Source organism: Foetidibacter luteolus (assembly GCF_009650435.1).
Classification (GTDB): Bacteria; Bacteroidota; Bacteroidia; order Chitinophagales; family Chitinophagaceae; genus Foetidibacter; species Foetidibacter luteolus.
Window position 1 is genome coordinate 1 of record NZ_VVIP01000062.1, and the last position, 57,671, is coordinate 57,671.

Below are 57,671 nucleotides of genomic sequence, written 5' to 3' on the forward strand. Positions count from 1 at the left end.
TAATGTAATTGAAAATCAAATAATTATAACCGCACTAAATCCGAGGGGGACAAGTCAGGAGCAACATCTTCACAGATATTCTTTCAGATTCATCTAACAACGATTCACTAAACGCAAACCGTTAAAGCACGGAAGCCAGAAAAGAGAAAACCGTACTTTTGATGTATCCGGACGGAGAAGTGCGGATAATAATTGTTGGATATTAGAGCAACACCCTACGATGAGCAATTATTCAAAATTCTTAAATGAACTTAACAGCTTTTACATAGACAGAAAGGCTAAAGGTCTCGTTGACAAAATCGCAAATGACGAGGCTTTAGCGGTTATTCGTGACAAATGGATGAGAGAAGGTAAATTGGCAGAACTGATTTCTTTCATACACACAAACTGGGACAGTGGAAATTGTGATGACTTTATTGAGCCATTGCAATCGTTGCTAATCAGCACAAATCAAGTAGAACTTTTTATAACTCTTTGGACAAAAATTATAAAATACCGGCTGACCGCTTTGTGGACATCTCTTAGCGACTTAAGAAAGCAAGAAAATAAAATTAACTTGACAGAGATTGTTTCCATTGACACCTCAAACTTTAATATGTTTTCCAAAGACAGTTACAAGGATTTAAAAAAAGTAGTCGCATTTCGCAGGTGGTTTGCGATTGATGGTTTGACAAAAGTGCAAAAAGGGCTTTTAGCATTAAACCAAATTGAGGAATCCGAAAAAATAATAAACATAATGACTAACGTTAGAAACTTAAAAAGTTTAACATTTAAACTTTGATACAACATCGGCTTATAAAAGTATCCAACTCATTTTAACCGGCCATGCAGAAACTTTTACCATTCCTTATTTTGACACTTTCAACTTTAACCAGCCTTGCTCAAAATAAAATGCGCCCTGTTGAAGAATTAATAAACAATACAGAACCGGGCTGGGTATTTGTTCAGCGATGGATAGATAGTGCAAAAAATAAAGTTGAGATTCTTTCAGTGGATACTTCGAAAGCTAAGGATGCTTTATTCAAAACACAAGTAACTACCCGCTCTCCAATGGGGGCGATAATTCATTCAACAGGCGGCTTACTTATTGACAATGGCTGGATAAGGATTTTAGGCTCAGGAAATATAAAACTTGGCAGGACACTTCCTGACTGGAATAAAGGAAAATCATTTAAGGAATTTGGCGAGAGGCCTGCGTTTCTTTTAGTTGCTGATGATGCAGCCGGTGGCTTCTTTGCTGTTAACGGCGGACAATTTGGCAACGACGCAGGGAAGCTCTATTATCTTGCGCCAGATAATTTAGAATGGGAAGCGCTTGACCTGACCTATACCGAATTTTTACAATTCTGCTTTAATGGCGACCTCGATGATTTTTATAACAGCCTTAGGTGGACAAATTGGAAAGAGGAAGTTTCTAAGCTTGATGGAAACATGGTTTACAATTTTTATCCTTTTTTATGGACAAAAGAAGGTAAAGACATTAATAAGGTTTCAAGAAAAGCAATTCCGGTTGAAGAACAATACAGCTTCGAAATGGATATGCGGAAGCAACTTGGCTTGACGATAAACGGCCACTAACGACAATAATTACAATAGACCGGCGTGAAAATTATTTTATCCTGCCATTATATTGTCAGGAAGAAGGCTATCAAACCCATAACCATGCCAACAGAAAAATCAATTATTGAGCGACAAAAATATTCAGGCATCGTGTCGTGGGCTGGCACCAAAATAGAGTGGCAAAACCCAAACGGTTCCGATGTTGTTATAGAACTTGACGATGTAGTTGCGATTGGTGAACATACAACCGATGCCGGACCCTTTTTTGACGACTGGTTTTTGACTTTCATCTACAGAACAGGAAACCGGGACAGCATACCGGTGTATGCAGATGGCACTGACGGGCTTAAGCATCACTTATCTAACTTTTATAATACAGATTTCTCAAAATATTTCCTGGTTAACGTTGCGGAATGGAGATCATACATAAGATACCCAAAAGACCTGGAGGGAAAACCTCTTTTTGTCATCCATGCACCGAAAGATTACAGAAAACCTCAGAATCTTTTTAACATATTAAACTCAATATTGGGGATAGGCGTTTATGGTAAAAGTTGGGAGCTTCAATTGACAGATGAGCTAAAATCAAAACTTACCAGTATGTAATTATTACCCATCGCTTATGTATCAACATGTGCTACTTAATTTAGATTCTACAAGCCGCCTTATTATTTGCAGCAAAGTTCCATTCAACCTGCCCACAACCCGCAACCTGTTACACCACCGGGTGAGGGATTGAAGCGGATACCCCGGTGAGGCCATCGCAGCGGGGCCTTGTGCCGGAGTATGAGCGGAAAGCCCGGCCCCTTGCGATAGCTTGGGGACACCCCCTGCCCTCTTCTGCCACTTAAAAAATTATTTTTCCCCGCAGCATAAAAGGCTTGGCGCAATGCATAAAATCATGCATTTTTCCCGCAAATGCCAACTGTTATGTTGTTTCTCAAATTTACCATCGCCGGTTTGCACCTGCAGTATGCGGAGCAGCCCCGCCACAAACTTTTTACAACGCTTTGTTTGTTTTGGCTGATAAACAGCTTTCTTTCCTGGCTGTACCTCTGCGAAAAATCATCCCTGTGCTACCCTACCCAGCTTATTACCTGCTATATCTTCGGCATACTGTTCTGGGTGCTGTTTACGCCGGCTATTACCGGCTTAACAGCAGGCATTCAACAAAAAGTTGCAGGCGATGCAAAACAAAAATTCTTGCTGGCCATAGCGGCTATAGTTGTATTAACAGCCAACCAGCTATTTGTACATAAAGCGGTACAATTCGTTTATCTTTTTTTGTGGAACTACCAATCGCCAACCACTTCCTGGATCAGCAGCCTTATTACCAATAACCTGCTGGTGAATATTTTCTTTTATGCGCTCATCAGCCGCGGCGCATGGCAGTTATACAACCATACCGGCCAGCTGCCGGTTCAGGAACCTTTGCCGGCAGCGCCCGTTGCAGAAGTACCGGAACCTGCCACCTGCGCACCGGCTTACCCAAGGCAGTTGGTTATTAAAGACAAAAGCACCACTTTTAAGCTGGATGTTGCTGACATTCTTTTTATACAGTCACAGCAAAACTGCATACACATACATACTCTTACAAAAAAACATATTCTTTACTCCAGCCTGGTTAAGTTTTCCGCCCAGCTATGCCCTGAGCAATTTTTAAGGGTACACCGGTCTGTAATGGTAAACCTGGATTATGTACAGCAGATACGCAACCTGCCATCCGGCGATGCGGAGCTGTTGCTGCCCAACAATACTGTTATTAAGTGCAGCCGCAGCTACAAAAAAGAGATAGAAACGGCCGCATTTTGTCACGCATAATCCGCAATTCGTCACTTGCTGTTTAGTAACAGCATGTATTTACCGCTGCTGGTCATGCTGCATTTTACCGGCCAGCGGCACCGCAGGTACTTTGGGTTAAAAACATGCGGTTGTTACTATTGGTATTCTTTTTTATTCCGGTTGCGGCAGCAACCCAAAACAGCTTTACAGATTCTGCCCTGCACATTGCCCGCCTGCCGGGGCCGGTTACTATAGACGGGCTTAGCAACGAAACCGCCTGGCAGCAGGTGCCCCCCATACACTTGTATGTGCTGGAACCGGTATATGGGGCCAAACCGGCAGACAGCACAGAAATACTGGTTGCTTACGATGACAGGTTTTTGTACGTAGCCGCCCGCTGCTATTACCGTAACAGTGCCGCTATTGTTGCCCGCAATTATGTACGCGATGGCTGGCGGGGGGATGACTGGTTTGCCTTTGATATTGATGCCAACAACGACCACCAAAATGCTATACGCTTTGCCCTGTACCCCTTCGGCAGCCATTTTGACATGGCCATCGGTAACGACGCGGTGGAGATGGGCAGTTCTACCTTTAACAGCAACTACAACCTTATCTGGCAAGGTAAATGTGCCCTTAACCAGGAGGGTTGGTTTATGGAAATGAAAATACCCTTTGCCGCCCTTAGGTTTAAGCCCACAGGCGGTAAAACCATTATGAACATTAGCGCCACCCGGCAAAGCTATTATACCAACGAACTGCAGCATTACCCACGCATACCGCAAACCGTGGTTGACGGCGCCCGTAAACCTTCCCTTAAGCAGCCTGCCTATTTTGAAAACATTAAGCCGGCCAGGCTTTTGTATATAGTGCCCTCCCTGGCAACAGGTATTAACCGGGTAAACAAACTGGATAATAATGCCGGCGGTTACCATACAATCACCAACAAACAATTTAAGCCTTCGCTGGATATTAAATACAGCATCAGCCCGCAGCTTATTGCAGACCTTACCGTTAACACAGACTTTGCCCAGGCAGAAATAGATGACCAGCAATTTAACCTTAGCCGCTTTTCTTTATTTTACCCGGAGCGCCGCCTGTTCTTCCAGGAACAGGCGGGGTTATTTGAGTTCAGGCTGGGCTCTGCCTCGCAACTGTTTTACAGTCGTGTTATAGGCTTGAAAGACGGTAACATTATACCCGTAGCAGGCGGGGCCAGGGTTACCGGTAAACTGGGTAAAACAGATATTGGCCTTATGAACATTCAAACCAGCAGCGCTACCATTAACGACAGCGTTTATACCGCGGCGGAAAATTTTTCAGTAGTGCGTACCCGCCATAAAACATGGAACGAAAGCTCCTACATAGGAACCATGCTTACCAACCGCACCGATGGCCGCAATAACAACATTGCCCTGGGCGCTGATGCGTTTGTACGGGTTTCAGGTTTTCATTATGTATCCGGCGCGGTAGCCACTACGCAAAACACCGGCAACAAGGCGGCACTGCTTACCGGCAGCCGGGCCTTGCTTAACTGGGAGCTGCGCAGGCGGGATGGTTTTTTCTACAACCTGCAGTATGGCTATTCCGGAAAAGATTTTTCGCCCGGCCTGGGCTTTATTGACCGCAGCAACTTTCACAACGGTTCCGCCAAGGTTTCTTACGCCCGTTTCGGCGCCAACAAAAACGGGCTGTTCCGTTACAAAAAAGCTTCGTGGGCCAATGATGTTTACTGGAATGCGGCAACCGGTAAGCATGAGAGCCTTCAATCGCTGCTGGAGCTTACGGGCACTACTTTTAAAAACCATGTACTAAGCATTAAAGCGCAGTACAACAAAGAATTCCTGGTGGATAGCCTGCAGTTTGGCAGCAACCTGTTTGTAAGGCCGGGCAATTATAACTTCGGGCAGTTTACGCTGGGTTACCAGGCGCCGGAATACCTGGTGTTTAAATTAAAGGGCACCCTGTCTTACGGTACGTTTTACGATGGCAACCGCACTTCTCTTTACCTATCCCCTACCTGGAGCATCAACCGTTTTTTTGACCTGCAGGGCGCTTACAACCTGGAGCGCATCCGTTTCAGCAACCGCCAGGTAAGCTCGGTTATTCATTATGGCAGCATTAAACTGGCCTGGGCTTTTAACCTTCATCTTTCCGGCCAGTTGCAATTGCAGTACAACAGCGATGCTGATAAGCTGCTCACCAACGGACGGGTACGCTATCACTTTTCCGACGGTCATGATGTGTACCTGGTTTATACCCAAACATTTTACCAAAACAGGTATAAACAATCGCCGGCCTTGCCTGCTTTTGAGCAGCAGCAAATACTGGTGAAATACATTTATTCTTTTCATTAGGGTATGTTGCCATGCCAGCACATCGCCTGGCGGCGTTGCGAAGAATTTTTATGGGCCCGGCAGCAGGAACTACTATAGGGCTTCTCTTGCGTCGCACTCTTGTACAATGGATCCACTATGCGGCAATGTGCAGCAGGTTATTGCTGCTCAAAGTTGCTTGTCAAATTTCAGTAGAAAAAATTTGCATAGGGCACTCGTTTACAAACTCTAAAGCGTACGGTTAGTTTAACGTGTATTTATCGCCTTACGCTCTATAGAACTTTAGAGGAGTAACATGCATTATAAAAACAGCTTATTGTTCCTTTATACTCTTTAACCCCAACATGTTCCTGCGGAATATAATATGCCTTTGCGTTTATCTACCTAATCCTATTATTTTTTTACGAACTTAAATGATACTGGCTTTCTCTTGGTATTGCCCGTTATCGTAATAAAATATGTTCCGGCAGCCAGGGAGCTGATATTCATCGTTTTGTCGGCACTTCCGGCTGCAATACTCAACCTGCTTGATATAAGAGGATTACCATTGATGGCCGAGATGGTTACCGACACCTCCTGCGCCACAGGAACATTAAACCGCAGGAATAACCTATCGGCAGCCGGGTTGGGATACACAACCGCGGCAAACCCCTCATCGCTGTTTTCCAATTTAATAATCGGGCTAAAGCTATATTTTCCGTCTTTATCTATAACCTTCAACCGGTAAAAGTTGGTACCGGCGCCGGGCCTGGCATCTGTATAAGTATACTCCTTCATTACACTGCTGTTTCCGGCAGCATTTAACTTTGCAAGCAGTTTAAAGGGGCTATCCTGGCTGCTCCGCTGCAGCTCAAAGCTGGCGGTGTTTTTTTCTTCTGCTGTTTTCCAGGCGAGTACATTTGCCGCACCTTTACTATATCCTGTAAACTCTGTAAGTTTTACCGGCAATACAATCAATACCTTAAATACCAGTCGTGCATCTGCCGGGGCAAACCCTACTGTACTATTGGCATTCCAATAAGCGGTATCATCTCCTTCAAATGAGTCGTCCGGAACATACACTAATTTACTTAGCCAGGCATGTTTTAACAGGCTATCTTTCGGCAGGGGCCGGTCATTCAAGTACAGGGTACCATGTTTGGGCAATGCAGTTATTTTTACTTCATAGGGTACAGTTGCTGCATCGTCAAAGTCTTTCGCAGTAAATGTATAGCTGGAATCCTTCAATACATCCCGTACAATATCAGATACCGTAACCTGTGCACCGAGGTTTAGCTTAAATAACTCAACACTATTGATATACCAGTTATTGTTTTCATAAAATGCGTTCGCTGCGGTATGATTGATCTCAATTATTTGGCCGTTCGGTGGGGAAAACATAAAGGCGGCGTTATAGAGTATCTCTCCACCAGAATTAAGTGCTGTTAATTTTCCAGGCCCAACCTTCTGTTTATTGCCCCCCCAATCTGCACGCCACACAGTACCGTCCGATGTTTTATCGTAAGCAATATGGCTGCCCTCAAAAAAATACTGGCCGTCATAAGAATACGTGTCTCTTCTATTGTCCAGGGTATCGATAACTTCCACACTAAGCGTTCCATTCTCAACGCCGGCCTTTCTAAGTATCCATGGCTCAAAGTACTGCCCGATCTCATCATTACTTGCCGTGTTCACCACCGCTTTGTCTCCTTTTAGAATTAAGCTGTATACTCCCAAGTTGCTGGAAGCGTATTTTTGATCATTAACACGCAATTCAAACCTTCGTCCCTGAAAAGTATCATCATCCCACCAATAAATACTCAATCCAACATTTCCAGTTGTATCAACAGTCCAATCTTTAACAACGAAATTGGTTGGGAAGGATGGATCGCCTACCTGGCGGCTCTTAGTATCTATTGAGTCTATGGCGCCAGTTTTCAGATTATGGCGTGATATAACCTGTTTATCATTATTGTAAACAATATAGTTTCCCGCAACGGCAATTCCCTTTGAACCAGTGCCTTTGTAAAACAGGCTATCAGGCGTATATATAGCTACTCTTCCTGCCTGGTCTTGAATATAGCCAACCGCAGTCAACTTTACTTCCCCATCAGATGTAGGGATCAGGATGGAATCTCCGTTGGCCCGGTCAAGATACTGGTAGCTGTTTCCAACAAGTTTCAATATTTTGTTATACCGAAAATCTAACACTTTATAGGGTAGGAATTTCTCAAGGTAAGGACTGGGCTCAAAAGTAAAGGGCAAATACTCGGTAACCACATGATTAGCCGTGTCTGTTCCCAACACCCTGATAACAGTTGCATTTGCACCAAGCTTTGCAATATGCGAAATATCTATAACCGTATCAATTTCATTAATGCCCTCAATTAACGGATAATAATCCGGCTCCGGGCCAATCACATTAATACGCACATCCCCTTCAGCATCCCTTGCCTTTATATGAATAGGAAGGTACACATTCTGGGTTAGAGGCGGAACAAACAGCAACTCGAATTGTGGAACGGAATCAACCGGCTTGTTTATTATTTTTATAATGGAGCTATCAGTGTTTTGCAGTATATCTTTTGCAGTAACCACCAGTGTAAGCGTATCATAGGGTAACCCTGTTAATGACAGCGTTCCCCTATAGAAATCATTTTCAGGTGAAAGATTGATTTCTGATGTTAATATCCGGGCCTTCAAAAATTGCAATTGGTAGGTTGATGAAACACTTACAATAACATCAACGCTTCCGGTTATTTGCTGGTTTGGCGAAGGGCTTGAAAAAGTAATTAATATTGCAGCATTGATTTTAATTAACATTGACAAGATAAATAGCGGTATCAGGGATAGGCTCTTTTTCATTGTTAGCAGAATTGGTGTTATCAATATTACAAAAAATCAGGTTACCATCAGAATAAACTAATCAACTTGCTACATTAAAAAGCTGTGCTTCAATAAAATAACTAACCCTTACCGACTAAATCATATCTCCTGCTTACATGCAAACCTCTCCTGCAACATTGCCGCCGCCATCAGCAGGCATGCCGCCGATAAGCCTTCCACGCAATGCCGCGTTAAAAAAAGACAACCTGTTGTTTTGCGCCCTGCCTTCAGGGGTGCTGTTATCTGCTACAGGCTTGGTATTGCCGAAACCAACGGCCATTAAACGTTTGCAGTCAACCCCTAGAGCCACCAGTTTTTTACAAACAGCAAGGGCCCTTTGTTCTGATAACTGCTGGCCGTTACCATTGCTTACATGCCCTTCAATACGCAGCAGGGAGATGTAACTTTTATCATCCAGGTATTGCTTAATAATAGCGAGTGTTTCCTCACTTTCCGGCGTAAGGTTGGCCGTGCCGGTTTCAAAAGTTATGGCTTTTTCCAGCACCACTTCATTACCGGAAAGTTTATACGCCTGTGCATGGAGGTTCAGAAAAACAATGGAGCAAAAAACGGCCAGGACAAGTTGTTTCATACGATACTTTTATTGTAAGGGGAAATAGTTTGCTATTGCATTGAAAGATAAAAATACCGGAAATATTATTTGTACCAACGTTGCCTACTTCCCGTTCCAATATATTTTCAGGTTATGTGTCGCCCGGCCTGAAGCGATGATATCGGGTTTGCCATCAGCGTTAAGGTCTGCCACCTTAAGGTCTTCGCAGGCCATACCATTTTCATCAATCCAGTAAGGCTGCCATTGGTTATCTTTTTGCCGGGCATACAGCTTAATGCCCACTTTACCCTGGCTGTTGGCGCCACGCCACCCTGCTATTACCTGGCTGCTCCCCGTATTCAGCACATCGGCTACGGCCAGGGCATGGCCTTCCCGCAGGCTGCTGTCCAGCAAAACCCTTTGGGTTTGGTTATCCAGGTAAGCCGCCAGTTCGTTGCCATGCATCGGCTCAATGGCAGCAACCACATCACCAGCCGCAGCCACCTGTATTTCACCCGCGCCCCTTATCATATCCGGCCATTGCTGAATGGCAGCCATGTTACCGTCAATAATGCTAACGCCTTCTTTGCCCGCCAGGTAAATGGTTGTACGGTCTGCCGCTTCAACAGTAAAAAAATTATGCGTCATGTGCATGGTACTGTCCAGTGTTGCGACTGGCCAGGCTGCGCTTACATCGGCAGGCATGCGGTAGTTCATCAGCCTTGCCCCGGCGCCTTCGCCATTTTTATTGCCGCGGCCATGCAGGGGCGCCACCACCAGGCTAAACTTTTCACCCGGCCATTTTACCCATTGCATCCTGTGGATGGTTGGCTCGTGGTATAGTTTTACCGCCTTCCATAACTGGGTGGGCTCTTCCGGGCGGATTAAATAATACACCGCGCCGGATTTTGCATCATCGCTGGTTTCGCCCGGGTTCCACTGCGCCCCCACAGCCACTTCTACTTTGCCATCGCCGTTAATATCCCTTGCGGCGATGCATACGTTGTCATATTCAGTTAAATTTTCCGCCATTACAAAGCGTTTCCAATCACCGTTGCGGTACCATACAAACTGCTTTTTATCTGCCAGTAAAATATCCGGTTTGCCATCGCCATCCACATCGCCTATGGCAATGCCATAACCAATCTGCACAGTGGCGTCAATGGTTTCTGCGGTAAACTTAGGCTGACTGTTAGCGCTGATAAAAGTTGTGGCTGTAGCAATGGTGATTAACAGGAAGGTTCTAATCATACGGCATAGTTTAGCTGGCTATAATGGCAACGCAATAAAATGTGCAATGATATTGTTCAACCCCGTAAGGGTTAAGGTACAATTATCAAATGCCAACCCCGGATTTCATCCCGGGCTATTCACATTAAACCCTTTAGGCTATTGCACAATTTTATGTTGCCGCTATTATAAAAATACAGGTTTTATTGTGAGCAGTGGGTAAGACACACATTCAGCCTGACTGCAAAACCCCAATGTCATTAAGTTAAGGAAACAAGTGTCAGGTTGAGCTTGTCGAAACCGGGTTATTCAAGCCGCTTTTTCACCAATCCGCCTTCGATTCCGAAGCTTCGGAGCTCAGGCTGACAGCTTAACTTAATGACATTATGCAAAACCCTTAGCGTGTTACACTGTCGGGTGAGGGATTGAAGCGGTTACCCCGGTGAGGCCTATCGCAGCAGGGCCTTTGTGCCGGAGTAATAGCGGAAAGCCCGACCCCTTGCGCAGCTTGGGGGCACCCCCTAATATTACAATGAATGTATAACGGCTGCTTATAATTTTTGTAATTGCGCAATAACGTCAACAGGGTCTTTGGCTTTAAAAACGGTGGTGCCAACTACCAGCACATCGGCGCCGGCGGCAATAATTTCTGCGGCATTGTTAAGGGTTACGCCGCCGTCAATTTCAATTAATACATTAAGGTTACGCTCATCTATCATGGTGCGCAACTGCTGTATTTTACGCAGTGTAAAAGGAATGAACTGCTGGCCGCCAAAACCTGGGTTTACGCTCATGAGGTTTACCAGGTCAACTTCGTGAAGTATATCGCTTAAAAGGCCCACAGGCGTATGAGGGTTTACAGCCACCCCGGCCTTCATGCCCAGGCTCTTTATTTGCTGTATGTTACGGTGCAGGTGTGGACAGGCTTCTATATGTACACATAAATTATCAGCCCCTGCATTGCGGAAAGCTTCGGCATAAATGCCCGGCTCTTCTATCATCAGGTGTACATCGCAAACCTTGCTGGTGGCGCTTCTGATAGCCGCCACCACCGGCAGGCCAAAGCTGATATTGGGAACAAAATGCCCATCCATAATATCCAGGTGCAACCATTGCGCCCCGCTGCTGTTTACCATATTGCATTCTTCTGCCAGCCTAAGAAAATCTGATGCAAGGAACGAGGGTGCGATAATAGCCATGAGAATAATTTGTAGTTAGTTGGCAAGTACCGTTGCCGGTTGCCGTGAATTATTTTACCCGCTCTAAACCTTTCTTTGCTTCAACCAGGTTTTTATCAAGGCTTAAAGCCTGTTGAAACCGGGTTGCTGCACTATCTTTCTTACCGGTCATTTCGTAACAGCGGGCAATATAATAATAAGCATCCGCATAAAGATTATTTACGGTGGAGGCAAACTGAAAAACTTTCATTGCTTCATCGTATTTTTTGTTGTCAAAATAAACCAGCCCTTTTTCTATATATGCCGGCATGTAGGTAAAGTTATTGGCAATACACTGGTCGAATAGCTTTACAGCAAGCTCACCGTTACCGGTACGGGCATGGTAAATGCCGGCAATAAAATCGCAACTGGCATCTGTTTCGCGGCCAAGGCTAAGGTCGCGGACGGTTTTACAGATAAGTAATGCTTTCTTTTCTTTCATTTCTGCATACAGGTTGGCCAGCGTAAGCTGTGCTTCGGGAGAAGGATACACTTTTATGGCCCTGGTATAGTTATCAATAGCCGCGACGGTGTCCTGGGCTTCTTCGCTAACCTGCCCCCTGAAAAACCAAAGGCCATAGTTGGTGCTGTCTTTACCAACCAATGTATCCATGTGAAGCAAAGCTTCTTTAAAAGAGCCAATGCTGTCAAGGCCACTGGCATACTGCAGGCGCAGGCTTGCACTATCCGGGTATTTGTTAACCGCTTCTTGTAATGCGGATATGTATGCAGGAACAGGCGCAGGGGCGGGTATATCTTCAGCAGGCTTTTTATCGCTGCCGTTGCAGGCGCCTAAAAACAAAATACACAGCACACAAACTAAAGCGGCATTACTCCTGTTATTCATAATCGCAAAAATAATTGAGGGGTGGCGAATGTGCTTAATTTCTTACAACAACTCATGCTGGGAGCGATACTTTTGCAAAAATTTTAGAACCATGAAAAGGTGCTACTTCATTGCTTTACTAATGTTGACATACATGCAGCTTGCCGCACAGCAGCCGGCGGACAGTATGCACTATGCCGATGAAAAACATTTTAAAAACATTCAACAGCTAACCTTTGGCGGCGATAATGCCGAAGCTTACTGGAGCTATGATGGCAGCCATGTCATCTTTCAAAAAAGCAGTGCTAAAGAAGGCATCCTGTGCGACCGCATGTTTATTGGAAAAATACCTGCCGCCGGTGAAAAATTCAATTATAAACAGGTAAGCAGCGGCAAGGGCAGAACTACCTGTGGCTATTTTTTACCCGGTGGCAAACATATAGTATATGCTTCCACACACCTGGGCGGGGATAGCTGCCCGCCCGTACCTGACAGGAGCAAGCTCGGTAACCGCTACGTATGGCCCGTTTATGACAGCTACGATATTTTTATGGCCGATACTTCCGGCAACATTACCAAACAACTAACCCATACGGCAGGTTACGATGCAGAAGCAACGCTTTCTCCCGATGGAAGTAAAATGATCTTTACCTCTGTACGGGATGGCGACCTGGACCTTTATATTATGGAACTATCCACCGGCAACACAAAACGCATTACAACAGAGCTGGGCTACGATGGCGGCGCATGGTTTAGCCCCGATGGCAAAAAGATTGTTTGGCGTGCCAGCAGGCCCGCTACCGAAGAAGAAATAAAGGATTATAAAGACCTGTTATCAAAAGGGCTGGTAGCGCCTACCAAAATGGAGGTATTTGTAGCTGATGCAGACGGTACGAATGCGAAACAAATTACCCACCTGGGCCAGGCCAACTGGGCGCCTAACTTTACGCCCGACAGCAAACACATTATCTTTTGCAGCAATCATGAATACAAGCGTGGTTTTCCTTTTAACATGTACCTGACAGACATTAATGGCAATGGCCTTGAAAAAGTTAGCCGTGATAAGGGTTTTGACGCCTTTCCCATGTTTAGCCCGGATGGCCGCAAAATTATCTTCTCTTCTAACAGGAACAACGGCGGAACAAGAGACACCAACCTGTTTATAGCAGACTGGGCTGACTAAGTTTATAATTGGTTGTTCGCGTTTGGGGCAATAGATTTGCCAAAATTTTTTGATATGGAAACAGGATTGTTGCACTTGCATAATTTGTTACGCTGGGTGATTATCATATTGCTGCTGGTAAATATTTTCAGACATTTTTCCGCCGCCAATAAACCTTATACCGCAGGCGATAAAAAGCTGGGCCTGTTCCTGATGATAGCAGCCCACACCACTTTACTGATAGGGTTATACCAGGTTATATTCGGCCGCTTTGGCTGGGTGCATGTGCCAGAAGGCACACCCATTATGAAAGATAAATTCTGGCGTTTCTTTTTAATAGAACATCCCGTAGGCATGCTCATCGCCATTGTGCTTATCACCATTGGCAAAGGCGTTGCCAAAAAGAGCATACCAGATGCAGCCAAACATAAAAAGGCCGCTATCCTGTTTACCATCGCATTTATTTTCATCCTGGCTTCCGTTCCCTGGCCATTCCGCGAAGGCATTGCCAGGCCACTGTTCCCGGGCATGTAAACCATAAAAAAACCATGGGTTCTCCATGGTTTTTTTATGCGACAATTTTTTATGTACCCGGCGACATTACAACTATGAAGCATCCTTGCGTCGCACTCTTGTACGCCACCGCCATGAGCAGCTACCGGATACGCATCCCATGGCATTAAGGATAAGCTTTGTACGCCCTGCTGCAACGTGCAGCAGGGTTTGTTTAACAAGCAGGGTAATCACAAAATTTTGTGCAGTATAATTTTAATAGCCAGTGCTGAGTCAGGAGATACATTTGCGGGGTACGATTTTCGTTTTACCAGGTAGTGCGGCGCTACCAGTTGGCGTACTTCTCCAGCCTGCATGCCCCTCAGCCCCTCGTCAACCGCATTGGTTGCCTGGTTACCGCCTATCAACACTTTAACGGGCGTTGCCGAGTTTTCGTTTGAATACAGAACGGTACCATCCAGGTACGTGGTGGTTTCAAAAAGCAGTACTTCCTGCCCCGCCCTGGCAGCCTCTCCACTGCCCTTTTTAAGAATTTTGTATTTAAGACCCGAAGCAGTTGTTACATAACCATCATTTACTTTTTCAGCAGACAGCTTGCGCTGGCCGGAACAGCTAAACAAAAACAGGAAGGTTACTAAACCGGCATATCTTTTTATCATTTTGTATTTTTTAGTTTGTTAGAAAGCCAGGTATCAAATACTCATGTCCGCTTGATGGCCCTGATGCACATAAATGCCGGAAACGCATTCAACTCCTTAAAATGTTTGGGGTCATGCTTTTTAAATTCTTCCACCGGCCTGGGCTCAATTATTTGGTCAACGTAAAAACCATTACCGGTTAACGGGGCAATGCATTGCTGAAGAGGCCGGCGATAGCTATTCATTTCAACCGGCTTTCCAAAACCTGACCATATACACTTTACCGGTTCCACTTCAAAGTACTTTTTCGAGCGGAAATAATTGAACTCAAAAAAAGGGTGCTCAATAGAAATTACCAGCACTCCCCCCGGCTTCAGCACCCGGCAAAACTCTTTGATGGTAAGCGTCCAGTCCTGTACATAATGCAGCGCTAAAGCACAAACCACTATGTGGAAAGATGCATCTGCCAGCTTGGTAAAAGGCTGGCTTAAGTCATGCACAAAAAAATCACCTTTCCCTTTATTGCGTTCTTTGGCAAGTTCCACCATCCGGCTGCTGATATCAAAACCCGTAACGGTTGCCCCGCTGGACATAAGTATTTCAGCATATTTGCCCGGGCCGCAGGCTGCATCAAGAATTAGTTTACCCTCCGGTTCAGGTATCAACGCCAGCGTATTAGGCCTGTCGTAGTAAGCGTTATGCGCCTTGTGATCAATCAGTGCATTATAACTCTCTGCCATCGCTTCGTAGGCAGCTATAATTTTTTCTTTGATAACAGTACCAGGTGTCATTTGGGGTTAATGATAGTGAAAATTTTTGTTCAGATAATTTTCATTATAGCTTATTTCCTGCTACCTGTTTATTTTACAATACATAGCCTATGCTACGCTTAACTGGCGCTTACTATTATACCACAATGCCTGTCCTTATTACCCCGTTGCAACGTCTTATTTACCCCCTTACCATTACAAATGTGGATATTAGCTTTGCGTTGCTGAATATTTTGTGCTTATTGACTTAGATACAGCACAAGGCGTTCCCATCGAACGCGGGGTAGCGCTATATTTTCTCTGCCAACAAGGTGTTCCACCGGAACACAGGTTGGGTAATGCGTTTATTCAACATAATCTTAAAAGGCAATCTTATATGCATTCTGAGCAAACAGCCGCTTTAAAAATGAAGCCGGTAGAGTTTATCATCCTTTCTGCCTGTACCATGATGCTTACGGCATTGGGCATAGATATAATGCTGCCGGTATTGGGCGAACTGCGTGTTCATTTTGGCCTCAAGCCAGAATCTACGGCAGCTTCGCAAATTATCGGGTTCTTTTTTCTGGGGCAGGTTGCGCAAATTATTTTTGGTACCCTTTCAGACCGTTTTGGCAGGCTGGCCATACTGCGGCTGGGCTTTCCTTTATACATTGCGGGTGGTATTGCGGCCGCTTTTGCCCCCAGCCTTCCTTTGATGCTGGCTGCCCGTTTCCTGGCAGGCATGGGGGCATCCGCGGTGTTTATGACAACCATCGCAGGTGTAAGAGACCGATTCGTGGGAGACCAGATGGCCCGCACCATGTCGCTCATCTTCACCATCTTTCTTTTTACGCCGGTGCTTGCCCCTTTTCTTGGGTTGGCTATCCTGTCTGTTGCATCCTGGCAAATGGTGTTCCTTACGCCTCCCCTTTTCGCGGTTATTATTTTTGTATGGTCCCTGCGGCTGGAAGAATCGTTGCCACAGCAAAACCGTATTGCACTTAGCCGGGCCAACATCCTGCAATCTATCCGGCAGGTTATCAGCAACAAGGTTTTTCTGCGTTACACGGGCATAACTACTGCCCTGTTTACCGTACTAAGCTCTTACGTAGCCAGTTCCGAACATATCGTGGGAGAGATTTATGGCAAGCCCCAATTGTTTGCCTGGCTTTTTGGAGGCATGGGTTTGTTTATGGCCTGCTGCACATTGCTGAATGCCAGGCTTTCCTCCCGCTACGGCGCAAGAAAAACCATTAAATGGTTGCTGGTAGCATACACTTTAGTAGCGGCAGTATTGCTGTTGTTTACATTGGTTGCCGGCGATCCGCCCGGTATGCCCATCTTCTTTATTGCCGTAACCCTGCTGATGGCCATCAACCTTGCCGTTGAGCCCAACGCCAGCGCCCTGGCCATGGAACCGATGGGTAATACGGCAGGCGTAGCATCTGCTATTTATGGCACATTATTTTTCGCTATCGGTTCGTCGCTGGGCTCTGTTATCAGCCTGCTGATGGTGCATACTGTTTTTCCACTAACGCTAAGTTATTTCCTGATAGGAGTTGTTACCCTGGTGCTTGTTTTCGGCGACCGCAGGCCAACAGGAAATAGTGATAGTAAATAGCTGCAGGTTGCAGCTTTAAAGCAGTAAATGCCCGGTTGAGCCCCGCAATAAGCGGGGTAAACTCCGAAACCAGGTTGGTCAAAAGTGACATAGATAACCCGGTTTCGATCCCGAAATTTCGGAACTCAACCTGGCATTGGCTTCTTGCCTAAACGACATTACCTCTCGATTCATCATTCACTACTCACAAAATGAATATTGAGCTAGGAACAAGGAATAATGAATGACGAAGCGGAATACACCCCACTCACCATTCACTACTTACTACTCACTGTCTTTCGGGTGAGGGATTGAAGCGGAAAGCCCACAGCCACGAGGAACGAGTGGCGAGGACTTGGAGCGGAAAGCCCGACCCCTTGCGATAGCTTGGGGGCACCCCCAATAAATTTCTATCTATAAATAAAACAGCCTTGTTGATGCCACGGGAAGGAAGAATTGTTTCCCCAATTATTCATTCAGTAACTGGCCCAGCCTGGCAGCCAGTTTTTCAACCGTTGGCAACATGGCAGCTTCAAGCCCGAGGTTTAACGGCACGGCCGGCAGGTCGAGAGCGCCCATAACATGCACCGGCGCATCCAGCCACTGAAAACAATGGTAACTGATGCGGTGCGCCAGCGCCTCGGCAAAGGAGTTGGTTTGCTGTTCTTCTGTTAATACCAGGCATTTGCCATGTTTTTTTACGGTGCTGAATACCAGCGCTTCATCCAATGGAGAGAGGGTACGCAAATCAATAACATCAAGCCGGCCGGCAAACTGCCTGGCCGCCGCTTTGGCCCAGTAAACACCCATACCATAAGTGATGATACAGGCAGATTGGCCAGACTGCACCAGGCTGTCATCCGCATGCAGCACCGTATGCGCTTTACCAAGGGGCAATATGTAATCCTCGGAAGGTTCTGTGGTTTTTGCTTCATCGGTACCCTGTACTTTGCTCCAGTACAATCCCTTATGTTCCAGCATTACCACCGGGTTGGGGTCGTAAAAGGCCGCCTTCATCAATCCCTTGATATCCGCGGCATTGGAAGGATAGCACACTTTGATGCCTTTAATGGAAAGCAGGGTGGTTTCTATGCTGCCGCTATGGTAGGGGCCACCGCCATTGTAAGCGCCGGCAGGTACCCGCAATACCATGCTAACGGGGTACTTGCCATGCGTTAAATAGCAGGATTTGGATATCTCCGTAACCAACTGGTTAAAGCCGGGATATATATAGTCCGCAAACTGCACTTCTACAATGGGCTTTAAGCCAACAGCAGATAACCCAACCGTTGAACCAATGATATAGGCTTCCTGGATGGCCGTGTTGAATACCCGCAGGTCACCGAACTTTTCCGCCAGCAGAGCTGCTTCCCGGAATACGCCGCCCAGCCTGCGGCCCACATCCTGCCCGTAGAACAAACATTCCGGGTGGGCCCTCATCAATTCTTCTATGGCGTGCAGCGCAGCATCTACCATAATAACTTTTCCCGCCCCCGCCGGTGAACGCTGTCCTTTTTCCTCTGTAACAGGCGTGGGCACAAATACGTGTTGGATAACAGTTTCGGGCAATGGCTCCGGTGCATCGCTGGCCTTCTGAAAATCATGTTGGGCCACCTGTATGCCCTGGTGGGCTATATCCAACACTTTTGTTTCGGCAAAGCCGGCATGCAACAACAGCCTTTTTAGTTTGGGCAAGGGGTCTTGCAGGGAATGATGTTCCAGGTCTTCCTTATCCCGGTAGAATTCTTTTCTTACGCCGCTGGTATGATGGTTAAGCAATGGCACCGTAGCATGCACCAGCACAGGCTTTCTTTTTACCCTGGCATAATCAATAGCAAATTCCATTACATGGTAGCTGGCCACAAAATCGCTGCCATCCACCTGTAACCTGTGCATGCCTTTAAAACCTTCGGCATATTCATAAGCATTCATGGCCCTGGCTTCGGCGGCAGAAACGCTGATGCCCCAATTGTTATCCTGCACCAGGTAAACAATGGGCAATTGCTTAAGCACCGCAAACTGAAAAGCTTCGCTCACTTCTCCTTCTGTAATGCTGTTATCGCCAAAGCTGCAAAGCACTACGCTGCCCTCTACCTGCGGCAACTGTTGCAGTTTAAGATTTTCTATGTACTGAATGCCTTGTGCCAAGCCAGTTGTAGGTATGGCCTGCATGCCGGTAGCGCTGCTCTGGTGAATAATTTTAGGCCTGTTTGCACTTTTGGATGAGGGGTGGCAATAGTAGACCCTGCCGCCGGAGAAAATATCGCCTTCCTTAGCCAGTAATTGAAGCATCAGATCATAGGGTGTAAAGCCTAAGGCTAACAGCATACAATCATCACGATAATATGGGCTTACATAATCTTTTGCCTGCATTTGCATGCCTGCCGCCAGTTGTATGGCTTCGTGCCCACGGGAAGTGGAATGTACGTATTTGCAAACCTGCCTGTTGTTTTCATACAGGTCGGCCATGGTTCTGGCAGTGGTCATTAACTGCCATGCTTTGGCAAGAATATCGTTGGTAAGCATGCAACAAATGTACGGGCTAAGCCGTATGGCGGTGTTGAGGGCGTTGAGTTTTCTTTACCGGCTGCTGCGCTACTGTTACTGTTGCCTGGCCAGCAGGTATTGCAGGGTTAACTGCTTTATCATAGCTATATCCTGTGGGTTTACAGGCTGGTCTTCTTCTTTACCAAGGTCGTCCCAGTAGCGTATTTTAATGTAATCCTGTAAAAGCGGGTCTTTCTCATAAGCCGCGGCTTCGGTTATGCTCATGGGGCCGCCCTGGTATGCCAGTGTAGCTTTGCTGGCGCCGGAAAGCTTTTCATAATAGCCTGGCTCCGCATAGGTTAGGTAACGTTTGGTTGCCACATGGCTGTACACCAGTTTTGCCACACGTTCAGAAAAACCGTATTGCAACAGCAGGTCGTGGCCCAGTTTATCGTGGTCTTTTTTGCCAAACAGGCCCATTTCCTCCGAATGCTCCAGCAGGTGGCCTATGTCGTGAAAAAAAGCAGCCAGCACCATTTCATCATCATAACCTTCCTGCCGTGCCAGCAAGGCACATTGCACCATGTGCATCAGTTGGGTTACACCTTCTCCATACTCTTCGTTGCCGTGCTGTTCATACAATCTAAAAAGTTCTTCTACTTTTTGCTGAACAGTGACGGGAGTTTCTTTTGTCATACAATTATCTCTAAGGTTGAATAATAACTTTTTATACTGTTGCCTGCCCGTAGCGCCTCACCCCAACCCCTCTCCGCCCGGAGAGGGGCAAAACAACACTTAGCTACGTACAGATTGCAGGCCTTTGTCAATAGCCGACACTACCTTATCGCATTCATCTTTTGTTATTACCAGCGATGGCCGCAGTGTAAGAATATTCCCCTCTATTACTTTTAGCGCCACACCCTGTTTCATGCAGGTATACATAACCTGCTCAGCCTGCGCAACAGCTCTTTCTTTGGTAGTCCTGTCAGTAACAAGGTCAACACCAATGTGCATGCCGCGGCCTGCAATGTTACCAACAAGCGCATGTTTGTGTTTTAAGACTTCCAGTTCATCCATCAAATACTGACCCAACATGGCGGCCTGCCGTACCAGGTTATTTTGTTCAATGTAATTAATGGTAGCCAGGCCTGCCGTACAGCACAACGGATTTTTTTCGTGTGTAAAATGCCCCACTGAACGATGCTGCAGAACGTTGTACTTTTCCCAGGTTACTATTCCTGCCAGGGGCAGCAGGCCGCCGCCCAAAGACTTGCCCAGCACCAATACATCCGGCGTTACATAATGCTCGCAGGCAAACCATTTACCGGTACGGCCAAAGCCTTCAATAATTTCATCGAACACCAGGAAAATACCATGCGCATCGCAAATACGCCGCACCTCGCTCCAATAATAGGTGGAAGGCACAACCGGCGTGGAGGAGATGGGCTCAGCCACTATGGCCGCAACATCAGGATGCCGTTTAATGATGGTGGTAATTTGTCTCAGGTAAGCATCGTCAATAGCCTGCTCGTCCGTTAAGCCCCAGGGGTTGCGGTAATAGTTGGGAAACTCCACATGAAAAGCACCCGGCATCATGGGGCCTTGCCCGTTGGAAAAATGCTCCTCGCCACCAACCGTTGAAGCCTGGAAACCGTTGCCATGGTAAGAATCCCAATAAGAGATGGTTTTCCAGCGGCCCGTTACCTGTTTGGCAATAGCGATGGCCATTTCAATGGCTTCGCTGCCGCCCGGACAAAACAGTACACGGCTAAGGCCATCCGGCGTTATTTCAGTTAGTTTTTTTGCCAGTTGTATGGCCGGAATGTTGGTATAACGGCGTGGTGTAAATGCTAACTGCTTCTGCAATTGTTCAATAACCGCGCTGATAACAGCAGGGTTGCTGAAACCGGCATTGTGCACGCCATTGCCGTGCAAATCAATGTATTGATTGCCCTGGAGGTCGTAAATGCTGGCGCCGGCGGTTTTGGAGAGCACATTCATTACCGGCGTAGAAAGCGCCTGGTGCAAAAAATAGGTAGCATCTTCCTTGAGCCAGTAACGGGTTTCATTATCAAGACTGTTGGTGTATTCTTCTCTTAACGATGTGCCGTTGATATCTCCCTGTTCCCTGGAAATCTGGTGTGTCATAATTTAGTGGCTTGCGAAAATAAAGTTACAAATACTATACTAAGTTTAGTATTAATAAACTATTATGTTTCGTATTTTTTATCAGAACTTCCTTTACGGACAACAAGAGAGGCATATTATTTCCGGGAAGGGGAGTTATTATGGGCCCGGCGGCAGGAACTACCAGGAGGCTTCCGTTGCGTCGCACTCTTCAGGGTTCTGTTCTTTATTCGCCAGCATTGCCGGCACCCCCGGATTTTACCAGCATACTGATCTTGCATCTTTAACTGGCACGCAGCAATTTATTACCTACAGCGCAATCAAGGCAGCGTTTTTCATCGCAATAGTTTTTCTTTAATTCCAGCAATGCCTGGGAATCGAAGGCGTTCTGGTGAAGTACAGCCCTTTCCTTCCAGGCAGCCGTTATCTTGTTCTGCTCCGGCGGCAGGTGCATCAGCCAGTTAACCGCTTTATCTTTCCAGTGCTGTTCCCTGCTGTACACGCCATAAGCGAACAGTACCGGCACTACAGTATTGATGATGATATTGGTTACCATTTGCCCACCCAGCTTCTTTGGTTTATAATCGCTGGCTTCATCCAGCTTGTAATGGTAATGCCAGTAATCGTTAGCCGTTACATCCAGCAGTTCTTTAACTGTAGTGATATCTGCCGCCTCTTTTACTTTTGAAAACAAATGTACCGCCTGGTATATTAGTGCCGCCAGTTGCGCCAGGCGCAGGGTAGGAAAATTGGCCGGCCGCATCCTTAAAAACATGGGGGCTTTGTTCAGCGGCGCCAGCTTGTGCATTTTTTTCAGGAACTGGTATTCCCGCTGCAGCAGACGTGGATATTCTTCTTCAAACTCAGCTTCCAGCAGCAGGGCCTGGCCCAGCAACAGCGCTTCCAGTTGTATTAGCTGGTTTTTGTGTTTGGCCAGCACGTTTACGGGTATGGTTTTGGCCAGTTCCTCAAAACAATGGGCGTTTACAGTAATACCGAAATTACGAGCCAGCAGCCACCAGAAAGTTTCCTCCCAGTGGCCATTGCTTTTACCAAGCAGGTTGATGATGGTTTCTGCCCGGCGTGACAAACGTTCTATCAGCAGCCGTTCTTTCCAGGCCATCCAGCCCAGCCCGCTTAGGACAGGTAACTGGTTGCCGCAGGCGATAAAGCTTTTGGCATTCATGAGCGCTTCATATTGCTGCAGCATAATTACCGGCACCAGCGGTTGCAGCTCTAACGTAGGCAGTTCAGCGCCATTGGGCAATGCGATACCCTTATCATGCTGCCACACTACATGCAATACTACATTGCTGTAATTAGCATCCCCGGTATGCGCATGCTGCTGCCAGTGTGATGAATATACATGCAGTTCAATATTACCGACAAGAATGGTAGCATCTATCCTGATTTTTGCCTCACTGAAATCTGGCCCCTGGTTGGTGTTATATTGGCCCGGATAAATTACCTGCAGGCTTTCGTTGTTAACTGTTTGCAATTGCTTTTTGCTGAAATATTGAAACTGCCAGATGAATTGAAGCAAGCGTTCTGTAATCATGGGTGACGGGTTAAATAGCATACCAGATTTTATAACGGAGCAAAAATACGGCTGATAACCTAAAACTGTTGCGTGAAAAATTGCGTTGTGTCACCACCGCGCCAGGGATTGAAGCGGATACCCCGGTGAGGCCGTCGCAGCGGGGCGTTGTGCCGGAGTATGAGCGGAAAGCCCGGTGCCCATCGCCTTAGCGTGGGCAGGCGCCCTACCCTTTTTACTTATGCTGCAAATTGCTTAATGCCTGCACCACACGGCTTACAGGCAGGCCCATAACATTGTAGAAATCGCCATTTACGGATGCGATGCCTACAACGCCAATCCATTCCTGGATGGCATAGGCGCCGGCTTTGTCGTAAGGCTGGTATTTGTCAACATAAAAAGTTACCTGCTGCAAGGTTAGCTGGTGAAAAAGTACTTCTGTAACGTCAGCAAAGGCAGTTTCTGTGTCATGGTGCATTAGTACAACGCCGGTTATAACGCGGTGGCGCTGGCCGGAAAGCGAAGTAAGTATATCAATGGCATGCTGCCTGTTGTTGGGCTTGCCGATTACCTGGTTGTTTAGCACCACAATGGTATCGGCAGCGAGTATGGGCCTGGCTGGCAGGCTGTTTTGTATAATGTGCTGCTGAACGGCTATAGCCTTGTTGCGTGCAATGTGTACAGCAACTTCTTCAACCGGCATGCCCGGGGGAAAGCTTTCGTCTGTAGGGCATACAATGATATCGAAAGGCACTTCAGCCCACTCAAGCAATTGCTTGCGCCGCGGCGATTGTGATGCGAGTATGATGTTGGGAAGCATGGTGGTGTGGTGGTGAGTAGTGAGTGGGGAGTGGTGAATAGTGAGTGGGGAGAACACTTACATTAACACTTACCATTACCGCCCGCCTTTATGAATAGATTTTAAAAAATATCATGGATAAAATTCCCGTAAACATTACCAGCTTAATAAGAGAGCTAAGGCTATGGTAATCTTTTGGGGTTTGTGCTTTGTACAGCTTTTTAAATATGTAAAACAATGGCGCTATTACCAGCAGTACCATATAGATAACGCTGCCCCACCAGCCTAATGTTAACGCGTAACCCTGCACAACCAGCAACGCTATAATAATAACACTAAGCCATACGGATACAAATACTTTAGTAGCAATTACGCCCCAAACAATGGGCATTGTTTTGCCACCATAGCGCCTGTCGCCCTCCATGTCTTCCATATCCTTTACCACCTCCCTTATCAGCGAGATAATAAATGCAAAGCCAGCATACAGGAAGGTTACCCGTAATATTTTGTTTACGTTAAGCGAGGTTGAGGAAAATACATGGCTGTTCTCGCTCCATGTAATCACCAGTATTACCCAGGCCGTTAACACAGAGATGAGCACATTGCCGATGAGGAACTTTTTTTTGAAAGAAATAGAATAAACAAATAACAATGCCACGCAAAGAAAATTGGCCACACCCACCAGGAAGGCCCTGGAAGTAAAATCTATTACAAAGCCCATAACAATGCCGGCTATGCTAAGCGCCAGGTGCCAAACGATTGTCCAGCGACGGTGGATGATTTTTTCCACCACCATTTTTTCAGGTTTGTTTACCTGGTCTATGTCAAGGTCAAAATAATCGTTGATGATATAGCCCGCAGCGGCTATTAATACGGAAGAAAGGCACAACAGACCAAAGCGCCAGCCGTAAATATTGGGTACCAACCCGGCCCTGTCGAACACGGGGCGCACCACGCAATACAGAAAGAGTAACTGGGTTACGGCTATAAAAACCAGGTTGGGCCAGCGTACCAGTCTTATAAATGCGGTTACTAATTTCAAAACGGCTATTACTTTTTGTGGTGGATATAGAGTTGGCAATGTACCTTATTGTGACCTTACCTGCTTGTCGCCCATCCAGTTTCCATTTAATTTTAACACTTTTTCAATTACATCCCTGGCGCAGCCCATACCACCGCTGAACGGTGAGATGTAGTGGGCAATATCCTTCACTTCAACAACAGCATCGGCGGGGCAGCAAGCCAGGCCTGCATGGCCCATTACTTCAACATCGGGCACATCATCTCCCATGTACATTACCTGTGCAAAATCAACGCCCTGGCCGCCCATAAAATCACGAAGACAGGCCAGCTTATCTTCCACACGCATAAATATACTTTTAATGCCGAGGTATAACAGCCTTTCTTTTACTTCATCAGACGACGCCCCTGAAATTGCCACTACATGATACCCTTTTTTTACAGCCAGTTGCAGGGCATAACCATCTTTTATGTTCATTTTACGGGCCATGGCGCCACCGGGCAACAGCAGCAGGCTGCCATCGGTAAGTACGCCGTCAATATCAAACACAAAAGTGGTGATGGGCTTAAATAGTTCAAGAACGTTCATGAATTGATGTATTGATGTGCTGATTAGCTAATTGGCTGATGTGATAATATGCTGATGCAGGAGTTGGATAAAACCTGAACCAGCACATAACCAAATTACCATATCAGCAAATTTTTAATTATTTCTGGTTATCCCTCCACTCGTACACCCAGGCGCTCTGTATCATTTCCAGGTGGCCCTCGGTGCTTTGCTCCCTTGTGCCGTGAAAGTTAGGCACCTGCAGCACCCATTCCAGCAGGTCTGTAAAACGTACGCGGTAAATTCTGCCTTCGGTAAATTCGTCGCCAAACCTTTCATACAGCTTCATAGCAATATCCTCATGGTCGTTCCAGTGTATCGGCGGTTCAAAAATTGACATATAGCATGTGATATTTAGATAAAAGATTCAGTGCTCAGCTATCCGGTCAAAAGTTATTCCCCCAGGAACTGCGTTTGATCAGGTAATGTAATTTCAACCAGCCCCCCACCCTGCTGCAGCACACACTGGCAGCCTAACCTTGAGTTGATGCGGGGGTTAACGGCCCTGTCGATAAAATCCTCTTCCCTGTCGCTAAGTTCTTCCAGGTAATCCATTCCATCCATCACGTAAATATGACAGGTGCTGCATGCGCATACCGCCCCACAATTGTGGTGCAGGTGAATATCATTATCCAGGCAAACTTCCAGCAGGCTTTGGTTGCCGGCAATACCAGAAAATGTTACAGGCTCCAATCCTTTCTGCTCAAAGTTTATCTTAATCGTGTACATGAATCTCGCAATTAGGGCCGCAAAGCTATTACAAAACAACGGCTTTAAACCGGGCTTTAGCAGGTAAATTGCCAGCGAAAAATAAGCGCTTAAATAATTTTATGCAAACAGTTGTTTGTTTTAGATAAAGTTTCTACATTAGAGCAATGAAAGTAATTCATAACGAATGATGAACTGCTTTCAACAGGTGTAGAAACCTGCACAAATAAGTGATCGGTTGCTTGCTCATAACAATCCCCGTGAGGTTTTCCCCGCGGGGTTTTTTATTTAGATAACCCACAGCCAGTGAAACATTTAGGGGGTGCCCCCAAGCTGCGCAAGGGGTCGGGCTTTTCGCTTATACTCCGGCACAGATGCCTTGCCGCGATGGCCTCACCGGGGTATACGCTTCAATCCCTCACCCTAAGGTGTAACCTGTTGCTTATTCGCAATCCTGTATCACTGGAAATCATGAATGGTGCGCAGTAATGCTTTCACTCATTATTTTATATAACTGCTGCAGTTGCGGGTAACTACTTAACAAGACCAGGTGGTTTTGAATTGTAGTTACGTCACTTCTAACAGCGGGGCCTGTTTGCATTCCTTCCGGTGCGTGATGCCGCAGGCGGGTGGCGGTTTCTTCAATTAATGGCAGCAGGTAACCGAATGGAACGTTTTGCTTTTCGCAAAAAGATTTTGCCAGGGTATATAAATGATTGGTGAAATTAGAAGTAACCACAGCGCCGATATGTAAGGACAGGCGCTGTTCATCATTTACAACACCGGTTACGGCAGACAAGGTTTGGGCAAAACTGAGCAGTATGGTTGTAACAGCTTCATCAGACCCATCTACCAGCAAAGGTATAACCGGTATATGCTCGTTTTCTTTCCTGATGCTCTGTAGTGGGTATATAACGCCGTAGTTGTCAGAAGCACTTTTCAACACATTCCTGCTTACAGAGCCTGCCGTATGCACAACCAGCCTGTTGTTAAGGGACAACGATGAAGCCACATGTTCTATGGCTTTATCCGCAACAGCTATCATGTACAACGAAGCATTGCCAGCAATATCTTTTAAATTGGCTATGGCCGTACAGCCAAGTTCGTTCGCCAAAGCTATTGCATGCTGTTCGTTGCGCCCCCATACCTGCAACACTGTATGCCCACAACGTACCATTAACCTGCCTAGTACCGCAGCAACATTACCCGTACCGATGATAACAACATCCATAACTTTGAATTTTACAAAACCGCTACCGCATTACCTGGTAACACTAAACATCCACCGCGATGAAATTAGCACAAAGAATGGCATTTGGTTATTACAAAACAAAATTCAAAGCGCTGGGGGCTGTATCGCCACGCAAGGCCGCAGAAGCCGCATTTACCCTGTTCTGCACGCCTTACCACGGCAAGCCTAAAAGAAAAATGCCGGCAGTATTTAATAAGGCAACCTCATTTCAACTTTCTTTTCAGCAGTTAACAGTTCGTGGTTTTGAATGGAAAAATGACAAAAGTACAAATGGCCACGTGCTTATATGCCATGGCTTTGACAGTAGTTGCTACAAGTTTGCAGATTATGTTACGCCTTTACTAAATAAAGGATATGCTGTTACCACTTTCGACGCCCCGGGCCACGGCATCAGCGACGGCAAAACCATTAATGCGCTGCTGTATAGCCAACTGATGCTTGAACTGGAAGTTACCCGTGGGCCATTCAGCGCTATCATGGCACATTCGCTGGGTGGGCTGGCCCTTTCACTATCCATGGAAAAAATGGAAAACAGCGCATCTAAAAAAATTGTGCTGGTGGCGCCTGCTACTGAAACAACAACCGCCATCCAGCATTTTTTTCATTTTATACCTGTTACGCCAAAAGTTAGAAAGGAATTTGACAACCTGCTTTATGAGTTAGGCGGCAAACCGCCACAATGGTACTCTGTAACAAGGGCTGTTCAGAATACTTCTTGCAAAATACTGTGGCTGCACGATAAAGCCGACCAGGTTTGCCCTTTTGAAGATACCAAAACTATACGGCAACTGAAACTGCCTAATTTACAATTCCTGGTTACCAATAACCTTGGCCACAGCAAAATTTACAAAGAGCCCGCTGTGCAAAAAGCTATTGTTGATTTTATTTGCGACAGTCATTTTAATGTAAACAATATAACGCTGCCGGATGTTGAGTATCAATGGATGTAAGAAAGATTTTTGGGAATAAAACAGTTACTATTAAAAGTTCAGTAACCTGAGAATTGATTAGTCTGATTTTTGCGAAAAATTCGCACTGGCTACCAAGCACTTATTTCTTCCTGAACACTATCGGTTCGCTTTGTTTTCCTGTAACCAATGAAAAAAAGTCTCTCAACAATTGATAATCTTCCGGATAAAATATTGCTTTTTTTATATATACCCTGCTTCGCAATTCAATAGTCCTGCCATTTAGGCGTAGCAGATACTCAAACAAACCGCCGTCATTATTAATTATAGCTTTGATAGGCTTAGGCATTTCTTCCACTTCATATCCTTCAGGTATTTGCATACTTAATATATAAACATGATCAGAACAATAAGGCATCTCTACCGGGTACAACCGAATACTGTCTGATTTGAAAGGATTATCTTTTATGGCATCTTCGAAAACAGGATTAATGTATACATATTTTTCTTTACCTGGGTCAAATCTTAGCTTATAACGGAGGGTAATAGGTTCATCAATATTCTTGAAGGAATCTATGGAGGCGTCTATAATACTTGTAGGAAAGGAATAAGAGCTTGCAATCTTCTGAAAAAAGGAAAGATTATTACTACTATCCAAAATATTTCTGGTATGCAATGATTCATAGTAACCTAACGCTGATACATAATCAAGAGACGAAAACCCACCCGAATCATTGGTGATGGTTACATTTGTAATTTTTGTTTCTGTTAATGAATCTGGCGAGAAGAAAACGGGAATTGAGGCTGTGTCAACAACCCTGGCATGACCGTTATAACATGACAATGGCAGCTTATTGAAACCAATATTACGCTCTGATGCATCCAGGTAATATGTGCTATCCTCCATATCAACTCTTATTACTACATAATTAAAATTATCCATAACCGGGTAGGTTACGTTTGTTAACCCATTATCCCTGGTACTTAGTATTACAGGCCTTGCATTAATACCGATTGAATTCAGCATAGCAATCAGGAGTAGGTTTATTTCTGCTACTGACCCTGCCCGTTTTTCGAATACGGCTTTCGATGATAGCCCTGAGCTAACAAATAGTCCATTTCCTTCTTTTGTAAAATGGTCCCTTACAAACCTGAATAATGCCTTAGCCTTATCTGATTTAGATTTATAAAACCCACATATTTTTTCAACTTCCGGATGTAACCACTTATCATTTTTCAGAAAAAAATCTCCAAAACTATTACTGCTCAATAGCCTGTTGGAGGCATATTTCCAGTCTTTTAACAGCACCACGCTTTTGCCTGGGCTAACAGGCTGCATTACCAACTGAAACTGAACCCGGCTTATGTAATTTTCGATCGTAGAAACAAATGGAGCTGTCTGTATTGCAGGTATGTTACTAGCCTCCCAGGTAACGGTATGAACATTGGCGCCATACCATTTATTGCCGGCCACTATTGTTTCCCAGGCAGGATTTTCCGTACGGCTTGATACAGGATGACTACCCTGCGGAAGAATTACGAAATTGAATATATCCGGAATTCTTACCGAATACTTGCTAAATACAACAGGATATTTTCCCTGAAAATCCCAGGCACGTAATTTAAAGTAACTGGATGACCTAATTCTGTAATTCATCTCTACAATCGACCCCTCCCTTACATTTGGAAACGCGAAGCTTTCCTTCACCATATCACCTGAGCTTTTCTCAATAAAGAAATCCTTTTCAGCAACTTCTGTCGTTAGTATACTTCCATTTTCAAGATTGTATGTTTTAGCTTCAAGATGCTTAAGTTTGCCACGCCCGTTATCATCTGGTGAAAAATAGACGGACACTTTTGCCGCATCAAACCCATTCTTGTTCAAAATTTTAATACGAAGAGTGCGTTTGAATTCAAGTCTAAAGCCATCTTCATAGCCTTCAAGTTTAGCGCTTCCTATATCAAACAGTACTAACGCACCTGCACCTTCGTCTATACCGGGCAAAGAAAGCCTAAAGTCTGATAAAGAAATTTGGCCAAACTCTCTCTCAACAGGCTGAGCAGGAACAATAAGGCGTAAACTGAGAAAATACAAAACGAGAAGCAGGGCCCGGGTGTTGGACATTTTTTTTTGCAAAGATAATTGCAATGGAATTAAAGATTAAAAAACATAACTGATAAAAACACTGTCCCAATAGCTAGCAGCCAACAAACGGAAAACAAAAAATGCCACGTTTAAAATACGCTCTTCAATGGACTATCCGCCCCAACTTTTTTTGCATTTACGCCGTTTAAACTAATATTGCATGAATGGAACTGTTGTAAAACTGCTGTTTTTAGCTGGCGGATAAGTTAGCTGAAGCAGAGGCAGATGCTATATTTCCGGGGCCGGATGATGATTGCTGAGCAGCGCACAGAACGTACAAGAGTGCGACGCAAGAGAAGCTTCATAGCAGTACTTCAGCCGGGTACATAAAAAATTTTAAGAGCAAGCATGGCAAAGAATTTATTAATTGTGGAGTCGCCTGCAAAGGCCAAAACCATTGAGAAAATACTGGGTAAAGATTTTGAGGTGAAGAGCTGTTTTGGCCACATACGCGACCTGGAGAAGGACGAGATGGGCATTGATGTAAAAAACAATTTCAAACCCCGTTATATTATACCGGAAGATAAAGAACGTGTGGTACGCGACCTTAAGCAACTGGCCAAAAAATCTGACGAAGTATGGCTGGCAACGGATGAGGACCGCGAAGGGGAAGCTATTAGCTGGCACCTTTGCGAAGTACTTGGCCTTGACCCTGAGAATACCAAACGCATTGTTTTTCATGAAATAACCAAACCGGCCATTAAAAAGGCCGTTGATACACCCCGCAAGCTGGACATGAACCTGGTGAATGCACAACAGGCACGCCGTGTGCTCGACAGGATTGTGGGCTTTGAACTTAGCCCTGTGCTGTGGCGTAAAATGAGCATGGGTAACTCGTTAAGTGCAGGCCGTGTACAAAGCGTTGCAGTAAGGTTAATAGCCGAACGTGAACGCGAAATAAACGCCTTTAACAGCACCAGCAGTTTTAAAATTGAAGCGCTTTTTGCCGCACAGGACATTAACAACAGGCCTGTAACATTTAAGGCCGAAGGCGCCAAACAAAACACGGCGGAAGACGCGGAAAAATTTTTGAACAGTTGCATAGGCGCTGATTACACTGTTAAAGACATACAGGTAAGGCCTGGCAAAAAATCTCCCGCCGCGCCGTTTACCACTTCCACCCTTCAGCAGGAAGCCAGCCGCAAATTAGGTTACGGCGTTAGCCGCACCATGATACTGGCACAGAAGCTTTACGAAAGCGGTTACATTACTTATATGCGTACAGACAGTGTTAACCTTAGCAACACTGCCATAGAAGACATTAAAGGCCAGATTGGAAAACAGTATGGCGACCGCTACATACAGGTACGAAAATACAAGAACAAAAACGAAAGCGCACAAGAGGCGCACGAAGCCATACGCCCTACTTACATGGAAAATATTACCGTGGATGAGGTAGATGCCAAACGCCTGTATGAGCTTATCTGGAAACGCACCATGGCATCGCAAATGGCGGATGCGGAACTGGAAAAAACAACGGCAAAAATTGATATATCTACAAACAGGCAGGAACTGACGGCACAAGGTGAAGTGCTGAAGTTTGATGGCTTCCTAAAGGTATATATGGAAGACCGCGACGATGAAGATATTGCCGATGAAGAAAGTGCCGAAGGTGTTTTGCCCCCGCTTACTGTTGGCAAAAAACTGGACTTTAAGGAACTGAAAGCCGTAGAACGTTTTACCCGCCCGGCGCCAAGGTATACCGAAGCCTCGCTGGTAAAAAAACTGGAAGAACTGGGTATCGGCAGGCCATCTACCTATGCGCCTACCATTTCCACCATTCTTAAAAGAAACTATGTTGAAAAACGCGATAAAGAAGGCGTGAAAAGAGATTACCGGGTGCTTACGCTGAAGAACAACCATATCAGCAAACAGCAACTGCAGGAAACCACCGGTGCGGAAAAAGCCAAACTGTTCCCTACAGATCTAGGCCTTGTGGTTACAGACTTTCTTAACCAGTACTTTGACGATGTGATGGACTACGGCTTTACCGCCCGTATAGAAGGTGAGTTTGATGAAATTGCAGACGGCAAAAAAGACTGGGCCAAAATGGTGGACAGCTTTTATCACCCATTTAAAAAAGATATTGAGCACACCCTTGAAAACGCCGAACGCATTAAAGGCGAAAGGGAATTGGGTATTGACAAAGAAAGCGGCAAAAAAGTAGTTGCCCGCATGGGCCGTTTTGGGCCTATGGTGCAAATTGGCGATGCCAATGATGAAGAAAAGCCACGCTTTGCTAAATTAAAACCTTCGCAAAGCATAGAGACCATTAGCTACGATGAAGCGATGGAACTTTTTAAATTGCCACGCACCCTTGGCGAGTACGAAGGCCAGGAAGTGTCTGTAAACGTAGGCAGGTTTGGCCCTTACATTAAACTTGGTGAGCAGTTTATCTCAATACCCCGTGGTGAAGATTTGTACGAAATGGAGCTTAGCCGCGCCATTGAACTGATAAATGAAAAGCAGAAAGCCGATGCGCCGATTGGCTACTACGAAGACAAGCCTGTAACCAAAGGCAAAGGGCGTTTTGGCCCCTTTATTAAATGGAACGATTTGTATATTAACGTACCAAGGTCTTACAACTTTGATGCGCTTAGCCAAAGCGACATTAATGAACTGATTGAGAAGAAGCTTGACAAAGAAGCTAACCGCTACATACAGCAATGGCCCACTGAAAAAATTTCTATAGAAAATGGCCGCTGGGGCGCTTTTGTGCGATTTGGAAAAAAGATGTTGAAGCTGGGCCGTAAGGCAGATGGCACTAAATACGAAAATGAGGAACTAAGCACTATATCGTTAGACGAAGTGAAAAAGATGATTGAAGAGCAGGTGCCCGGCGCCTTTGCCAAAAAAGAAAAAGTGGCGGCTAAAAAAACAGCTACCAAAAAAGCCGCACCTAAAAAAGCGGCCAAAAAGAAATAAACATAGGCAACTGCCGGCTGTTTGCGGTCGGCGGTTACAGCTTATCATTTTAATTTTCCTTTAGATACCAGCGACATAGTTTCATGGCATCGTCCCTTGCGTCGCAATCCGTTCATCGTCTGGTTCATTGGGCAGCTTTTCAGACCCGTATAGGTTTCCCGCAGTTATCAGATAGCAGCCATCGAGAACACATACCAGCAATATAAATATTATCTGCTCTCAACCCCCTTACGGTGGTTGATAATAAAATTGTAGTAACGGGTAGTAATTGAGCAGGCAACTTTGGTAATTGTGTTTACTTTTAATCACGATGCTTACCTCTGACTGCTATATCACCGATTGCTGGGAACAACTTAAAGCTGGCGACCAGGGCGCATTATCAGTTATTTATCAACACCACTACAACGGCCTTATCAACTATGGCTATAAAATTTGCGGAGATAAAGATGCAGCCAACGACTGTTTCATTAAAGTACTCCTCAAACTTTGGGACACCCGTAGCACGTTACCTCAGGTAACCAACCTGCGCTCTTACCTTATGACCTGCCTGCGCCATGAAATTATACACGAACTAAAGCTGGCTGATGATCAGCAGCAGAAGCTAAAAAAATTTTACAGCCTTCATAACCCTGTTGAGCATCCTTACGAAGACATTATTATACGTTTGCAAACAGACCTGGTGCTGAAAAAGAAATTAACCAAGGCCTTACAGCATCTTTCCGCCAGGGAAAAAGAACTCCTGCAACTAAAGTTTTATGAAGACCTGGATTATGATGAAATTGCCTTACGCTGCAACATTACAAAGCGTACAGCTTACAATATCATACATGCCGCTCTTAAACGCCTTAAGGTTGAACTCTGCACAAGCCATCTTACTGTAGCAGAATTGTATCCCGCTCTTGTACTCGGCCTCATGTTTTTAGCTGTTTAAAAAAAAGTTTGCTTTTTTATAGTAAAAGCTTTCGCTTTTTCCCTCAATACTATACCGGTTAAACCGCCAAGACTAATGAACCAGCATTACGACAGCTATGAGGAAGAAGATTTTTTACTTGACGACTCATTCGTTCGCTATTGCCTGGGCACAGACGTAGTGGCTACACGCTTCTGGAACAACTGGATAGAGCTTCACCCTGAGAAAAAAACAACCATTAATAACGCCAGGCAACTTTATTTTTTACTCAACGGCAGCAATACTGCCGGGCAGTTCAAAAAGCATGAAGAAGTTTTCAGGCAACAGTTCCAGCAACTTCAGCAAAGCAATCCTGTGGTGGCAACAACTGTAACACGCAATAACCGGTGGTTAAAAAAATTTATACTGTACGGCTCTCCGGCATTGCTGCTTCTTTTTGCCGCGGCAGCATGGTTAATAAAAAAAAATGATGCAGTCAGCAAAACTGCCGCTAGTGCATATACCAGCATTACGGGGTATGGAGAGCGCAAATCAATACTGCTTGATGACAGCACGAGAATAACGCTTAACGCCGGCACCAAAATAATCGTATCCCCGGGTTTCAATAAGGAATTAAGGGAAATAACGCTGGATGGGGAAGCGCTGCTGGATGTAGCCCACAACCCGGCTAAACCATTTATCATCCACACACCTTCTATGGATGTAAAAGTGCTGGGTACAGTGTTAAACGTAAAAGCCTATTCAACAGATAAAAAAGCCGAAACATCTCTTATCAGGGGCCTTGTAGAAGTTACCCTTAAAGGCAGGCAAAAACGCACAGTAATACTGCACCCAAGCGAAAAAATCGTGGTTGAAAAAGATGTGGTTGTTCAGGCTGCTGCACAAAAATTGCCTTCACCGACGGCAGACAGCAGTTTTGTGATAAAGCCGCTTACACAATCTCCGCAGGATACCACTGTTAATGAAATATTGTGGACCCGCGCCAAGATTTATTTTGATGATGAAAGCCTTGAAGAAATAGCGGCGGTGCTGGAAAGAAATTTTTCTGTTGCTATTACCCTTTCACAAGATGTTAAAGGCTACAGGTACACCGCCACATTTGAAAGAAAAAGCATTGAGGAAATATTAAACGCCTTACAGCTTTCCCAGCCGTTTGATTATACGATAACTCAAAACAAATTCATAAAGATTGCTAAGAAAATAAACTGATTGCGCTTAAAAAGGAAAGGGAATGCTGGTAACATTCCCCCACCCTGTAAAAGTTGCTAAATGCAAGGTGTCCATTGCACCGGTAGCCTTGCTATTATTCACAATTAACAAGTAAATCTATGCAAAAAAAACGATTGCCGGCGGCGTTGCCGCCCCTGCGGCAAGTTGCCAAAACTTTACTGCTTATGAAAATCTCCGTTGTAATTATTCTAATTACCTGCATGCAGGTAAGCGCGGCCGGATTTGGCCAGGATGCCCGCATAACCCTTAAAATGAACCAGGCCCCGCTGGCAAAAATCCTTAAGCTGATAGAAGAAAAAACCAACTACAAATTTGTTTATTCTACCAGCATATTTCCGGGTGACGCTGTTACCAGTATTAATGTTAACAACCAAACCGTAGCTTACACCCTTACACAGGTACTTACCAACACCGGCTTTACTTTCAGGGTAATGGGCGAGGATATTATTGTAATTACCCCGGCCCCCGAAGAAAAAGAGAGGCATGTTGTTCAAGGCAAGGTTACTTCTGCCAAAGGAGAGCCACTGGAAAGCGTAACCGTTGCTGTTGACAAACCTTCCTCCGTTACCGTAACCAACGAAAAAGGAGAATACACGGTTAACGCAGATGATGATGCAGTTATATCCTTCAGCTCAATAGGCTTCGTTCAACAAAACGTAAAAGTGAATGGCAGGGCCGAAATCAATATAGTACTTGCCGCCTCTTCAGCAGAGCTGAATGAAATTGTGGTAGTAGGTTACAATACGCAGAACAGGCGAAAGCTTACCAGTGCTGTAGCTACAGTAAGCGGAGAAGATTTAAACAAGCGTGTTGCTACCAACCCTGCCACGCTGTTGCAGGGCCAGCTTCCCGGATTGCAGGTAGTTCAGTCATCTGGCGAGCCCGGTAATGAGGGCGTGCAGTTGCGCATCAGGGGCATAGGTACCTTTAGCGCAGCCGGCAACGATCCTTTGGTAATCATAGATGGGTTGCCAGGCAACCTTAGCATACTAAACCCCAACGATATTGAATCTGTGTCCCTGCTTAAGGATGCTGCCTCCGCTGCTATTTATGGCTCACGGGGCGCCAACGGCGTAATAGTTGTGAAAACCAAAAAAGGAAAAGGCGGTGCGTTCTCCGTACTGTATAACTACAATATCGGTGTATCAACAGCCACCACCCTGCCAGACCTTATTACCAATTCAGCAGAATTCATGGAATTGTCTAATGAGGCCAGGTTAAATTCAGGCTTGCAACCCCTGTACACCCAAGACCAGGTTGACCTTTACCGCAATGCCACCGACCGTGTAAAATATCCTAACTACAACTGGCTGAACGATGTGTTTAAAAGCGCCACCACGCAAAACCATTACCTGAACATGAGCGGTGGTAAAGAAAACACCAATTACAGTCTTGGCATAGGTTATACCAACCAGAAAGGTGTGGTAATAGGTTTTGAAGAACAGAAATACACTATGGATTTTGGTCTTAGCTCCAAAGTAAGTAAGCGGATAACCATCGGCACCAATATTCAAATGCGCTACAGCGACAGGAAATACCCGCATAACGGCGGCGTGGATATGTTTCTTTCCACCATCGCCCAATCGCCGCTGTACCCGCCCAAAAGCCCAGATGGCAGGTGGATAAAAAGGGCTTTCCCCAACGAACTGGGCAATAAGAATACAGTTGCAGTAGTGGAAGAAGATGCCAGGGTGCGGGCCAAGGACTATTATGCACAGGGCAACCTTTCTTTTGATGTGGATATCATCAACGGCCTTAAATGGGAAAACCGTGCCGGGATGAACTTTGATGCGTACAAATACAACGATTTCAGGCCCGTAGTTCAAACCTATTACTACAACGACATGAGTTCAGCAGGCATACTGGATGTAGGCACACCCGGCCTTAATACCGGCAGAACAGACAATATTTACACCGTTTATTACAGCCAGCTAACTTACCGGCGCCAGGTTGGCGAACACAATATCTCCGCATTGGCCGGCTACCAGCAGGAATATAATGGCGGCAGCAACCTGTACGGCTCCAGAACACAGTTTGCCACCAACGAATTAAGAGAGTTGAATGCCGGGCCAGCCAACGGTCAAACCAACAGCGGTACATCGTCAGAATGGGCTATACGCTCCTTTTATGGTAATGGCAACTACGACTTTAAAGACAAATACCTGCTCGGCGCCAGCTTACGTTATGATGGAACCTCAAGGCTGCCCAACGATACAAGATGGGGCCTGTTCTACTCTTTTTCCGGCGGGTGGAGGTTGTCTAAAGAAGCCTTCCTGCAGAATGTAAGCTGGCTGAACGACCTGAAGCTACGGGCATCCTGGGGCCAGTTAGGCAACCAGAATATTGGCAACTATCCTTATCAGCCCGTATTGGATAACCGCAACTATGCTTTTGGCGGCAGCGTTTCTACAGGCTACTCCGCAAGCACTTTGGTTGATCCATCCTTAAAATGGGAAACCACCCGTGTGTTTGACATTGGTATTGACATGACCATATTAAGCAACCGTTTAAGCATCACCGCCGACTGGTTTAACAAATACACTTTCGACATACTCCGCAGCTTCCAGGTACCTCTGTGGCTGGGCTTGAATCCTCCCACAGTAAATAGTGGCGCTTTAAGAAACAAAGGCTTCGAAATAAACCTGCAGTACAAGGATGTAATAGGTAAAAACTTTTCCTGGTATGTTGGTGGCAACCTGCAGGCTTACAGGAACAAGTTGGAAAGCTTTGGCAAAACAGAAATAGGCGGCAACACCATACGCGAAGAAGGCAGGCCGCTGGATGAATTCTACATCTATCAATGGGATGGCATTTTTCAAAGCCAGGATGAAATAAGCAAATCCCCCAAACAACCTGTTACCCCTACGCCCGGCGACCTCAAAATTAAAGACATTAACGGTGATGGTGTTATTGATGCCCAGGACCGCACCTACACACCTGGCCGTTACCCCTCTTACCAATATTCTTTCAACCTGGGCGCTTCATGGAAAGGTTTTGATTTTAATGCCCAGTTCTACGGCTCCAAGGGCCAAATGATTTATGTTAACGGCTGGGGTATTGAACCTTTCAGGCAGGGCTCGTTGCCTACTACAGACTGGCGCAACCGCTGGACGCCCGAAAACCCTTCCACCACCATGCCTAAAATTTATGTGGCCGATAGCTATCCTGCGGTGCAGAATTACGCATCTACTTATTTTCTCAAAAGCGGCACTTATATAAGGCTCAAAAACATACAACTGGGCTATACCATCCCTCCCGCCATTGTGAGCCGCGCAGGTGTAAAATCTCTCAGGCTTTATTTCACCGCCGACAACGTTTTTACCGTCAGTAAGTTTCCTGGACTGGATCCTGAACGTACCAGCATAAGCGGAAATTATGTAGGCTATCCGCAAAACAAAACGTTCACATTCGGCGCAAGTGTTCAATTTTAAATGTCCTCTTAACATGATGCATATATGAAAAAGTTTATTCTATATACACAAATTATCACAGGCCTTTTACTGGCGGGCTCCTGCAAAAAAGGCTTTCTGGACCGCACACCGCAGGATGCACTTTCCACCACTGTGTTCTGGAAAAACGAAGCCGATGCAGACCTTGCACTTACCGGCTTATATAATTATCTCTATGCTGGTGGGGGTGGTTATGCCACATCCCAATACCAGGTTGTTGCCTGGGATAATTTCAGCGATGATTCCTATGGCCAATACAATTATGGAGGCGGCACAACAGCGCTAACCGCGGGCATTACACCGCAGTCCGGCGATTATGTATATAACTACTACGCCAACAACTACAAGGCTATCGCGGCTATTAATTCGTTCCTCGCAAATGTTGACAAAGTGCTTACAGGCGATAAGCTGGCCCGGTACAAAGGCGAGGCCTATTTTCTGCGTGCCTTTAATTACCTGTGGCTGGCCCAGTTATATGGCAACGTAGTAATTATTACCGACGATCCTTTCTCTGTTGATTTTAAAAGCACCAAAGCAAAGTCAACAAAAGCTGAAGTAATGCAGCTTGTAGAGTCAGACCTCGACCTTGCCATTGCGTCTCTGCCGGCAACAACTTATGCCGATGGCCACGCCGTAAAAGCAACTGCACAGGGCTACAAAGTAAGGGCGCTGTTGCTACAGCAAAAATGGCCAGAGGCTGCCGCCCTTGCTAAACAAATTATTGACGATGGCCTGTACTCATTAAACCCCGATTACGGCGCCAACTTTTACAAGCCCGGCCAATCATCCAGCAAAGAGATCATGTTTTCGGTAAAGTACCAGTTGCCCAATGTACAGCACCAGGATGTGGCACTGGCCGTTTCCCTCCAACGCTGGAAGGGCGAATTAGGCACGCAGGATTTAATTGACGAATATGAAGCCGGAGACCCACGCAAAACCATGACTTTCTTTTTTCCTGGCGATACCCAGGAAGACGGATGGCCTTTTACCGGCGACCTTGCTGTGGCCACCCCCGGCAAAGACAGTTGGATCAACGGCTACTACTGTGTTAAAAAATGGCTTACCCCAGGCTTGGTTAACCCTGACTACGGCGCATTGGACGACAACGATTATGTGTTACTGCGTTATGCCGATATTAAGATGATGTATGCCGAAGCGCAAAACGAAGCAGCAGGCCCCGATGCTACGGTTTATACACAGGTAAACGAGGTGCGTGCAAGGCCAGGCGTTAGCATGCCTGCATTGCCCGCCGGCCTTACAAAAGACCAGATGAGAGAACGTATCAGGCACGAAAGAAGGGTTGAATTTGCCATGGAGGGGCTGCGCTACCACGACCTGCGCCGTTGGGGCATTGCCAAAGAAAAACTGGATGGCTTCGTGCCCAACCCGTTATTCCCTGCCATTAAAACAAAGTATGAAGACAACTACGAATTCTGGCCCATACCCCAAACAGAAATTGACCGTAACCAGCCCGATCTGGTTCAAAACCCGGGTTATTAAATAAGTTTCATTTAGCAGTTATTTCGAGAAAACGGCGCCCTTTTGGGCGCTGTTTTTTATGGGCCCGGCAGCAGGAACTACTATGAGGCTTCCGTTGCGTCGCACTCTTGTGCGGCTGGATTCATTATTGGGCAACAATACCAAGCAACCTTGACATTATGGTGCATGTTTGCCCCCGTAAAGATGGTCATTGGTAACGGTTCTTGTCACCATTGCTTGCATTACCACGATAGTGATGAAATAAAAATGCCGCTGTAGAAACAGCGGCAAACACTTAACGCATGAGAAAATCGTCAAATAACAATAATGCTTCTATGCGAAAAATGAAGACGGAAAACCTCCCGTCAAAAATCCGTGAGTAAGATAATACGCGTTTTTCAAAGATGCACTACAGTAGAGGAAAATACAATTGAAATATATCGTGCTTTATTTTTCATCCCGGGTTCAATAAGGTAAGAAGCTTTCCGGTGCCGGGCAACAAGGATAACTGGTGTAACAATATGTGCCAATTCCTCGTCTTTTTTTATAAAGTTTTTGCCGTAATGCTTTTTCAAAGATTATTCCTATTGGGATAAATTATGTACATTGGGTTAATTTATTGCCAGCATGAAACACCTGACGATTGTACTGCTAACTGCCTGCTTTTTTGTTTGCTGCAAATATCCTGATTTTGCCGTAAGGCAACGCATAGAGCCATTTACTGATAGCCGGTACAGAATTTATACGACAATTTATACCCCTGCTGCATATCAAAAAATTACTTACGCCAGGGATACACTGGTAAAAAGTGAACATCTTGAAGCAGTAAAGCAGGACGAAAAGGCAAGAGCCGAAGCAATTATAGCAACCGCTACAATTGATTGATTATAAAACCGGTCCCGGTAATGTGAAAAAACTGCATTCTGCCAACGCAGGTATATGGCTGGCAGCTACCCGGCTTACTTATTTACGCTCTTTCAGCACACTAAATAAAAAGCGGCGATTGCAGCGGTCGCGGCGCTAACCATTGGATGCATATATGCATCAGCAACAGGAATAATTTTGATACGGCACAACACATGCCGGTAATTCAGGCGCCAACTTCTGCCCCACGGTTACGAAATGCATTTTATATTTGAAGCTGATATGAAAGCTTTTACCCTGAGGAACATATTGCTCTACGCCTTAGCCATGGCTGGGGTGCTGCTCCTGCTTCAATGGATGGAGTTTCAGTTCCTGGTTATCAACCGTGCTGCTGAGGTTTATATTACAGGTATTGCAATTATTTTCACCTCCCTTGGCATATGGCTGGCCCAAAAACTCACCCGGACAAAAAAAGAGGTAATCAAAGAAACAATTGTGGTGGAAAAAGAAGTTATTGTTTACAGGGCGGGAGTGGCTGATGAAACGTTTATCCCCGATACCAAAACGATAAGCAACCTTGGCATAAGCCAACGGGAACTGGAGGTATTGAGCCTGATAGCGGCAGGAGCAACCAACCAGGAAATAGCCGACCAGCTTTTTGTATCGCTAAACACAGTGAAGACCCATACCTCCCGCCTGTTTGAAAAATTAGATGTCAGCAGGAGGACACAGGCGGTAGAAAAAGCAAAAAGGTTACATCTGATACCCTGACTATACTACTTTCGGGTGAATCCGCGTAAAGCAGCCAAGAAATCATACTATCGGGTGAATGATATTACCCGCCTAAGCTGCACTTTTGGCAACATAAAATAATTCAACATGAAACGGACAGTCATCGTTTATGGATTGATTGCAGGTGCCGTGGTCTCTGCATTTATGGCCACCACCATGATCATTTCTGCCAAAAGTGAAACATTGCATCCCGGGCCCTTATCCATGGTGATGGGCTATTTAGGTATGCTTATCGCGTTTGCCTTTATTTTTGTAGCTATAAGATCGTTCAGGGACAAGCAAGCCGGTGGCTTTATCAGTTTCGGCAAGGCTTTTGGGATGGGTTTGCTCATCGCAGCCATTGCCTCCTCCCTGTATGTAATTACCTAGGCATTGGTTTACAAAAATTTTCTGCCCGACTATATGGACAGGTACTGCGCGGCCATGACAGAAGAGGCCAAAGCATCTTTATCCGGAGCTGCTCTGGAAGCTAAGGTTACCGAAATAAATAACGCAAAAGCTATATACGCCACACCGCTTGGTTTTACGCTTTTTACCTATGCCGAAATCCTGCCGGTTGGCATCCTGGTTTCGTTGGTTGCAGCCCTTGTATTAAGGCGAAAAAATGTAAAAACTGTTGCGGTTTAGCCGCTTCTGCAGGAAAAAATGCCCTGACAAATAATTTGTTTTGAAAGCCCAAAAAAGCTGTGCCGATTGAAGGGCAATTAAAAAGCAGGTGACATACAGAGAATAAAAAAAAACCCATAAAATAATTAATGCCAATTATTCTATGGGGTTTGAACCGTGCCCAGAACAGGAATCGAACCTGCACTACCTTGCGATAACCAGATTTTGAGTCTAGCGCGTCTACCAGTTCCGCCATCTGGGCTTTCTAAGAGTCGGTCGTACAATCAATAAGGATCTTTCAATTAACTTCTTATCCTTCTGAATCAATGACCATCTTTCTTCGGGGCTGCAAATATAAGCGCATCAATTTAAACCGGCCAAAATCCTTTGCAGATATTTTTTACGGTAATAATAGTCTTTTACCTGCAACAGCGCTTTTTCGGAAACAACACCGTCCTGATAGCTTTCCACAATTTGTTTAACAGGTTCATAAATTTCAGTTTCAAAATTAGCGATTGCCGATTTTACTTTAGCTATTGCATTTTCATCGCCATCCATTTTAGCTTCCATCAACTGTTCATTCAGTTCAAGCATCTCCATTAAAAATTCTTTGGGCAGTTCATATCTCTCTTCTTCCTGCAGCAGGCCTTTTAGCTGCAGCACATACTTAATTACCTCATCTGGATTTTGCAGCAACTTGTACCCTTTATTTACCTGCGATGACTTGTCCAGCGCCTCAGCCTGCCGCTCTGGCGTAGCGGCCACAAAAAAATCTGGATGGAATTGCCTGCTTAACTCATAAAAATTTTTCTTCAGTAACGCCTTGTCCGGGTTAAGCGTAACAGGCATACCAAACAATTCAAAATAATTCATTGCCCAAACTTAGTAAAATATGCTAAGTATGAGTTATGAGCAGGAAGTGGTTAAGATGCCGGGTGTGAGGGTCTAAAAATCTTACCCCTTATCCTGGCGCTTTACCAAGGATACTACAGCCTGGAACTTGCCATTGCGGTTTAATGGAATAGCAGCCACTCTCTCTAAGCGGGTATCAATACTTCCTAACTGGCTTTGTATCCTTACCGTTATTAACGCTTCTTCCTGCGGGGATAAAGGCTTTTCAGTTACCAGTTTTACTGTAATAGCATCCAGGCTTTCCTGTATTACCTGCGCCTGCTTTATATTTTCCAAACCGTAAAAAATGCTGTGAAACCTTACCATTTCCCTGCCGTCTTTGCCAATGATGGTATCTTCTATCCTGCCACATATTTCCTCTACCACCGGCATGGCCCGGCCGCAGGGGCATGGCTTATTGCTAAGGATAACCCTGTCGCCTATTTTGTAGCGTATCAGCGGCTGATCGTAATTTAAAAAGCCGGTACAGTACACATCCCCACTTTGGCCGGCAGGCACAGGTTGCAGTTCCTCATCCAGCACTTCCAGCAAACCTGCTTCCGGCTGTATATGAAGGCTGCCGTTACTGCACTCGCTAATCATGCCGCAAGCCTCTACACTGCCCCAGCTATCGTAGGTTTTGCAGCCATATACTTTGCTGAAAACGTCACGCATCTCCGGGGTCAGTTTTTCGCTGGAGGGGAGTACAGCTTTTAACTGTGGCGCTTCAAGCCCCTCTTCCATTAAAAACCTGGCGAGGAAGAAGTTACTCATTGCATAACCTGTCATATACTCCACGTTATGCTTCAGCATGCCTTGCAGGTAATTGTTTGCATTGGCCGCGTTGATATGATACGCGGAAAAATACACCTGCTTTTCAAAAAAATTGTACCGGTAAAAAGGCGGCTTGCCTTCTGCACCAGGCAGTATGCGCCTGCCGCCAATCATGCCACGCGGTGTAAAGCTGGTTACACCTGCCCAATTGCGTATCCTGGCTTCGAACAGGGCAAACCAGCGTTGGTGCATGGCAGGTGAATACAATATTTTAACGGGTGTTCCGGTACTGCCGCTGCTGGAAAAAAATTGTCCGCCAACCTCTTTTTGCCCGGCGAGCAATGTATTGGTTCCATACTTTCTAAGGTCATCCTTTAACAGTACCGGCAGCTTTGCCATATCCCCAGGCGTTATATCCGCAAGCTGCCGAATGTTTATACCGTGGCTGGCAAAGCTTTGTTTGTAAAAAGGTACCTGCTCCGCCGCATGCAGCAATATTTTCTGTAAGTGTTGCTGCTGGTAGTGTTGCCATTGCTGAAGGGAAAAAGATTCCCGCTCTTTTGCCTGCGCAAATTCGCGGTTGAATATGCCGCCGAAACGCCGCTTTTTCCAGCCATAACCATAGGCTGATATCACCAGGTTCTGCAGAAATACAGGGCTATGTTGATATATTTTTTCGTAGAAAGCCAAACAGCAAGTTTGCTGCAAATCTATGGATTGGCGCCCTACCGATAATTACAATTTGGCAAGGACAACGGCAATATTGCGGCCTCTAAGCGGCATTGATTGTTTAATGTTCTTTTGTTTAACGTTCAATGTTTGCGGTCCTGCCGCTGTGCGGCACTTGCATATTATCACCCCAAAATAACCTCAACCATTTACACATCAACAGACCGGCAACCGGCAACTTGTAACCGGTAACATCTACTGTTCAATGTTCATTTGTTTAATGTTTAATGTTAGCAGCTGGTATTGAAGAGCTTCAGCACGTCATCATTCAAACAAATCATAAGCCGTTCAAGCTTCAACAGACCGGTAACCTGCAACTTGTAACCAGTGACATCTACTGTTCAATGTCCTTTTGTTTAAAGTTTAATGTTAGCAGCGGGTATTAAAGAGCTTCAGCACGTCATCATTCAAACAAATCATAAGCCGTTCAAACTTCAACAGACTGGTAACCCGCAACCGGTAACCGGTATCGGGCTGCCGGGTGAGGGATTGAAGCGGTTACCCCGCTGAAGCCTTCGCAGCGTGGCCCTGTGGCGGAGTAATAGCGGAAAGCCCGACCCCTTGCGATAGCTTGGGGGCACCCCCCGAAAATTCTCTCTGCAACGCCGATCAACCATTTTGGGCAACTCTTGTTAATATTGCAGATTAATACGTGTTATGAATTTCTGGAGACAAGTTGCCGAATACCTATACATTAAAAAAAGAGACCCCAATATTCCGCGGTCGAGGTTTGTAAAGTACATGCATGGCATGAACAGGATTTCTATATTTATGTTTCTTATTGCATTGTTGCTGATGCTTATAAAACTTGTTATAGTGCCTCTGTTTAAAAAATAAGGCGTTTAAGCTTAAATTATCCTTACAATAAGCCCCGCTGGTTAATTGATTATTAAATTGACGGGGCAAAGCTTTTGTGTTTTGCGCCAGAGGGCTTAATTTGCAGGCACAGAGCCAAAATCCCCGGTATTCATGAACAAACCAGCCTATACAACACCATCTATCGTAGTAGTTGAAGATGATGAATCCATGCAAAATATCCTCAACGTTTTTCTTGGCAAGAACTTTACCTTACAAATATTTACTGATGGCCTGCAGGCATTAACCTACCTGCAACAGGGCAATTTACCAGACGCGATTATAGCTGATTTAAACACGCCACGCCTTGGCGGGCTTGAGTTGATCATACAACTAAAATCCAGTGGTTTTTTCAGCATGATACCGGTGCTGGTATTATCTGGAGAAGAAAGTACAGAAACCAGGGTAAAGTGCCTGGAAGCCGGGGCCGATGATTACCTGGTTAAGCCGTTTAGCCCCAGGGAACTGGAGGCAAGGCTTAAAATAATGTTGCGCAGGATTGGCAAAACCGTTTCTTGATAAACACACCAATATCTTAACCGAAATTGTTACAGCAACCTAATTCAGTCATAGCATTCATTACTACCGATGCTATTCTTGCAAACACCATGGCCGGGTTTAACCTGGGCGGCAGAAAGCTGCTGGTATTTGCCAACGGGTTTGAGTTTTGGACCAGGAAAGAAAGAGAAGGCCTGGATATAGCCGCCATCATATCCCACAGCGAGATAATGGCCCCCGCAGGCATATCGCTGCTTAGAACATTGCAGGACGATAAGAATTTTTACCCTCCTTTTTTTATACTGTGCAACCACAAAACAGATAACCTGTTGCGCATTGCTTTGCAAAGTGGCGTGGCCGATGTTTTTTCTTTTCCGTTGAAACAGGCAGCGATGGAAAAACGTATTGATTTTTCCATTAGTAACTGGAGCCTGCTGCAAAACAAAACGGCCGGAGAAATTTTCAGGCCTTACAGAAAAAAACTGGTAAAGCGCCTGTTTGATATAACGGTTTCCGGCACGGCTTTGCTGTTGCTATCCCCCCTGTTTTTGTTGATAACCATTTTGCTGAGGCTTGAATCCCGGGGTCCTGTTTTTTATTACTCCTACCGTGTTGGCACCGGCTTTTACGTGTTTAAGTTTTTTAAGTTTCGCTCTATGTACGTAGATGCGGATAAGCGGCTGAAAGAATTTAAACACCTTAACCAATACGATGCCGCCAACAACCTTGCCACAGCAACAGACGGCCATGACAATGGCATTAACCTTTGCGGTGAATGCAGGGCGGCAGGCACAGGCTGCATGCAACCGTTATATGCAGATAAAAACCAGTGGTGCGAAAAACAATACCTGTTTAACCGCCAGGCAGACCAGGGCAATGCTTTTTTTAAATTAAAAAACGACCCCCGCATTACCCGTGTTGGCAAGCTGTTGCGCAACAGCAGCCTGGACGAAATTCCGCAATTATGGAATGTGTTCATTGGCGACATGAGCATTGTCGGCAACCGCCCGCTGCCCATTTATGAAGCGGAAAAACTTACTACAGATAAATATGCGCTGCGCTTTATGGCGCCTGCGGGCATTACGGGGCTTTGGCAGGTGGAGAAAAGGGGCAAGGGCGAAATGTCATCCGAAGAGCGGCTGATGCTGGACAACACCTACGCCAGCAGGCATAGCTTTGGCAGCGATATTAAACTGATACTCAAAACCATTCCTGCGCTTTTTCAAAAAGAAAGTGTGTAGACCCCCATTCCCTATACGTGGTAGTATTATGGCCTGGGCAGAAGAATTACTATGAAGCTTTGGTTGTGTCACTCACTTGTACGGTTGGATCCGCTATTCAGCTTTTCCCGCCATGTAGTTTTTGTTTCTGCGCCTCCGGCGACAGCCAACAACCATCAGGCAGTTACAAAATCATACACCGCTTTTGCAGCAGTTGCAGATGCATCGCCACCAGCGCTTAATACATCTTTCAAAGCAGCATAATCTGTTGCCAGTTGGGCTTTGCGCTGCTCGTTATTCAGCAGGCTATCCAGTTCTTTGGCTAAGTTTTCTGCTGTAAGTTCATCCTGTATCAGTTCATTCACTATCAGCCTGTTCATAATAAGGTTTACCAGCGATATGTACTTTACTTTAATAAGCCGCCTGGCTATCTGGTAGCTGATGTTGCTGCCTTTATAACAAACTACTTCCGGCACGCCGAACAGTGCTGTTTCCAGTGTGGCCGTACCGCTGGTAACCAACGCGGCAGATGCCTGCGCAAGTAAATAATAGGTTTGCCCTTTTACCGATGATACGTTTGCGTAGGCCGCCAGCATAGGCTGGTAAAATTCATCTTCCTGGCCCGGCGCCTGCGCCACTATAAATTTGTAATCAGGAAAAGACCTGCTTACTTCCAGCATAATGGGTAGCTTTTTTAATATTTCCTGTTTGCGGCTGCCTGGTAAAAGCGCAATCACTTTTTCCTGTGCAGGCGTTGTTGCAGCACTTGCCTTAAACTGGTTAATTACCTTAACAAGCGGATGGCCTACATATTGCACATCCCAATTCCATTTGCTTTTAAAGTAATCCTTTTCAAAAGGCAATATCACCAGCATTTTATCAATATGCTGTTTCATTTTCTTCACCCGGTTTTCTTTCCATGCCCAAACCTGCGGGGAGATATAGTAGATAACCCTAAGCCCTTGCTGGTGGGCCCATTGCGCAATGCGCAGGTTAAAACCCGGGTAGTCAATCAGCACCAGCACATCTGGCTGATAAACCAGGATATCCTGCCTGCAGAAAGCGAGGTTTTTAAAAATGGTACGCAGGTTCATTAACACTTCCACAAAGCCCATAAAAGCAAGCTCCCGGTAATGTTTAACCAGCGTGGCGCCGGCCTGCTGCATTAAATCGCCACCCCAGCAGCGCACATCCGCGGCTGCATCCAGTTGCTTTAGTTCTTTTATAAGGTTGCTGCCATGCAGGTCGCCGCTGGCTTCGCCGGCAATAATGTAATACTTCATGAAACGTATAAGCCTGTTTTAAGAAAGTGCAAAATACAACTCTATACAGCATAAACCTGCCAGGATAATTCAACCCTTTCAGGGTTGGGCTGCCGTGTGCTGGCAACCCCCGGATTTCATCCGGGGCTATTAACATTTTAGCCCCTTCGGGCTAAAGCAGCAGGATAAGGCAATTAAATACCCGGAGCATGCTACACCGGGGGCCATTGCTGAAGAGCCTAGCTATACCAAGAGTTAGCCTGCGGCTCTTTGGATTTTTTATAGTTGCCAGACTTGGTCTGGTTTACGGCAGCCAAATGCTCATTAACCCCAGCTATTCGCAGCATTACCGATAGCGGCTCCTTGGATATTTAATAAGAAGCGGTCTGCAGACTGACTTCTGTTTGGTGAAATTTTAGGTAACTTGTTGCCCATGTACCATGAAAGCTATAAAATCCGGGATAAGCACGGTGTATATTTTTATCAGTTTTGCCAAGGTTAACTTATCGGCCCATACAGTTAGAAACCAATGATTTTACCTCAACCAAACTGAATTATATCCACCAAAACCACGTTAAAGCAAGGATAGTGGCAAAGGTAGAAGATTATCTGTTGAGCAGCGAGAAAAAGGCATACGCCAATAGACCATCTAACAGCAGGATATACTGTTCGAAAACATTTTACATTGAACTTGATAGCCCTCTGCAGAACGAGCTATCCCACATAAAATAAAATGCAAATAAATGATCCTTCAGCAAACTACATTATTTTTAATAATGATTTGCCAGTAGAGTTACCGAATGTAGAAGTAACGGTAGATATCAACGGAACAGCCACAAAATTTAAAATGCAAGAATCTGCAACTTTGTGGACAGAGTTTTAAATAAGTATTTCTATGAGATTTATTTATGACGGTAATATTTACCCATTAATGGAAAAAGTAGCCTTCGTTAAGATTAATGCTACATATTTTAAGGATGAATACTTAAAATGGAGAGACGAGCAGAACTACTATTCAACTAAGTTCGATGTTAAAAGGGTTGGTGGAACTTTACAAGATGCCGTAATGAGTTTGCTCCCGTTTAATTCCGAAAAAAAGGTTATCATAATTCCTACTAATAGCAATTGGGTTGCTTATATCGATAATAATGAAGATGCCCAAACTGAAAAGGCTGTGGTTATAGCTAAAAGATTAAAAGTGGAATGTATAGACGTCTGTGCATTTATTAATTCTTTTGGAACGAAGGCTAATGACTGGGGAGGAGGGTGGATTCAGATCTTTGATTCCTTAGGATCTCTTGTTAGACGTGTAGAACTTACTTGGCAAGAAAAATGGGAATTTGAACAGTATGGAATGCCTCAGGAATTTGAGAATTTGCAAATGTATAAACAAAAATTTCAAAGAGATAGATTCACGCCGGAGATGTTGGATGCCTATTGTAAATATTTCGGAATTGACTTTTTTAATGAGGCATTTTATTTTCCTGAAGGTGTAGAGGGGTACTTAATCAGCGATATTCCTAAAGAAGTTTATCAAAGGAAAACTGTCACTTTAAATGAAGCTCGAAAGTTTTATGGGCTTGGTGACTCAGCTTTTTCTTCTTCAGACAATCTTACCTGAAAGGCACTCAGCTATCCGCAGCGTTACCGATAGCGGCTCTTTGTATATTTAATAAGAAGCAGTCTTCAGACTGACTTCTGTTTGGTGAAATTATAGGTAACTTGTTGCCCATGTACCATGAAAGCTATAAAATCCGGGATAAGCACAGTGTATATTTTTATCAGTTTTGCCAAGGTTAACTTATCGGCCCATACAGTTAGAAACCAATGATTTTACCTTAACCAAACTGAATTATATCCACCAAAACCCCGTTAAAGCAAGGATAGTGGCAAAGGTAGAAGATTATCTGTTGAGCAGCGAGAAAAAGGCTTGCGCCAATAGACCATCTAACAGCAGGATATACTGTTCGCAAATGAAGGAGTCAGAAGTATGGGCTACTAATTTTTTCCTTTAGCATATAACTCCGAAATCCAGACAAAAGTCTGAATTTTATCGAAAATCCTAAGAGCGGCTAACGCTTAACTCTTCAGATAGCTGGGTGATGCAGAATTGTAGGCATTGAGAAATTTGTTGAAAAATCAAAGCGGGCTAAGTTCAAATCAATTAAGCAGAATAGTTGAACTTAACGTAAACCTTGAGTAATTGGGACTTTTATGGAGAAAATAGATAATAAGGATTTAACTGTGAAAATTCAAAATTACAAGAAAGGATTAAAATCTGATATCGAGAATTTAATCATTGACCACTATACATTTGAAAATATTAAATTTGAATATACAGGGTTAAGAAAGACTGTTTTTGAAAATTGTGTTTTTAGAAGCGTAATTTTTTGTGAAGTATATGTGAGTGAGTCAATTTTTAAGAAATCTATATTTATGAATTGCGAATTCATAAATATAGATTTTGGAATGAGTGAAGTAGTTTTTGAAGATACAATTATTTATAAAACAAATTTTAAAAAAATAGATGCCCTTTCCAGTTCATTCGTAAGCACCAGTTTTATAAGTTGTAATTTTTTATACTTCGATGTTTCGAAAAACTTTTTTAAAAATTGCAGAATAATAGAATGTAATACAAGTGGTTTGATTTATTCGCCAGGCGATTTTAATAACTCCAATATTTTTATTCCAGAATTTAGAACGGCTTAGCCCCCCGCTGGGTCAAGAATGTCAATAAATAAGCTAATGTTAGCGCAAGACTGAGGCGTTGGCAATGTGCCACTATGCTATGCCTTTAAAATTTTGAGAAAGAGCAACTATAAAATTACCCGGAGCATGTTAAACCGGAGCCATTGCTGAAGAGGATTTCTACCGGCGAAGGGCAGCCGGATAGAAGCGGAGAGCCCGCAACCACGAGGTACGAGTGGTGAGGACTTGCAGCGGAGCCGGAAGAAAAGCTGAAAATGTTACTGCCTGAGACTGCCCCTGGTTTGTCTTGCTTTGACTCACTTAAAACTTTAACGGCAGTTGTACGATGATGGCGGCATGGTTACGGTCAATCTGCAGGTCAACTTCGGCTTTAAGTTCTTTGGCACGTTTGCAAAGATTGCTGTAATCTGCGGAGTTGTGCAGGTGCTCGTAGTAATGCTTTTCGATAACGGTATGCATGATGATGCTAAGGCGGCCCTTGCGCAGTTCTATGTTTACAATTACGGGCACCCCGGTAGGATATTGCAGGATAATCTGCAGCGCTTCTTTGTAGAGTATCAGCAGCTCATGCCGAGTTATCATGTCCAGGGTAATATCCTTTACCTTGCTGTCAACAATCAGTTCAACAGGCGTATCGGCGGATGTGGAAAGCCCTTCAGTTTGCTCGCCAAAACGTGCCATGGTTTTCTCCATGTTGTCATTGGCGGGGTCTATGCTCCAGAGCATATCATCCATTACCTCTATCATACGCTTGCTCTTGGTGTTAATCTGGTCAATGTATTCTTTGGAGCGCTCAATATCCTTATCCGCTTTCAGCCTTGATATCTCGCTGAGTATGTTGATATCGTTTAAAGTCTTGCTCATCTCGTTGTACAGGTTTTGCGCTATTTGTGTACGCACCTGCTCCAGGGAGAATATGCGTTTGATGCGCTCCCTGTCAATCCAGTAGAACACAGCTACGCCCACTAATATCAGCAGCCCGTAAAACCAGTTGGTTTGCCAGAACGGCGCCACTACCTGCACCGTAAAAGAAGTAACGCCGGATACATTACCGTTTTCATCCTGGCATTTTACCTTAAACAAATAAGTGCCGGGTTTAAGATAGTTGTACACAGCTTCGTTGCGTATATCGGTACGCACCCAGTCTTTATCAAGCCCTTCCAACTGGTGAAAGAAGATGAGCTTTTCCTGCTGCAGGTAACGCAGGGCTGTAAACAAAATCATTAACGAATTATCCTTGTAACTAAGCTTAAGCTTACCGGCCTGCAGGGTAGCATCCACATGTACAAAACTGTTGTTAACCAGTATTTCCGTAATTACAGGGCTGGGGGCTTTTGTTTCGCGGGCCATAGCCGCCGGGCTAAATGTTATGATGCTGTGCTCTGTGCCGAGTATGATGCGGCCATCCCGCAGTTGCTCATGTACGGCAAGGGTAAACCTGCTGTTAACAAGCCCATCCTTGGTGGAGTACACGGAGAAAAAATTCTTCTCGTAATTATAACGGCAAAGGTTATCAAGGCTGGTAATCCATAAAATACCATCCTTATCTTTTATAATGCCCCTTGCGCTGTTGGTGGGCAACCCATCCGCGGAAGTAATATGTTTAATTTTTTTTGTACGGGTATTAAGGATGCCTATACCCATTTCGGTAAACAACATCAGGCTGTCGTTATACTGCATTATATCGCCTGCGCCCAGGGCCAGCAGCCTGCTTTCCTGCGGCCCCTTCATGCTGTAAGATTCCAGCAGCTCGTGTGTAACGGGGTCAAACTTTTTAATACCCTCCACTTCTGTAGTAACCCATATATAGCCGCTGCTGTCGCAGATTATTTTTCTTGCACTGCCGGTAAAATCCTGGATAAATACAAAGCCGGAATCAACAGCACCAGCCTTTTGTGCTTTTGCCACATCCCACTTAATAATGGTGCCATTGTACAGGCAAAACCAGAGGTTGTTTTTTTTGTCTTCCGCAATGCCCGTAATGGTACGCTCGTTAAACAGTTTAGGTTTAAGGTGCTGCATTGCACGGGTAGTGCTGCTGTAAATATAAATTTCACCACCCTGGCAGCCTACCCAGGTATTGCCCGAGGAATGATTGCAGATGGCCCATGCTGTTTTAATGGCGGCAATATCCCGGCGGTTATTATCAACAAGTTTGCTGTTGTAACTGAGCACTCCGCCACCCCAGGTACCGGTCCATATTTCACCATCCGATTGTTCTTTAATGGCCATCACCGGAAAATCATGATCAGCCCCTTTTGGAACAGCGGCAACGCTTTTAAAAAACTGCCTGGCCGGGTTAAAAATAAAAACACCCCTGTCTGTGGCAAACCACATATTGTGTTCCCGGTCTTCCATAATGGTGTTCATGTAATCGTAATGCAGGCTAAACTCATTCTTTTCTACGTTGGGCAAAAAGGTAAGCTGGCTGCTGTTTTTAGCTTTGTAGGCCAGCAAAGGGTTACCACCAATCCATACGGTACCATCCTGCTGCTGCATTACCTGCATTATTTCGTGGTAGCCTTTCAACCAGCCATAAATAGCATCGTGATGGGCAATATTGGTTAATGTGGCCGGGTTAAATTCAAACAGGTAAGGTATGCCCTGCATGGGCGGCCACTCCGTAATCCAGACCCTGCCCATATCATCTATCAGCGACACATGTAAAAAAATATGCGATGAAAAATATTTTATTACCGGGTTGTGGGCTGGGTTATGGCCTCGGTAGTTGATGGTTTGCCCGGCAATATCCATCATTACCAGGCCGGAATCGCAGCCCACCCATATCCTGTTACGCCCTTCAAAATAGGCACTCAACGCATGCCAGTTAACAGGAAGCTTAACCGTAGGCCTGCCGCTGGAAAAACTGCGGGTACGTTCATCAAAACGGTACATGTTGTTCTTGTGGATGAGCAGGTGTACTTTACCCTGGCCGTCCTTAAATAATTTACGGTCGTTCTGCATCTGGGCAGGCTCCGGTATATCCAGCGCTACCTCTGTACATAAAAAGTTCATGGTGTTAAACACACCTACCCTGCCGCTGCCAAAGAGTATCCAGATGTTACCGTTGCCATCCTCACACAACTGGGTAATAACATTTTCCAGCACCGTACCTGTACTGTTGGGATCGTTTTTAAAATTGATGAAGTTACTGCCATCATAACGCTGCAGGCCATTGTAAGTGCCCAGCCATACAAAACCTTTTTTATCCTGTATAATGCTGGTTATTTCGTTTGTTGACAATCCGTTGGAGCTGGTAAGGTGCGTAAACACATAATCCTGTGTTTGCTGTGCGGCGCAAAAGGTTACAATAAAAACAAAGCAAAGGCTGCTAATGATTGTTTTAAACAAGAGAAAACCTGTTTTTTGGTGCTGCCCCAAATATATACATTAAAGCCTTTCAGCGGCGGGATGGCGGCGCTTATGTAAATGCCGGCTGCACCAATTGTATATAAACAGGGATGAACTGGCGTACTGAATGAGGCAGCCACGCCCTTTAACCGCAGCTTTGCCATAACAACATCAGCTTAAAACATACATAGTATGGCACACCATCCGGCAGGTTAAATTTCAGTTTCATCATCCACAAAAAGTACCACAGCAACACCAAACAGTACCAACATAATTTTAAGGGCTTAAATACCTTTGTACAACAAAACAAAAGGATGAAAAAGCAAATACCGGTATATGACATCTGCAACCTGCAACAAGCCAACAGCGGCATGCACGATTTCATTGCCGAAAGGTTTGGCGCTTACCTTAAAAGGCATTCACAGAACCTGCACCTGGCACACAGGCATTCATTCTACCACCTGGTTCTTTTTACCAAAGGTACCGGCACCCATAACATAGATTTTAACCAGTTTACCGTTAAGCCCAACCAAATCTATTTTATGGTACCCGGCCAGGTACATAGCTGGAATTTTACCAGCGAACCAGATGGATATATCATCAACTTCTCCGAAACGCTTTTTCGCTCATTTCTGCTAAACCCCAACTACCTGGACAGGTTTGCCTTCTTTAACGGCATAAGTGAAGATTGCGTTTGCACACTGCCCACTGCTGAAATGCACAAAGTGGTTTCTTTTTTTGAAGAGATACTCCTTCAGGTAACTTCCGGCAGGCGGGATTTAGACATGATACGGCTATTGCTCTTACAGGTTTTTATAACAACAGAACAAGCCAGCAACTTTGCCACCAGGAAGTTTGTACCTGAGCAAAAACAAATATTGCTCAGGAATTTTCGCCGGCTTATTGACCAGTATTACCGTACAGCAAGGCTGCCTAAAGAATATGCAGACCTGCTGTATGTTACCCCCGGCCACCTGAATGCCCTTTGCCAGGACCTGCTGGATAAAACTGCCGGTGAGCTGATAAGAGACCGCATACTACTGGAAGCAAAAAGGTTGCTGACCAACGCAGAAATGAGCATAACAGAAATAGCTTACGATTTAAACTTTAAAGACAACTCTTACTTTACCCGTTTTTTTAAAAAATACGAAGGCGTAACGCCCGAAGAATTCAGGAAACAGTTGGCGCAGCCAGCTATCCAACAGTAACACAAATACTTTTTATATGAAACCAATAACAACACCCGTGCACCATGGCGCAGGAAGGCTTCTATTATGCAAATGCCCCCGCTGCAGGCAGGGCGACATGTTTACAGTTAACAATCCATACAAACTGAAGACATTTATGCAGATGAATGAAACCTGCAATGTATGCGGCCAGGAGTTTGATATTGAAGTGGGCTTCTATTATGGCTCCAGTTACATCAGCTATGCGCTTACCGTTGCATTAAGCGCTTTTACATTTGCTGCATGGTGGTTTACCATCGGGTTCTCCCTATACGATAACCGCGTGTTTTACTGGTTAGGTCTCAATGCTTTCTTCTTACTAATGCTGCAACCTGTATTGATGCGCCTGGCGAGAACGCTGTGGCTTGCACTTTTTGTACGGTACGACCGCAATTGGAAACAACACCCCGCCCGTAAACCCGAAAGGCAAAACGAAGCACTTAAAAATGCATGGTAACTTTTTCGGGGTGAGTGGGGAGTGGTGAGTAGTGAATGGTGAGAGGTGAACGGTGAGTAGTGAGTGAGGAGAGGGTTCGTTACATCGCACATCCCACATTAAACATCTAACATAAGTAAGTACTTCGTACTTCAATCTTCGTATTTGCTTTTTGGGGGTGTCCCTCGTACCTCGGGCCGGGCTTTCCGCTATTACTCCGCCACAGGCCCGGGCTGCGAAGCCTTCAGCGGGGTAGCCGCTGCAATCCCTCACCCGGTGTGAGCATCACGCGCTTCCCTGGTTTACCTACGCTTAACATTATACGATATTTTAAACCAATCTATAAAATCATAACCTTTAATTATGGAAAAGAAATTTCCTTTACCGCCTTTTACATTAGAAACAGCAACACAAAAAGTTCAACTGGCTGAAGATGCCTGGAACAGCAAAGACCCTGAAAGAGTATCGCTTGCTTATACAACAGATACGGAATGGCGCAACCGTTCTCAATTTATTAACGGCCGCGCTGAAGTAGTAAATTTTTTAACCGCCAAATGGGAACGTGAGCTGGACTACAGGTTAAAAAAAGAGCTTTGGACATTTACAGGTAACAGGATTGCAGTACGGTTCTTTTATGAATGGCATGACATGCATGGCCAGTGGTTCCGCTCTTATGGAAACGAAATGTGGGAATTTAATGAGAACGGCCTTATGGCAAAAAGGTTTGCCAGTATAAATGATATAACTATCCAGGAAGCAGACAGGTTGTTGAGATAAGTATTGCTGTTAAACAATTAGAAAGAATCTACAAGTATTTACACCTGGTTGATTAATCCGGCATGT

The 57,671-nt window shown here is 45.1% G+C and carries 47 protein-coding genes, 1 tRNA gene and 1 pseudogene; 26 read left to right on the forward strand and 23 right to left on the reverse strand.

Features of this window, described 5'->3' with window-relative positions; genetic code table 11:
• The first annotated feature begins 220 nt into the window (after nt 1–220).
• From F0364_RS20555 to F0364_RS20575, 5 genes are all read left to right on the forward strand, one after another.
• Complete coding sequence (locus F0364_RS20555; protein WP_153799696.1) at nt 221–781, forward strand: hypothetical protein; 561 nt, start codon at nt 221–223, stop codon at nt 779–781.
• A gap of 44 nt (nt 782–825) precedes the next feature.
• The gene (locus F0364_RS20560; RefSeq protein WP_207632800.1) at nt 826–1,578 is read left to right on the forward strand and encodes a DUF2625 domain-containing protein; all 753 of its coding nucleotides are present in this window, start codon (nt 826–828) and stop codon (nt 1,576–1,578) included.
• Nucleotides 1,579–1,602: 24 nt separating this feature from the next.
• On the forward strand, nt 1,603–2,166 hold the full coding sequence (locus tag F0364_RS20565) for a hypothetical protein (protein WP_153799697.1): 564 nt from the start codon (nt 1,603–1,605) through the stop codon (nt 2,164–2,166).
• 324 nt (nt 2,167–2,490) lie between these two features.
• The gene (locus F0364_RS20570; protein WP_207632801.1) at nt 2,491–3,381 is read left to right on the forward strand and encodes a LytR/AlgR family response regulator transcription factor; all 891 of its coding nucleotides are present in this window, start codon (nt 2,491–2,493) and stop codon (nt 3,379–3,381) included.
• A 104-nt stretch (nt 3,382–3,485) separates the two neighbouring features.
• Nucleotides 3,486–5,699, forward strand: coding sequence for a DUF5916 domain-containing protein (locus F0364_RS20575; RefSeq protein ID WP_153799699.1), 2,214 nt, complete (start codon nt 3,486–3,488; stop codon nt 5,697–5,699).
• Nucleotides 5,700–6,071: 372 nt separating this feature from the next.
• Here the strand turns inward: F0364_RS20575 and F0364_RS20580 are convergent, their stop codons facing one another.
• The 5 genes from F0364_RS20580 to F0364_RS20600 all read right to left on the reverse strand — a co-directional run bounded on the left by F0364_RS20580 (nt 6,072) and on the right by F0364_RS20600 (nt 12,390).
• Entirely contained in the window at nt 6,072–8,480 is a 2,409-nt protein-coding gene (locus F0364_RS20580) for a T9SS type A sorting domain-containing protein (RefSeq protein WP_207632802.1), read from the reverse strand.
• Nucleotides 8,481–8,655: 175 nt separating this feature from the next.
• Nucleotides 8,656–9,135: an OmpA family protein gene (locus F0364_RS20585; RefSeq protein WP_153799701.1), complete on the reverse strand. Its 480-nt coding sequence runs from the start codon at nt 9,133–9,135 to the stop codon at nt 8,656–8,658.
• Nucleotides 9,136–9,219: 84 nt separating this feature from the next.
• The gene (locus F0364_RS20590) at nt 9,220–10,347 is read right to left on the reverse strand and encodes an FG-GAP and VCBS repeat-containing protein (protein WP_153799702.1); all 1,128 of its coding nucleotides are present in this window, start codon (nt 10,345–10,347) and stop codon (nt 9,220–9,222) included.
• Between the two features lie 530 nt (nt 10,348–10,877).
• The gene (rpe, locus tag F0364_RS20595; protein WP_153799703.1) at nt 10,878–11,525 is read right to left on the reverse strand and encodes a ribulose-phosphate 3-epimerase; all 648 of its coding nucleotides are present in this window, start codon (nt 11,523–11,525) and stop codon (nt 10,878–10,880) included.
• Nucleotides 11,526–11,574: 49 nt separating this feature from the next.
• Nucleotides 11,575–12,390 carry a tetratricopeptide repeat protein gene (locus F0364_RS20600; protein WP_153799704.1) on the reverse strand — a complete coding sequence of 272 codons (816 nt, stop codon included), beginning with the start codon at nt 12,388–12,390 and terminating at the stop codon, nt 11,575–11,577.
• A gap of 91 nt (nt 12,391–12,481) precedes the next feature.
• On the opposite strand from F0364_RS20600, the gene F0364_RS20605 reads away from it, so the two are divergent.
• A complete protein-coding gene (locus F0364_RS20605) occupies nt 12,482–13,552 on the forward strand; it encodes a TolB family protein (protein WP_153799705.1) in 1,071 nt (356 codons plus the stop codon).
• A gap of 54 nt (nt 13,553–13,606) precedes the next feature.
• Nucleotides 13,607–14,065, forward strand: a complete 459-nt coding sequence (locus tag F0364_RS20610; RefSeq protein ID WP_153799706.1) for a hypothetical protein — start codon at nt 13,607–13,609, stop codon at nt 14,063–14,065.
• A gap of 209 nt (nt 14,066–14,274) precedes the next feature.
• Here F0364_RS20610 and F0364_RS20615 read toward each other — a convergent pair whose 3' ends face one another.
• Both F0364_RS20615 and F0364_RS20620 read right to left on the reverse strand, forming a co-directional pair.
• Nucleotides 14,275–14,703, reverse strand: a complete 429-nt coding sequence (locus F0364_RS20615) for an FKBP-type peptidyl-prolyl cis-trans isomerase (protein WP_153799707.1) — start codon at nt 14,701–14,703, stop codon at nt 14,275–14,277.
• Between the two features lie 41 nt (nt 14,704–14,744).
• The gene (locus F0364_RS20620) at nt 14,745–15,473 is read right to left on the reverse strand and encodes a class I SAM-dependent methyltransferase (RefSeq protein WP_153799708.1); all 729 of its coding nucleotides are present in this window, start codon (nt 15,471–15,473) and stop codon (nt 14,745–14,747) included.
• A gap of 355 nt (nt 15,474–15,828) precedes the next feature.
• On the opposite strand from F0364_RS20620, the gene F0364_RS20625 reads away from it, so the two are divergent.
• Nucleotides 15,829–17,052, forward strand: coding sequence for an MFS transporter (locus F0364_RS20625; RefSeq protein ID WP_235921174.1), 1,224 nt, complete (start codon nt 15,829–15,831; stop codon nt 17,050–17,052).
• A 447-nt stretch (nt 17,053–17,499) separates the two neighbouring features.
• Here the strand turns inward: F0364_RS20625 and F0364_RS20630 are convergent, their stop codons facing one another.
• The 10 genes from F0364_RS20630 to F0364_RS20675 all read right to left on the reverse strand — a co-directional run bounded on the left by F0364_RS20630 (nt 17,500) and on the right by F0364_RS20675 (nt 27,547).
• Entirely contained in the window at nt 17,500–19,557 is a 2,058-nt protein-coding gene (locus F0364_RS20630) for an alpha-ketoacid dehydrogenase subunit alpha/beta (RefSeq protein ID WP_153799709.1), read from the reverse strand.
• 75 nt (nt 19,558–19,632) lie between these two features.
• Nucleotides 19,633–20,214, reverse strand: coding sequence for an HD domain-containing protein (locus F0364_RS20635; RefSeq protein ID WP_153799710.1), 582 nt, complete (start codon nt 20,212–20,214; stop codon nt 19,633–19,635).
• A gap of 99 nt (nt 20,215–20,313) precedes the next feature.
• Nucleotides 20,314–21,666 carry a (R)-1-hydroxy-2-aminoethylphosphonate ammonia-lyase gene (pbfA, locus tag F0364_RS20640; protein ID WP_153799711.1) on the reverse strand — a complete coding sequence of 451 codons (1,353 nt, stop codon included), beginning with the start codon at nt 21,664–21,666 and terminating at the stop codon, nt 20,314–20,316.
• Nucleotides 21,667–21,928: 262 nt separating this feature from the next.
• Nucleotides 21,929–23,203, reverse strand: a complete 1,275-nt coding sequence (locus F0364_RS20645; protein ID WP_235921177.1) for a DUF2851 family protein — start codon at nt 23,201–23,203, stop codon at nt 21,929–21,931.
• Nucleotides 23,204–23,417: 214 nt separating this feature from the next.
• Nucleotides 23,418–24,002: a Maf family protein gene (locus tag F0364_RS20650; RefSeq protein ID WP_153799712.1), complete on the reverse strand. Its 585-nt coding sequence runs from the start codon at nt 24,000–24,002 to the stop codon at nt 23,418–23,420.
• 88 nt (nt 24,003–24,090) lie between these two features.
• Nucleotides 24,091–25,062 (reverse strand): geranylgeranylglycerol-phosphate geranylgeranyltransferase, encoded by a 972-nt coding sequence (locus F0364_RS20655; protein ID WP_262885408.1) that lies wholly within the window; start codon nt 25,060–25,062, stop codon nt 24,091–24,093.
• A gap of 6 nt (nt 25,063–25,068) precedes the next feature.
• Nucleotides 25,069–25,590 carry a KdsC family phosphatase gene (locus F0364_RS20660; protein ID WP_153799713.1) on the reverse strand — a complete coding sequence of 174 codons (522 nt, stop codon included), beginning with the start codon at nt 25,588–25,590 and terminating at the stop codon, nt 25,069–25,071.
• Between the two features lie 118 nt (nt 25,591–25,708).
• Entirely contained in the window at nt 25,709–25,948 is a 240-nt protein-coding gene (gene iscX / locus F0364_RS20665; RefSeq protein ID WP_153799714.1) for a Fe-S cluster assembly protein IscX, read from the reverse strand.
• Between the two features lie 53 nt (nt 25,949–26,001).
• Complete coding sequence (locus F0364_RS20670) at nt 26,002–26,337, reverse strand: 2Fe-2S iron-sulfur cluster-binding protein (RefSeq protein WP_153799715.1); 336 nt, start codon at nt 26,335–26,337, stop codon at nt 26,002–26,004.
• A gap of 448 nt (nt 26,338–26,785) precedes the next feature.
• Entirely contained in the window at nt 26,786–27,547 is a 762-nt protein-coding gene (locus F0364_RS20675) for a Rossmann-like and DUF2520 domain-containing protein (RefSeq protein ID WP_153799716.1), read from the reverse strand.
• Nucleotides 27,548–27,606: 59 nt separating this feature from the next.
• Between F0364_RS20675 and F0364_RS20680 the strand changes: the two genes are divergently transcribed.
• Nucleotides 27,607–28,518 (forward strand): alpha/beta hydrolase, encoded by a 912-nt coding sequence (locus F0364_RS20680; RefSeq protein ID WP_153799717.1) that lies wholly within the window; start codon nt 27,607–27,609, stop codon nt 28,516–28,518.
• A 100-nt stretch (nt 28,519–28,618) separates the two neighbouring features.
• On the opposite strand, the gene F0364_RS20685 is transcribed toward F0364_RS20680, so the two are convergent.
• Nucleotides 28,619–30,625: a DUF3858 domain-containing protein gene (locus F0364_RS20685; RefSeq protein ID WP_153799718.1), complete on the reverse strand. Its 2,007-nt coding sequence runs from the start codon at nt 30,623–30,625 to the stop codon at nt 28,619–28,621.
• Nucleotides 30,626–30,970: 345 nt separating this feature from the next.
• On the opposite strand from F0364_RS20685, the gene topA reads away from it, so the two are divergent.
• The 8 genes and pseudogenes from topA to F0364_RS29260 all read left to right on the forward strand — a co-directional run bounded on the left by topA (nt 30,971) and on the right by F0364_RS29260 (nt 42,898).
• Nucleotides 30,971–33,547: a type I DNA topoisomerase gene (topA, locus tag F0364_RS20690; RefSeq protein ID WP_153799719.1), complete on the forward strand. Its 2,577-nt coding sequence runs from the start codon at nt 30,971–30,973 to the stop codon at nt 33,545–33,547.
• A gap of 310 nt (nt 33,548–33,857) precedes the next feature.
• Nucleotides 33,858–34,478, forward strand: coding sequence for an RNA polymerase sigma factor (locus tag F0364_RS20695; protein WP_153799720.1), 621 nt, complete (start codon nt 33,858–33,860; stop codon nt 34,476–34,478).
• Nucleotides 34,479–34,553: 75 nt separating this feature from the next.
• A complete protein-coding gene (locus tag F0364_RS20700) occupies nt 34,554–35,666 on the forward strand; it encodes a FecR family protein (RefSeq protein ID WP_153799721.1) in 1,113 nt (370 codons plus the stop codon).
• Nucleotides 35,667–35,851: 185 nt separating this feature from the next.
• Nucleotides 35,852–39,118 (forward strand): TonB-dependent receptor, encoded by a 3,267-nt coding sequence (locus F0364_RS20705; protein ID WP_207632803.1) that lies wholly within the window; start codon nt 35,852–35,854, stop codon nt 39,116–39,118.
• A 24-nt stretch (nt 39,119–39,142) separates the two neighbouring features.
• Complete coding sequence (locus F0364_RS20710; protein WP_153799723.1) at nt 39,143–40,636, forward strand: RagB/SusD family nutrient uptake outer membrane protein; 1,494 nt, start codon at nt 39,143–39,145, stop codon at nt 40,634–40,636.
• A gap of 606 nt (nt 40,637–41,242) precedes the next feature.
• Nucleotides 41,243–41,500: a hypothetical protein gene (locus tag F0364_RS20715; protein ID WP_153799724.1), complete on the forward strand. Its 258-nt coding sequence runs from the start codon at nt 41,243–41,245 to the stop codon at nt 41,498–41,500.
• A gap of 261 nt (nt 41,501–41,761) precedes the next feature.
• Nucleotides 41,762–42,250, forward strand: a complete 489-nt coding sequence (locus tag F0364_RS20720; RefSeq protein WP_153799725.1) for a helix-turn-helix transcriptional regulator — start codon at nt 41,762–41,764, stop codon at nt 42,248–42,250.
• 108 nt (nt 42,251–42,358) lie between these two features.
• Nucleotides 42,359–42,898 (forward strand): annotated as a pseudogene (locus F0364_RS29260) (DUF4199 domain-containing protein).
• Nucleotides 42,899–43,055: 157 nt separating this feature from the next.
• On the opposite strand, the gene F0364_RS20735 reads toward F0364_RS29260, so the two are convergent.
• The 3 genes from F0364_RS20735 to F0364_RS20745 form a co-directional block, all read right to left on the reverse strand.
• A tRNA-Leu gene (locus tag F0364_RS20735) sits at nt 43,056–43,139 on the reverse strand.
• A 101-nt stretch (nt 43,140–43,240) separates the two neighbouring features.
• A complete protein-coding gene (gene hscB / locus F0364_RS20740; RefSeq protein ID WP_153799728.1) occupies nt 43,241–43,750 on the reverse strand; it encodes a Fe-S protein assembly co-chaperone HscB in 510 nt (169 codons plus the stop codon).
• 81 nt (nt 43,751–43,831) lie between these two features.
• Nucleotides 43,832–45,232, reverse strand: coding sequence for a phenylacetate--CoA ligase family protein (locus tag F0364_RS20745; protein ID WP_153799729.1), 1,401 nt, complete (start codon nt 45,230–45,232; stop codon nt 43,832–43,834).
• 696 nt (nt 45,233–45,928) lie between these two features.
• Between F0364_RS20745 and F0364_RS29375 the strand changes: the two genes are divergently transcribed.
• The 3 genes from F0364_RS29375 (at nt 45,929) to F0364_RS20755 (ending at nt 47,865) form a co-directional block, all read left to right on the forward strand.
• Nucleotides 45,929–46,108, forward strand: coding sequence for a DUF6728 family protein (locus F0364_RS29375; RefSeq protein ID WP_306452331.1), 180 nt, complete (start codon nt 45,929–45,931; stop codon nt 46,106–46,108).
• A gap of 132 nt (nt 46,109–46,240) precedes the next feature.
• Nucleotides 46,241–46,645: a response regulator transcription factor gene (locus tag F0364_RS20750; protein WP_153799730.1), complete on the forward strand. Its 405-nt coding sequence runs from the start codon at nt 46,241–46,243 to the stop codon at nt 46,643–46,645.
• 26 nt (nt 46,646–46,671) lie between these two features.
• Nucleotides 46,672–47,865, forward strand: coding sequence for a sugar transferase (locus tag F0364_RS20755; protein WP_207632805.1), 1,194 nt, complete (start codon nt 46,672–46,674; stop codon nt 47,863–47,865).
• 155 nt (nt 47,866–48,020) lie between these two features.
• Here F0364_RS20755 and lpxB read toward each other — a convergent pair whose 3' ends face one another.
• Nucleotides 48,021–49,127: a lipid-A-disaccharide synthase gene (gene lpxB, locus F0364_RS20760; protein ID WP_153799731.1), complete on the reverse strand. Its 1,107-nt coding sequence runs from the start codon at nt 49,125–49,127 to the stop codon at nt 48,021–48,023.
• Nucleotides 49,128–49,839: 712 nt separating this feature from the next.
• Between lpxB and F0364_RS20765 the strand changes: the two genes are divergently transcribed.
• The 3 genes from F0364_RS20765 (at nt 49,840) to F0364_RS20775 (ending at nt 51,815) form a co-directional block, all read left to right on the forward strand.
• On the forward strand, nt 49,840–49,989 hold the full coding sequence (locus tag F0364_RS20765; protein WP_153799732.1) for a hypothetical protein: 150 nt from the start codon (nt 49,840–49,842) through the stop codon (nt 49,987–49,989).
• 12 nt (nt 49,990–50,001) lie between these two features.
• On the forward strand, nt 50,002–50,727 hold the full coding sequence (locus F0364_RS20770; RefSeq protein WP_153799733.1) for a hypothetical protein: 726 nt from the start codon (nt 50,002–50,004) through the stop codon (nt 50,725–50,727).
• 593 nt (nt 50,728–51,320) lie between these two features.
• Entirely contained in the window at nt 51,321–51,815 is a 495-nt protein-coding gene (locus tag F0364_RS20775; RefSeq protein WP_153799734.1) for an MFS transporter, read from the forward strand.
• Between the two features lie 300 nt (nt 51,816–52,115).
• On the opposite strand, the gene F0364_RS20780 is transcribed toward F0364_RS20775, so the two are convergent.
• The gene (locus tag F0364_RS20780; RefSeq protein ID WP_153799735.1) at nt 52,116–55,166 is read right to left on the reverse strand and encodes a ligand-binding sensor domain-containing protein; all 3,051 of its coding nucleotides are present in this window, start codon (nt 55,164–55,166) and stop codon (nt 52,116–52,118) included.
• 314 nt (nt 55,167–55,480) lie between these two features.
• Here F0364_RS20780 and F0364_RS20785 point away from each other — a divergent pair, with 314 nt between their 5' ends.
• From F0364_RS20785 to F0364_RS20795, 3 genes are all read left to right on the forward strand, one after another.
• Entirely contained in the window at nt 55,481–56,374 is an 894-nt protein-coding gene (locus tag F0364_RS20785; protein WP_153799736.1) for an AraC family transcriptional regulator, read from the forward strand.
• A gap of 16 nt (nt 56,375–56,390) precedes the next feature.
• On the forward strand, nt 56,391–56,849 hold the full coding sequence (locus F0364_RS20790; protein ID WP_153799737.1) for a DUF983 domain-containing protein: 459 nt from the start codon (nt 56,391–56,393) through the stop codon (nt 56,847–56,849).
• 342 nt (nt 56,850–57,191) lie between these two features.
• A complete protein-coding gene (locus F0364_RS20795; protein ID WP_153799738.1) occupies nt 57,192–57,605 on the forward strand; it encodes a nuclear transport factor 2 family protein in 414 nt (137 codons plus the stop codon).
• The last annotated feature ends 66 nt before the right edge of the window (nt 57,606–57,671 follow it).

What these genes read in the sequence shown, in the direction of transcription:
- F0364_RS20555 (WP_153799696.1), top strand. Translation starts at nt 221, where the DNA reads ATGAGCAATTATTCAAAATTCTTAAATGAACTTAACAGCTTTTACATA.
- F0364_RS20560 (WP_207632800.1), top strand. Translation starts at nt 826, where the DNA reads ATGCAGAAACTTTTACCATTCCTTATTTTGACACTTTCAACTTTAACC.
- F0364_RS20570 (WP_207632801.1), top strand. Translation starts at nt 2,491, where the DNA reads ATGTTGTTTCTCAAATTTACCATCGCCGGTTTGCACCTGCAGTATGCG.
- F0364_RS20575 (WP_153799699.1), top strand. Translation starts at nt 3,486, where the DNA reads ATGCGGTTGTTACTATTGGTATTCTTTTTTATTCCGGTTGCGGCAGCA.
- F0364_RS20580 (WP_207632802.1), bottom strand. Translation starts at nt 8,480, where the DNA reads ATGTTAATTAAAATCAATGCTGCAATATTAATTACTTTTTCAAGCCCT.
- F0364_RS20585 (WP_153799701.1), bottom strand. Translation starts at nt 9,135, where the DNA reads ATGAAACAACTTGTCCTGGCCGTTTTTTGCTCCATTGTTTTTCTGAAC.
- F0364_RS20590 (WP_153799702.1), bottom strand. Translation starts at nt 10,347, where the DNA reads ATGATTAGAACCTTCCTGTTAATCACCATTGCTACAGCCACAACTTTT.
- rpe (WP_153799703.1), bottom strand. Translation starts at nt 11,525, where the DNA reads ATGGCTATTATCGCACCCTCGTTCCTTGCATCAGATTTTCTTAGGCTG.
- F0364_RS20600 (WP_153799704.1), bottom strand. Translation starts at nt 12,390, where the DNA reads ATGAATAACAGGAGTAATGCCGCTTTAGTTTGTGTGCTGTGTATTTTG.
- F0364_RS20605 (WP_153799705.1), top strand. Translation starts at nt 12,482, where the DNA reads ATGAAAAGGTGCTACTTCATTGCTTTACTAATGTTGACATACATGCAG.
- F0364_RS20610 (WP_153799706.1), top strand. Translation starts at nt 13,607, where the DNA reads ATGGAAACAGGATTGTTGCACTTGCATAATTTGTTACGCTGGGTGATT.
- F0364_RS20615 (WP_153799707.1), bottom strand. Translation starts at nt 14,703, where the DNA reads ATGATAAAAAGATATGCCGGTTTAGTAACCTTCCTGTTTTTGTTTAGC.
- F0364_RS20620 (WP_153799708.1), bottom strand. Translation starts at nt 15,473, where the DNA reads ATGACACCTGGTACTGTTATCAAAGAAAAAATTATAGCTGCCTACGAA.
- F0364_RS20625 (WP_235921174.1), top strand. Translation starts at nt 15,829, where the DNA reads ATGCATTCTGAGCAAACAGCCGCTTTAAAAATGAAGCCGGTAGAGTTT.
- F0364_RS20630 (WP_153799709.1), bottom strand. Translation starts at nt 19,557, where the DNA reads ATGCTTACCAACGATATTCTTGCCAAAGCATGGCAGTTAATGACCACT.
- F0364_RS20635 (WP_153799710.1), bottom strand. Translation starts at nt 20,214, where the DNA reads ATGACAAAAGAAACTCCCGTCACTGTTCAGCAAAAAGTAGAAGAACTT.
- pbfA (WP_153799711.1), bottom strand. Translation starts at nt 21,666, where the DNA reads ATGACACACCAGATTTCCAGGGAACAGGGAGATATCAACGGCACATCG.
- F0364_RS20645 (WP_235921177.1), bottom strand. Translation starts at nt 23,203, where the DNA reads ATGATTACAGAACGCTTGCTTCAATTCATCTGGCAGTTTCAATATTTC.
- F0364_RS20650 (WP_153799712.1), bottom strand. Translation starts at nt 24,002, where the DNA reads ATGCTTCCCAACATCATACTCGCATCACAATCGCCGCGGCGCAAGCAA.
- F0364_RS20660 (WP_153799713.1), bottom strand. Translation starts at nt 25,590, where the DNA reads ATGAACGTTCTTGAACTATTTAAGCCCATCACCACTTTTGTGTTTGAT.
- iscX (WP_153799714.1), bottom strand. Translation starts at nt 25,948, where the DNA reads ATGTCAATTTTTGAACCGCCGATACACTGGAACGACCATGAGGATATT.
- F0364_RS20670 (WP_153799715.1), bottom strand. Translation starts at nt 26,337, where the DNA reads ATGTACACGATTAAGATAAACTTTGAGCAGAAAGGATTGGAGCCTGTA.
- F0364_RS20675 (WP_153799716.1), bottom strand. Translation starts at nt 27,547, where the DNA reads ATGGATGTTGTTATCATCGGTACGGGTAATGTTGCTGCGGTACTAGGC.
- F0364_RS20680 (WP_153799717.1), top strand. Translation starts at nt 27,607, where the DNA reads ATGAAATTAGCACAAAGAATGGCATTTGGTTATTACAAAACAAAATTC.
- topA (WP_153799719.1), top strand. Translation starts at nt 30,971, where the DNA reads ATGGCAAAGAATTTATTAATTGTGGAGTCGCCTGCAAAGGCCAAAACC.
- F0364_RS20695 (WP_153799720.1), top strand. Translation starts at nt 33,858, where the DNA reads ATGCTTACCTCTGACTGCTATATCACCGATTGCTGGGAACAACTTAAA.
- F0364_RS20700 (WP_153799721.1), top strand. Translation starts at nt 34,554, where the DNA reads ATGAACCAGCATTACGACAGCTATGAGGAAGAAGATTTTTTACTTGAC.
- F0364_RS20705 (WP_207632803.1), top strand. Translation starts at nt 35,852, where the DNA reads ATGAAAATCTCCGTTGTAATTATTCTAATTACCTGCATGCAGGTAAGC.
- F0364_RS20710 (WP_153799723.1), top strand. Translation starts at nt 39,143, where the DNA reads ATGAAAAAGTTTATTCTATATACACAAATTATCACAGGCCTTTTACTG.
- F0364_RS20715 (WP_153799724.1), top strand. Translation starts at nt 41,243, where the DNA reads ATGAAACACCTGACGATTGTACTGCTAACTGCCTGCTTTTTTGTTTGC.
- F0364_RS20720 (WP_153799725.1), top strand. Translation starts at nt 41,762, where the DNA reads ATGAAAGCTTTTACCCTGAGGAACATATTGCTCTACGCCTTAGCCATG.
- hscB (WP_153799728.1), bottom strand. Translation starts at nt 43,750, where the DNA reads ATGAATTATTTTGAATTGTTTGGTATGCCTGTTACGCTTAACCCGGAC.
- F0364_RS29375 (WP_306452331.1), top strand. Translation starts at nt 45,929, where the DNA reads ATGAATTTCTGGAGACAAGTTGCCGAATACCTATACATTAAAAAAAGA.
- F0364_RS20750 (WP_153799730.1), top strand. Translation starts at nt 46,241, where the DNA reads ATGAACAAACCAGCCTATACAACACCATCTATCGTAGTAGTTGAAGAT.
- lpxB (WP_153799731.1), bottom strand. Translation starts at nt 49,127, where the DNA reads ATGAAGTATTACATTATTGCCGGCGAAGCCAGCGGCGACCTGCATGGC.
- F0364_RS20765 (WP_153799732.1), top strand. Translation starts at nt 49,840, where the DNA reads ATGCAAATAAATGATCCTTCAGCAAACTACATTATTTTTAATAATGAT.
- F0364_RS20770 (WP_153799733.1), top strand. Translation starts at nt 50,002, where the DNA reads ATGAGATTTATTTATGACGGTAATATTTACCCATTAATGGAAAAAGTA.
- F0364_RS20775 (WP_153799734.1), top strand. Translation starts at nt 51,321, where the DNA reads ATGGAGAAAATAGATAATAAGGATTTAACTGTGAAAATTCAAAATTAC.
- F0364_RS20785 (WP_153799736.1), top strand. Translation starts at nt 55,481, where the DNA reads ATGAAAAAGCAAATACCGGTATATGACATCTGCAACCTGCAACAAGCC.
- F0364_RS20790 (WP_153799737.1), top strand. Translation starts at nt 56,391, where the DNA reads ATGAAACCAATAACAACACCCGTGCACCATGGCGCAGGAAGGCTTCTA.
- F0364_RS20795 (WP_153799738.1), top strand. Translation starts at nt 57,192, where the DNA reads ATGGAAAAGAAATTTCCTTTACCGCCTTTTACATTAGAAACAGCAACA.